The following is a 50,109-nucleotide window of genomic DNA, read 5'->3' on the forward strand; positions in this document are numbered from 1 at the left end:
TCTACGCCGACGCCGAGGTCATCGCCTGGAGCATGCACAGCTCCGCGCTGGCCGCGGAGCAGCGCGGCGAGGCGCCCGCGGGAGACGACGCGCTGTGGTTCGCCGAGTCGGGCGCGAAGGTCGTCTACTTCTTCGGCTCCGACGCCGGGTTCGCCTTCGCGGTGGTCGGTGTGGCGATGCTGATGGCACTGGGCGGCTACACGCTGCCCGAGCACTTCGTGACCAACGAGTTCTACGAGCTGGACAACGACAAGTTCTCCAGCAGCCGCGGCCATGTGGTGACCGGCAGGGAGCTGGCGGCGGAGGTGCCGCGGGACCTGATCCGCTTCTACCTCGCCGCCACCGGGCCGGACTTCCAGCGCACCAACTTCACCCGCGGCGCGATGGCGCAGGTGACCGCGTCCCGCCTGGTGGAGCCGTGGAACCGGGTCGCCGCCAAGGCGGGGGCCTTCGCCGGCGGCGGGCCGCTGCCGGTCTCCACCCGCTCCAGGGAGGCCGCCGCGCGGATGGCGGAGCGCTTCGGCGCCGGCTACGACGCGCGTCGCTTCAGCCTGACCGCCGCGGCCTTCACGCTGACCGAGCAGCTGTCCCGGCTCGACCGGTGGGAGGTGACCGCGGCGGACGCCGGGGACTTCTGCCACGAGGTGGACGTCTTCCTGCGCTGTGCGGCGCCGCTGCTCATCGACCTGGCCGGGCAGGCGCTGCCCGACCTGACGATCCCGGCCGCGTCGACGGCCACCGAGATCACGCCCCGCGTGCTGCCACGGCTGACCGAGTCGGCGCAGTGACCGCCCCGGCCGGAGCGGCGGGGACGGCCGGAGGGGCCGCGCCGGCCCCGGCGGCCGGTACGGGCCGCTCCGCGCGGGTGGTCGTGGTCGGCGCGGGAGTCACCGGGCTGCTGACGGCGGTGGAGTGCGTGCTCGCCGGCCATCGTGTCACCGTGCTCGACAGGGGCGCGATCCCCGACCCCGCGGCCACCTCCCACGACCAGCACCGCACGCTGCGCACCCTCGCGGTGGGCGACGCGGAGGCGACCCGCAGGATGGGCGAGGCCCACCGCAGGTGGCGGGAGCTGGAGTCGGTGCTGGGCGCCGGCTTCTACCGGCAGGTCGGCGTCGTCACCGCGTGGCCGCGCGGGCGGCTGGCCGAGGTGGCGCGCTTCGCGGCCGGGGCGGGGGTGCCGGTAGGGACGGTCGGCCCCGCCGCGCTGCCGCAGCTCGGCTTCCCGGCCGGCACCGCGGGCGTACGCGAGTCGCGGGCGGGGGTGCTGCTGGCCGGGCGGGTGCTGCGGGCCGCCGCCCGGTGGCTGGCGGCAAGGCCCGCCGCGACGCTGCGTCCGCACAGCACGGTGATCGCGGTCGACCCCGACACCGGCAAGGTCACGCTGGCCGGCGGCGGCGTGCTCGGCGGCGACCTGGTGCTGGTCGCGGCGGGCCCCTGGACCCGTGAGCTGGTCGACCGTCCTGCGGTGCTGCACCGGCAGACCCTGGTCTACCTGCGGCCGGGCAGGCGGCAGGCCCGCCGCTGGCGGGGCGCCCCCGCGGTGGGCGGCCTGGGTGCGGACGGGCGGGCCTGGGTGGTGCCGCCGGTGGCGGGCACGCTGCTCAAGATCAGCTCGGACGCGGTCTGCCGGGAGGCAGCCGCCACGGACGCCGCCGCCGAGGACCAGACGCCGTGGGCGGAGCGGCTGGCGGGCGCGGGGATACTCCGCGACCCGGCCGGATACGAGCTGGTCGCCGTCACCGCCTGCCATTACACGACCGACACGGCCGCCGGCGGTGCCCGGCTGGCCCGGCTGGGTCCCGCCGTCTGGGCGCGGACGGCCTGCGGCGGCTCGGGGTTCGCGTCGGCCCCGCTGGTCGCCGCGACGATGGCGGAAGCCGCGAAGGAGGCTGCGATATGACCGACGAGGACACGGTCGGCGTGTTCGACACGCTCAAGTCGACCCCGACGGCGGTGCGTTACCTGCTCGGCGGGGTGCTGGTCAATCAGCTGGGCGCGTTCGTCCAGACGTTCCTCGTGCTCTACCTGACGCACCGGCACATGTCGGTGAACGCCGCGGGCCTCGCCCTGGTCGCGTACAGCGCGGGCACCATCCTCGGCACGATGCTGGGCGGCGAGGCCACCCAGCGGTTCGGGCCGCGGCTGACGATCGTGGTGACGATGGCGGGGGCAGGACCGCTGGTGGCGGTGATCCCGGCACTCAGCCGCTCCGGGCTGCTGGCCCCGCTGCTGGTGGTGGTCGCGCTGGCAGGACTGCTCGCCCAGGCGTACCGGCCGGCCGCCTCGGTGCTGCTCAGCGACCTGATGCCGGAGCGGCACCAGGTGATGGCGTTCTCGATGATGCGGATCGCGCTGAACACGGGGGCCGCACTGGCGCCGCTGATCGCCGCGGGCCTGATCCTCGTCGACTGGGACGCGCTGTTCTGGCTCGACGGCGCCACCACCCTGGTCTACGCGGCCCTTGCGTTCGCGCTGCTGCCGCGGCGGGCGGTGCTCGCCGCGCGGGAGAAGGCGGCGGCCGACGACGCGGACGCGGCGGACGGCACGCAGCCGGCCGACGAGCCGGCGCCGATCACCGGGCGGGCCGCGTACGCGGCGATGCTGCGGGACCGGAAGTACATGTTCTACCTGGCCGCCGTGCTGCTCGGCACGATCACCTACGTGCAGTCCCTGATCGCGCTGCCGCTGCAGATCGAGGCGGACGACTACCCGACCGGCCTGTACAGCGCGGTGCTGACCGTCTCCTCGCTGGTGCTGATCACCTGCGAGCTGAAGATCACCACGTACATCCTGCGGATGCCGACGCACACCGCGGTCGTCCTCGGCCACCTGGTCAACTCGCTCGGCTTCGCTGTCTACGGCCTCGCCGCGCACTCCCCTGCCTTCATCATGATCGGCGCGGTGTTCGAGGTGAGCGGGCTGATGATCGCGGGACCGAGCATGTTCGCCCACCCGGCGACCTTCCCCGCGGCGCTCAAGGCCCGGTACATCGGCACGATGCAGGCGACGGCCGGCCTCGCGGCGGCGCTCGGGCCGCTGTTCGCGGTCTTCGTGTGGACCCGGCTCGACCACGGCTTCTGGGTGCTGTGCGCCGCGGTGAACGGCGTCGCGGGCCTGCTCGCCATGGCCGGGCTGAACCGCGGCGGCGGCCGGGAGGCGCCCGCCGAGCAGGACGAGACCACTCAGGGCAAGGCGGAAGAAGTCGTCGGAGGAACCGCATGACGGAGCAGCACGCCACAGGCGCACCCGGCCGGCCGAGCGGGCCGGTGGTGATCGTCGGCTTCGTGGCGCTCACCATCCCCTTCATCGAGGCCTTCCAGCCGGAGGGCTCGGTGGTCTACGTCGAGGAGCCGGACGTCGCGCGCAAGCGGGACGCGGGGGCCAAGCTCGCAGGCGTGGGGTACGTCCGCGGCCTGGTCGAGTGGGAGTACCACCTGCCGGGCAAGGCCGACGAGTTCTACGCGCGCCACACCGGTCTCGACCCGGTCGCGATCATCCCCGCGGTCGAGTACGCAGTGCCCTTCGCCGCCCGGCTCGCCGAGCGCTACGGCCTGCCGGGCGCGAGCCTGGGGGCCGCGCTGATCCTGCGGGACAAGGCGCTGCTGCGGCAGGTGAGCACGGCTGCCGGGATCGCGAACCCGGCGAGCGTGCGGGTGCAGGGACCCGACGACGTGCGGGACTTCCTGCGCGACCATCCGGGCCCCGCCGTGCTCAAGCCGGCCAACCGGCAGGCGTCGCTGGGCGTCCGGGTGGTCCACGACCCGTCCGAGGTGGCGGCGGCGTGGGCGGAGTGCCTGGTGCAGGACGAGGGCGTCTTCGTGCCGGACCGGCCGATGGACGTGGCCATGCTGGCCGAGGAGTTCGTGCGGGGCGAGGAGTACAGCGTCGAGATGCTGGTGCGCGGCGGCGAGCCGCTGTTCACGAACGTCACCGGCAAGCGGCTCTACCCCGGGCCCTACCCGGTGGAGATGGCGCACATCGTGCCCGCCGACATCCCCGCCGGGCTGTCGGGCCTGCTCGGCGCGCAGACCGCGCGGCTGATGGCCGCGATCGGCTTCCGCGACGGGGTGGTGCACTGCGAGTGGATCGTCTCCGGCGGAGTCCCCCATCTGGTGGAGTGCGCGGGGCGGATGCCGGGCGACGCCATCCTCGACCTGATCGAGGCGGCCTACCCGCTGGAGTTCATGCGCTGCTACTTCGCGGTCCTCAAGGGCGAGCAGCCGCCGGCCGAGCTGCCGGTACGGGCCAAGAGCGGTGCGGCCGTGCGCTTCCTGGCTCCCGGGGCGGGCACGGTCGTGGCGGTGCACGGCCTGGAGGACGCGGAGCGCGCCGAGGGTGTGGTCTTCGCCGACTGCGGGGTCCCGCCCGGCACGTCCTTCACCGGTCTGCGCAACTCCTGGGACCGGGTGGGCATCGTCTTCACCCGCGCGGACACCCCCGCGCAGGCGCACCGGCTGGCCGGTGCGGCCGCCGCCATGGTCCGCATCGAGATGCGGGCCGACGGCGAAAGCGATGTGCCGGAAAAGCCGTGACACCAGAGAACGGATTCCCCGCTTCCAGGGAATTTCTCCCCTATGTCGCGGGAATACCGACTCTCTAACCTTGAAAGGCATCACTGTCATCGAGGGGGTAATATGACTCACCGCGAGGTTGATGTTCTGGCGATCGGTGCGGGCCCGGCGAATTTGGCCCTCGCAGCGGCGATCGAGGAGTGCGGGTCCGTTGAACTCGCCGAAAACACGCTGCTGCTGGAACAGGCTCCCGACATCAAATGGCAGCGCGATCTGCTGATGCCGTGGGCGCGCAGCCAGGTGTCCTTTCTCAAGGACCTGGTCACCCTTCGCAATCCGCGCAGCAAATTCTCGTTCCTGAGCTTCCTGCACGACCACGGCAGGCTCGACCACTTCGTGAACCTCGGCACCTTCCACCCCTACAGGTGGGAGTTCTCCGACTATCTCCAGTGGGTGGCGACCTCGCTGGAGCGGGTGGAGATCCGCTACAGCGCGCGGGCCGCCGGCATCACCCCCGACCGCGACAGCCACGACGCCATCACCGGCTGGACGGTGACCCTCACAGACGGCGACACCATCCACTGCCGTGACCTGGTCATCGGCGGCGGGCGCGACGCCCGTGTCCCCGAGCCCTTCGACGAGCTGCCGCCGGACCGGGTCATCCACAGCTCCACCTACCGCGGCCGTATCGCGGAGATCCCCAAGGACCGCGAACTGCGCGCGGTCGTCGTGGGCGGCGCGCAGAGCGCGGCGGAGATGTTCTACGCCCTGCACGAGAACCTGCCGCAGAGCCAGATCACGATGATCGTGCGCTCCATAGGCCTGCAGAACTACCAGACCAGCAAATTCGTCAACGAGCTGTTCTTCCCCTCTTTCGTGGACGATTTCTACGACACCCCGCAGGAAGTCCGCGCGCAGGTGCTCGACGAGATGCGCTTCACCAACTACGCAGGGCTCGCACCCCCTTTCCTGGACGAGCTCTACACCATGCTCTACCGCAATCGCATGCTCGGCGCCCAGCGTTCCGAGGTCCGCGCCATGACCGAGGTCACCGGGGCGCGAATCGAGGACAACGACATCGTCCTCGACCTCAGGGACCGCAAGACGGGAAAGGAATCCCCGCTGCGCTGCGACCTCGTACTCCTGGGCACCGGATACGACACCCGTATGCCCGCCCTGGTCCGCGAACTCGCCGAGCACGCGGGCCTGGACAATGTCGCGGTCAGCCGCAATTACCGCGTCGACCTGGGCGCGTCGAGCCCGGGGGCGGTCTACCTCCAGGGCGTCAACGAGGCCACCCACGGCATCGCCGACTCCCTCATCAGCGTCCTGGCGCACCGCAGCCACGACATCGTCACCGACCTGCTGACCCGCCGCACCACCACCGACGCGGGGGCCGCGCGATGAGCCGGGGCACCTTGCTGGTGATCGGCAGCGGGCTCAAGGTCTACCGGGAGTACCTGGTGGCGCCGATCAGCCGTCGGGCCAAGGCGGCCGGCCTCGACATGGTGCTGCTGAACAACCTCAGGCCGACCTGGCAGCAGGCGTACTTCGACGAGGTCGTCGTCGCCAACGTCTTCGACTCCGAGGTGATGGCCACCGCGGCGCGCGAGGTCGCCGCCCGCCGCGACGTGGTCAGCCTGATGTGCTGGGACGAGCCGCTGGTGCTGGACGCGGGGCTGCTGGCCGCCGAGTTCGGGGTGCCGGGCCTGTCGGCGCGCGGGGTGCGGGGCTGCCGCGACAAGGAGCTGACCCGGGCCGAGCTGACCGCGGCGGGCCTCCACCAGCCGGGGTTCGGGCTGACCACCACCGTCGAGGAGGCCAGGGCGGTGGCGGCCCGTATCGGCTACCCGGTAGTGCTCAAGCCGCGGGCGATGGGCGCCAGCATCGGCGTGGTCTTCGCCGCCGACGAGTCCGGGCTCGACGCCGCCTTCGACGTCGCGCTGGCGGCCAGCCACGTCGACCCCGGGCCCTACCGCGCCAGCGTGATCGTCGAGGAGTACGCGCCGGGGCCGGAGATCAGCATCGACGGCGCGGTGCACAAGGGCGAGTACCTGCCGCTGTTCGTGGCCCGCAAGTACAGCAGCGACCACCCGTACTTCGAGGAGGTCGGCCACACCGTGGACGCGGCCGACCCGCTGCTGGACGACAAGGAGCTGATGCGCACCCTGGCTCGGGCGCACCAGGCGCTCGGCATCGAGGACGGCATCACCCACAGCGAGGTGCGGCTGACCGCGAAAGGGCCGCTGATCATCGAGGTCAACGGCCGGCTCGGCGGGGACCTGATCCCCTTCCTCGGCCGGATCGCCACCGGGATCGAGCCGGGCGAGGTGCTCTTCGACGTGGCCACCGGGCAGCGCCCCGACATCGCGCCGACCCGGCGGGCGGTGGCCGGCATCAGGTTCGGCTGCCCGGAGCGGGACTGCCTGCTGCGGTCGGTGCGGGTGCCGGCGCCGGGGCAGGCACCCGGTCTGGTGGCCGCGGCTCCGATGGCGGAGCCGGGCACCACGCTGCGGCTGCCGCCCGGCGGCTACCTGGCCCGGCACTCCTTCGTGGTGTGCGAGGCCGACGACCTGCCCGGCTGCCAGGACCGGCTGACCGCCGCGGCGGCACTGGTCGAGCTGGACACCGAGCCGGTCGGGCCCGCCGATCCCGCGGCGCCGTTCGCGATGCCGGCCGGCCTGCTGGACGTGGACGAGTGAGCGGCGTGACCGACCAGGCGAAGGACGGACAGATGACGACGAACGCCGGCGCACCCGTGCAGGCACCGGGGAACGCGGCCGAGATCCTGGCACGGGCGCGGGCCCTGGCCCCGGTGCTGCGGGAGCGGGCCGCCGGGATCGAGCGGAATCGCAGACTGCCCGCCGACGTGGTGGAACTGCTGCGCGGCACCGGCGTCTTCCGGATGTGCTCGGCCGTCGAGTGGGGCGGCCCCGAGCTGACCTCCATGGACCAGACGCGGGTGGTGGAGGCGCTGGCCTACGGGGACGCCTCGGCCGCCTGGTGCGGGGTGATCGGCGCCAACACCGGGCTGATCGCGAACTTCCTCGACCCGGACGTGGTCAAGGAGATCTACCCGCGGCAGGACATGATCACCGCGGGTGTGCTCGCCCCCGCGGGCCACGCCGAGCGGGTGCCCGGCGGCTTCCGGCTGACCGGCCGCTGGTCCTTCGGCAGCGGTGTCCAGCACAGCGACTGGGTGACCTCGGGCGCCTTCGTCTTCGAGGACGGCAAGCCCTACGCCAGCCCCGACGGCAGCAACCCGCACGAGTCGCGGCAGTTCCTGGTGCCCGCGCAGGACGTCGAGGCGGTCGGCGACTGGGACACCACGGGCCTGTGCGGCACGGGCAGTTGCGACTACACGATCACCGACGTCTTCGTACCGGAGAACCACACCTTCACCTTCTACGAGCCGCGCGGCCGGATCAGCCCGCTCTCGCAGCCCGAGTCCTTCATGCGGGCGCTGTGCGGGGTGCCGCTGGGCGTGGCCAGGGCGGCGCTCGACCACGCCCGTGACATCGCCACCACCCGGGTGGACCGGATGACCGGCACCGCGTGGTCCGACAGCTTCCGGGTGCAGATCGCCCTCGCCGAGTGCGAGGCCGACTTCAACGCCTCACGCAACGGCGTCTTCTCCGCCATGACCCGCCAGTGGGAGGTGCTGGAGGCCGGCGGCGAGCTGACCCCCGACGAGCGCGCCGCCTCGCCGCTGGCCTGGCTGCACGCCTTCCGCACCGCACGCTCCATCGTCAACCGGCTCTACGACCTGTTGCAGACCTGGTCGATCAACAGGTCCTCGCCCATGGACCGCTGGCTGCGCGACACGGCGACCATGTGCCAGAACCTCACGGCGCAGGACGTCGTCCTGGAGTCGGTCGGCGCCTACCTGCTCGGCGGGACGCCCAAGTTCCGCATCAGCCTCGGCGCCGTCTCGTGACTCCTGCGGCGGGGTCCGAGGGGCGGGGGGCAATCGCATGACCAACCAGCTGAGGGGCGATGACATGACGTTGACCGGGACCACGGCGGCCGAGGCGCCCGGGACCGCGGCCGGGATCCTGGCGCGGGCCGAGGCGCTGGCCCCGGTGCTGCGCGAGCGGGCGGCCGAGATCGAGCGGAACCGCAGGCTGCCCGCCGACGTGGTGGAACTGCTGCGCGGCACCGGCGTCTTCCGGATGTGCTGGGGCCGGGAGTGGGGCGGCCCCGAGCTGACCTCGGTCGAGCAGACCCGGGTGGTGGAGGCGCTGGCCCACGGGGACGCCTCGGCCGCCTGGTGTGCGGTGATCGGCGCCAACACCGGCATCTACAGCAACTTCATCGACCAGGCGACGGCCAAGGAGATGTTCCCGCGCCCCGACATGATCACCGCGGGGCTGCTGCAGCCGTCGGGCCGGGCCGAGCGGGTGCCGGGCGGCTACCGGCTGACCGGCCGCTGGCCCTTCGGCAGCGGCATCGACCACGCCGACTGGGTGACCTCGGGCGGCTTCGTCTTCGAGGACGGCAAGCCCTACGCCAGCCCCGACGGCAGCAACCCGCACGAGTCGCGGCAGTTCATGGTGCCGCGCGAGCAGGTCGAGACGATCGACAACTGGCACACCACCGGCCTGTGCGGCAGCGGCAGTTGCGACTACACGATCACCGACGTCTTCGTCCCCGAGGAGCACACGTACACCTTCGGCGTCGTCCACGGCCGTCCTTCACCGCTCGCCCAGCCTGACGCCTTCACCCGGGCCATGTGCGGGGTGCCGCTGGGCGTGGCCAGGGCGGCGCTCGACCACGCCAGGGAGCTCGCCGCGGGCCGGGTGGACCGGATGACCGGCACCGCCTGGCCCGACAGCTTCCGCGTGCAGGTCGCCATCGCCGAGTGCGAGGCCGACTTCAACGCCACCCGGGCCGGCGTCTACGGCAGCATGACCCGCCAGTGGGAGGTGCTGGAGGCCGGCGGCAGCCTCGACGACCTCACCCAGGACGAGCGCGCCGCCTCTCCGCTGGCCTGGCTGCACGCCTTCCGCACCGCACGCTCCATCGTCAACCGGCTCTACGACCTGCTGCAGACCTGGTCGATCAACAGGTCCTCGCCCATGGACCGCTGGCTGCGCGACACCACGACCATGTGCCAGCACCTGATCGCCCAGGACCGCATCCTCCAGTCAGCGGGCGCCTACCTGGTCGGCGGGCAGCCGGAGTTCGGCATCAGCCTCGGCATCGTCTAGGGACCCGCCCGGTACATCCCGTACGTCCGACCCGACCGTCACGTCGGAGCCGTCGGACCCGACAGACACGTCCCGGTGCGTCAGGCACCGCCCATCACACCAGAGCCGCGGTCGCCGCGCCGCCCTGCCCGCGGGCAGGGGCCGCGGCGGCCATCCGCCTGCGCGCAGGCCCGGGGAGGAGACCCGATGAGCAGAGGTCTTGTGCTTTTGGTCAATCCCAACAAGGTGCATCCGCCGATCGCGCCCTACGCGCTCGACGTGCTCACCACCTCGTTGGAGGCCGCCGACTTCGAGGTCGAGGTGCTGGACCTCACCTTCCACCGGGAGGACTGGAAGTCCTGCCTGGCCGAGTACTTCACCGAGCGCGACCCGATGCTCGTCGGTGTCACCGTCCGCAACACCGACACCGTCTACGCCTTCGAGCAGCGCCCCTTCGTCGGCGAGCACAAGGAGATCATCACCGAGATCAAACGGCTCACCGACGCACCCGTGGTGGCCGGCGGCATCGGCTTCTCGACCATGCCCTTCGCCCTGGTCGACTACTTCGGCATCGACTACGGCGTGAAGGGCCCGGGCGAGAGGATCGTCTGCGACCTGGCGGACGCGCTGGCCACAGGGCGCGATCCGGGCACCGTCCCCGGCCTGCTGCGCAACACCGACGCGGGCGTGACCCGGGTGCCGCCCGCGGTGCTCACCGCACGGCACGGCCGGGCGGCGGTCCCGCTGCCGACCGGGCAGTTCGAGCCCCGGGTGTGGCAGGTCGACGGTACGGCGTCGTACGTCCGCAGGTCGGGGGCGGCGTACAAGGTGGACAACCTGCTGTACTACCGGCGCGGCGGGCTCGGCGCGATCCTCACCAAGAACGGCTGCACCTACCGCTGCTCGCACTGCGTGGAGCCGGACGCGAAGGGCACCGCCTTCGCGCAGCGCGCGGTGACCGCGGTGGTCGACGAGATGCAGTCCCTGGCCGCGCAGGGCGTACTCGACCAGCACACCACCGACAGCGAGTTCAACCTGTCGGTCTCGCACGCCAAGAACGTGCTGCGGGAGATCGTCCGCCGCAGGCACGCCGACCCCGGCAACCCGCTGAACCGGCTGCGGCTGTGGGTCTACTGCCAGCCGAGCCCGTTCGACGAGGAGTTCGCAGAACTGCTGGCGGAGGCGGGCTGCCGCGGTGTGAACGTCGGCTCCGACCATGTCAGGCCGGACATGCTGACCGGCTGGAAGGTCACCGAGAAGGGCACCACCTACTACGACTTCGCCGACACCGAGCGGCTGGTGCGGCTGTGCAGGGAGCGCGGCATCCTCACCATGGTCGAGGCGCTGTTCGGGATGCCGGGCGAGACACCGGAGACCATGCGGGCCTGCGTCGAGGCGTTCATGGCGCTGGACGCCACCGTGACCGGCTTCTCGCTGGGGCTGCGGCTGTTCCCCTACACGCCCATGGGCATCGCGATGGCCGCCGAGTGCGACGGGGTGCGCACGGTGCCCGGCCTGCAGTCCAACACCGCAAGCGGGCCGATCGTGCTCAAGCCGGCGTCGAAGTGCTCGGGCCCGGTGGAGTACGAGCGCCAGTTCATGTTCGACGAGCACGGCGACTTCCGGCTGGTCTGCTACTTCTCGCCCGACCTGCCGTCCGAGGCCGCAGGGCCCGGTGACCCGGCGGCGCGCTGGAGCCCATCGGTCGATCTGCTGTGGGACCTGGTGGACCCCGCCGACCACCACCGGGTGATGCTGCCGACGCTCGCAGGCATGAGCGAGCACGACAACAACTACGCCGACAACCCCTTCCTCACCGGCCTGGCCGGGCTCGGATACACCGGCGCCTTCTGGTCGCACTGGCGGGAGCGCGAGGAGATCATGCGGCGCGTGAAGGACAGCGGCGTGGCAGAGCACGCCGATCTGTGACGCCCCTGCGCATTTCCTTTCGGAAAACATACGATTGAATTTCCGACCTCCAGCACCAGGCTGCCCGCGATACGCCGAACGTCCCGCCCATTCATGGCGTACGGCGTATCGCGGAGCATCCCTGCGGCTCTTGCGGTCCCGAGTTTCCTGCCCCATCCTGGTACCGGTCCACCTGAGCCACCTTGAACAGCACGTTGGGGGAAATCCATTTTAGAGGGGCAAATGAGCCAGCAGGAAAACACCAAGAGATTACATTGGCAACTCCCGCCACATGAGGACGTGCGGCGGGGTGATTCGGGCCACCGGCCCGAAGGCGAAGCGCCACCGTTGCACCGGGTTCCTGCACCGCTCACCGTCCTGCTCGCCGACGCCCAGCCCGCGATCCGGCACGGCGTCAGGTCCGTGCTCGAGCACTCGAGCGGCATCTCGGTCGTCGGCGAGGCCGCCACGACCGACGAGGTGCTCGCCGAGACCTCCCGCTGCCGGCCGGACGTCCTGGTGGTCGATCCGCTGATGGACGAACCGGCAGGCATGCAGGTCATCAGCCGGGTGTTACGGATGACGCCGGACACCGGCGTCCTCGTCTTCAGCTCCGTCGACGACGACAAGGCGATCACCTCCGCCCTGCACGCCGGCGCCCGCGGCTACCTCATCAAGAGGGCGAGCGCGGACCAGATCCTGCGCGGCATCCAGGCCGTCGCCGCCGGCGAGGCCATCGTGGACAAATCGATTGCCGACCGGCTCAGCGTCCTCATCCGCCCGGCGACAGGGCAGTATTACTACCCGTTCCCGCAGCTCACCAACAGGGAGCGGGACGTCCTCGAGCGCATCGCGGCCGGCAAGTCCAACACCGCCATTGCCAGGGAACTCGCACTGGCCTCCAAGACCATCAGCAATCGCGTCTCCGCGATCTTCGGCAAGCTCGGCGTCGCCGATCGCGCGCAAGCGATTGTATTGGCCAGGGATGCGGGACTCGGTCACGGCTGAAGGCTTTATCCCGTCCCGCGCACCGGGAAACCCAATCGGCACGGGTATGTGAAATTTCCCCGCCGCAGATTCCCATGCGAAAGGGAAGACTTCCCCTGTCGACCGGGAGCCGGCGGATTCTAGCCTGAGGGCTGTCGCACGGCCACCCAGTCGAAGGACGCCGATCGGAGCGGGACGTTGACCGACCACGAGCACGCCGACGTGACCATCCGCGCCATGGAGCCGGACCACCTCGTCAGGGCCCATGGGCTCGACCTCAAGCTGCTCCACCCGTGGCCCGGGCTCGACACGCCCTTCCGCGGCGCCTGGTGCGTGCTGCGCCCGGGCGATGTCTCGGACCTGCACTCCCACCACGACCGGGAGATCTTCATCGTGATGTCCGGCCGCGGCACCGTCGTCGCGAACGGCGAGCGGCGGGACATCGCGGCGGGCGACCTCGCCTACATCACGCCGGACGTGGAGCACCGCGTACTCAACGAGCACGACGAGGACTTCGCCTACTACGCGATCTGGTGGGACCCGTCGATGTCCGCGGAATTCCTCGGCCTCCAGACCGCGGCCGGGACGGCGCCAGCGGCGCCCGGGGCCGTGGAGGCCGCCGCACCCGCGGGGGCGGTGCGGTCGTGATCGACTACGACGGCCGGCGCTTCCGGGCGCCCGAGGGCGACACCGGCACCGAGGCCGTCTACCACCAGCAGGACGACTTCGTCTGGGGCGAGGTGGCGGGCGGCGAGGTCAGGCGCGGCTGGACGGCAGGTACCCGGCAGGCCGACGGAAGCCTCTCGATGGGCTACACCATCGTCTTCGCCTCCGGCGAGGTGGTGTGCGGGCACACCGTCAACACCCCCGAGCTGACCGAGGACGGGCGGGTGCGGCTGCACGAGGTGTGGGAGCGGTACGGCCCGCACGCCGCGACCGGCACCTCCTGCATCGAGGAGGTGGCGTGAGCGTGGCACCGGTGAACGCGGCCTCCGGCGCCGTCTCGGACGAGGACTGGCTGCGGCTGGGCAAGAGCGTGAAGGGCCGGGTGCTGCGGCCGGGCGACGCCGGCTTCCACGCGTCGAGCGCGCCCTTCAACAAGCGCTTCACCGCTTCCGCGCCCGGCGGCGTGGTCGCGGTGGCCGACGTGGACGACGTACAGCGGGCGGTGGAGTGGGCACGGGAGACGGGGGTGCCGATCGTGCCGCGCGGCGGCGGCCATTCCTACGCCGGCTACTCGGTCAACTCCGGCCTCGTGGTGGACCTCAGGGCGCTCGGCACGGTGACGGCCGACGGTTCGAGCGGCCTCGTCACGGCGGCGGGCGGCGCCCTGATGGCCGGCGTCTACGCGGCGGTGGAACCGGAGGGCATCGCCTTCGCGCTCGGCAACGGCGCCTCCGTCGGCATCGCGGGCCTCACCCTGGGCGGCGGCTCCGCGGCCACCTCGCGGAAGTTCGGGCTCACCGCGGACGCGCTGGTCGCCACCACCCTGGTGACCGCCGACGGCGAGCTGCTGACCTGCGACGCGGAACGCAACTCCGACCTGTTCTGGGCCTGCCGCGGCGGTGGCGGCGGCAACTTCGGCATCAACGTCTCCTTCACCTACCAGGCCTTCCCGGTCTCCGGCGCCTCGACCTGCCTGCTGCTGTGGGACGGCGCGGACGCGTCCAAGGTCTTCGCGGTGCTCCAGGAGGTGATGCGCCAGGCGCCCCGTGAGTGCTCGATCCGGCTCGGGCTCAGCACCACGGGCTCAGGAGTCACGGTCTCCGCGGTCGGGCTGCACCTGGGCCCGGCCGGCGAACTGCGCGACCTGCTCGACCCGGTGCTCGCGGTGGCCAGGCCGCTGCGCGAGGACATCGCCGACCGCACCTTCTGGGAGGCCAAGGACTACCTGCTGCACGAGACCTCGGAGGGCGCCTTCGCGGCCAGGACCGGCTTCGCCGTGGACCCGCTGCCGCCCGAGGCCGTCGCGGAGGTCCTGGCCCGGCTCGCCCGGTGGCCGGGCGGCGGCAATCCCGACGGCGGCGGTTTCGCGCTCTTCGGCTGGGGCGGCGAGGTCAACACCCCGGCCCCCGACGCCACCGCCTTTCCGCACCGGCATGCGAACTACCTGGTCAGCATGGACACCTCCTGGGCCCGCGAGGACGGGCCCGAGGCGGTACCCGCGCATCTGCGCTGGCTGGCGGAGCTGCGCGAGGCGGTGGCGCCGCACCTGACCGGGGGGGCGTACGTGAACTTCACCGACCCGGACCTGGCGGACTGGCGCACCGCCTACCACGGCGCCAACTACCCGCGGCTGGTGGAGGTCAAGCGGCGGGTCGACCCGGACCGGCTCTTCGACTTCCCGCAGGCCATCGGAGGCTGAGCGTGCGTCCTGGCCCCCGGCTGGGTGCGTACCCTGCCGGGGGCCAGGACGGGTCGGGGAAGTCCCCTTCAGGTCGGTCAGTTGGCCAGCGGCAAGGCCGTACGCCGCGGGACCGGGGTGAGCACGGAGGAGGGGACCACCTCCTCGGTCTCCTCGTCGATCAGCGAGACCCGCACCGCGGGGTTGGGCGCGGTGTCGACGGTGAGGGTGAGGTCGAGCGCGAAGAGCACGCTGACCGGGTGGGTGCCGCGCGCGTCCCGGTAGGTGCCCGCGTACCGCAGCACCCGCCAGCCCTCGTCGTCCCAGTGGTCGAGCAGCGCCGAGCGGACCACCGGCATCGCGGTCTGCCAGGCAAGGGAGCTCTCCAGCAGCTGCACGGTGGCGGCGACCGGCACCCGCCCGCCGGCCGCGGACGGCAGCGGATTGCCGAAGACGCGGATCCTCGCCCGACGCAGCGGCACCAGCCACACCCGGTCCAGGTCGGCGGTCAGCCCGAGCAGCAGTGCCGCGGCCGCCACGAGCACGGCCGCGGAGCCGCCGGCATGCCGGGAGAGCTCCGACCACCAGGCGGTGTCCGCGCCCGCCGCCGCCAGGCCGCCGGCCGCGACGAGCCCGGCCCTGGTGAAGGAGCGCACCCCGATCGGGCCCTCGTCGCGGGCGCTGCACCCGCAGGACGACTCAGGCGCGGTGGACTTCGCGTACACCAGGTAGCCGGTGAAGCCCAGGCCGAGCGCCGCCGTCCCGAGGCCCGGCAGCAGCGGCGCGGGTGACGCCAGCAGGGCCGCGGCGAGGGCGAGTTCGACCCCGCCGACGGTGCGCAGCGCCCGGGTGGCGCGCCTGCCGTCGTTGAACACCCTGACCAGCACGGTGTTCGCCGCGAGCTGCGCGGTCCGCCGGCCGAGGAGCTTGGCCGCGCCGGTCAGGGCGAGCAGCACTCCGCAGACCAGCGGCGCGAGGGGGGAGACCAGCGGAATCATCGCACCGCCTCCCTCAGTGCCCGAGTGAGACGCGGGCGATGTCGATGTTGCCGTCCGCGGGCCGCCAGGCGCCGAGCACCTGTGCCTCCTGCCCGATCCTGGTCCGCGACAGGTCGGCGGTCAGCGCCCCGCCGAGGTAGGACGCGGTGGTGGTGTCGGGCACGATGTGGCCGACCATCTCGTCCTTGCCGTGGGTCAGGTGCAGCCGGTCCTTGGCGATGCCGCGGATGGTGACGTAGACGTTCACGATGTTCACCCACACCGCGTCCGCCGCGATCGTGCCGTCGGGCATGGCCGCGCCCCGCGCGTACAGCCCGTCGCCGACCTCGATGACCTCCGCGGTGGTGGTGCGCAGCTTCCAGATGCTGGTGGCGTTGGTCAGCTGGATCAGGTGCCGCTCCCCGTGGGAGCCGGCGACGTCCAGCACGTTGCGGTTGACGGCGACGATCCGCCCCTCGGCGAAGGCGGCGGGGATCGCCGCGTCGAGTGACGGCATCTGGTCGGCGAAGGCGGCCTCCGCGTCGAGGCCGCCGAGCGCGGACGCGCCGACGATGGTGGCACCCCCGACGGCCGCCGTGGTCAGAAAGCGCCGCCGGTCCAGGCGACGCCCGCCGGTTTCCTGGCTGTGGCTCATGTCGTCCTTCCTGTCTCGCGTGGTGCTGCCGGATGTCCTGGGCGGGCGGTCACTCGTAGATGTAGACGGGCAGCTTGCCCGAGCTGAGGCTGCCGATCGCGGTGAAGGCGGAGGGGGTGAGGTCGATGACCCGGTTGGTGCGGCACGCGCCGTTGCAGCAGGCGGCCTCGCCGCAGAAGCTCTTGGTACGCGGCCCGCAGTCGGCGAGCGTCACGCACACCGTGGCGCCCGAACACTGGTGGCGGACGTTCATCACGGCGCCGCAGGTGCGGCGCGGCATGCCCTCGCCGCACAGGTCGGGCCGGGTGATGTCCCAGCAGGCGGCCGAGAGGTTGGGCCAGGCGGCCATGTTCTTGCCGGACTGGCAGGTGCCGCAGGCGCCGGTGCCGGCGCTGCCGCACGAACCCCAGGCGTTGCCGCAGCAGAACCAGGTGGCCTCGCCCGCCCACAGGGAGGTCGATCCACAAGCCATGTCGGATCCCTTCGCGTTGGCGCAGGCCGAATGACCTGCGCATGACAACACATCGGGCACAGCGTCACTGCGGAATGGGGGGCCGCAGTGCTCCGTGGAGGTGCCGAGTGGACTGCCTGGCGGTGCGCGCTTGCGGGGCGACTCGGACAGGCCTCCTGCTGTGCCGTATGCGTCGGATGAGTCGGCAGTGCAGGGTGGAACAGGCCCATGATGCGCCTGTCTACGCGCGTTCGGAAGAGGCCCAACCGTTTCTCCGCCCTCCCGGCACGGGCACCGCCGCCTCAGGTGCCCCGCGGCCAGTCGACCATCTGCCGGAAGAGCACGAAGCCGACGATCACCGGAATCGGCGCGAGAAGTGCCGTGACCGAGCGGGTCGCGACATTGCGCTGCCGCCAGGGCAGCGCCCAGCTGGTGAGCAGCAGGAGCATCGACAGCCCGAGCCCGGCGAAGAAGACATGCGAGGCAGGGCCGAAACTCGCCGTGAACCGCCGGGCCTGCGCCTCGTCGCACGAGTCGCAGGCCATCGGCGAGAACCCGACCCAGACCAGCAGGAGCACGGCCGACGACACGGTGACGAGCGAGGACACCAGCGCTGACACCCACCCCTGGGAGACCGGACCCCCTCCGGGGTCGTACGGCCTGCGAGGCGCGTCGAGGGGCACGAAATCCGACATGCCACCACCCAACTCCGGTGCCGCCCGGCCCGCATGAGCCCCCGTACTCACCTTCCGCGGGCCCGGTGCGGATACGGACCATCCGGACGGAAAACGCCGCTCACAGGTGCCCGCGCCCGGAAGCCGGGTAGTCGGACGCTGAGCAGGGCGGGTGCCCGGCGCGGCTCGCCGCCCGGCGCACCCGCCTTCCCGTACCCGCAGCGGAGGAGGACACACGGCATGGCAGGGGACACGCCGGACACGGACCGGACGGACGACCCAGGGCGGAACGAGACCGCCGAGGAGCGCGCGGACCGCCGCTGGGGCGACCTGCTCCAGGAACTGCGGGTCGCACAGACCGGCGTGCAGATCCTCTTCGGCTTCCTGCTGACCGTCGTCTTCCAGCAGCGCTTCACCCAGCTGTCGGGAACCGACCGCCACCTCTACGTCGCCACCGTGATCGTCGGGGCGGCGACCACAGGCGCCCTCATCGGCCCGGTCGCGATGCACCGGCTGCTCACCGGCCGGCGACTCAAGCCCGAGACGGTGGTGTGGGCATCCCGGCTGACGGTGCTCGGCCTCTTCCTGCTGCTGTGCACGATGGCCTGCTCGCTGCTGCTCGTCCTGCGGCTGACCGTCCATGACCCGCTCGCGGCCTGGCTGGCCGGCGCGATGGTCGCCTGGTTCGCGCTGTGCTGGCTCGTGCTCCCCCTGTGGGCCAGGCACAGCAGCACCCCGGGCGCGGACCGGATCAGGGAGCAGGAGTGACGGGCTGGAGGCGGTCGGCCAGGCCGGCGGCGGTGAAGGCCGCCACCAGGTCCTCCCGGTCCTCGGTGAAGTGGGCCCAGCTGTCGCAGTGGACGGCGACCACCCGGCGGGCACCGAGGATGGCGGCGGCCTCCGCGGCCTGCGCGCTGTCGAGGACGAGAGGCGCGCCGTCGAAGAGCACCGGGAGGCGCGGGGCGCCGGCGAAGAGGACGGCGGTGTCCACCGGGGCGTGGCGAGCGGCGATCTCCCGGACCGCGTCGAGCGAGGCGTTGTCGCCGCTGACGTAGACCGTGGGGAGCCCGTCGCCGGTCAGCACGAAGCCGGTCACCTCGCCGGACACGGCCTCGACGTCGGCGCGCGCCCCGGGTCCGTGGATGGCCGGCACGGCGGTCACGGTGACGGTGCCGCCGCCCGGGCGCTCCAGCTCGACCGGCTCCCAGCTCGCCAGCCCCTTGGCGCCGCCCCCCAGCCGCCGGCCGCCGCCGGGCGTGGTGAGGGTGAGGGGTATGTCGGCGAGCAGCGCCCGGCCGGAGTCGTCGAGATTGTCCGGGTGCTCGTCGTGGGAGAGCAGGACCACGTCGATGGGGCCGAGTTCGGCGGGAGTGGCCGCGGACGGTGCCGTCTTGGTCAGCACCGGGCGGCCCGGGCGCAGGTAGTCGCCGGGGCCGTCGAAGGCCGGATCGGTCATGAACCGCAGGCCGCCGTATTCGAAGACGGCGGTCGCGCTGCCCAGGACGCGGACGGGGAACTGCGTGCCGGCGGGGCTGGTGACGGACATGAAGACCTTCCTCACGGATGGATGCCAGTACTTCCGTGAGGTAAAGCTAGACACTTCTCATGGATAAAGGCAAGACGTACCATGAGATTCATGAAGGAGAGCGTGATCGCCGCACCGCCGCCCGCGGCAGCGGCCGTACCTCCGGCAGGAGCCGTGGACGCGGCGACCCGCGCGGCCGTGTCGGCCCCCGCGCCAGGCGCCGAGCTGTACCCCGCCCTGGACTTCGCCAACAGCGCCATCACCCTGCCCGGCGGGCAGTTCATCGACCTGCTCGGCACCCCGGCCGCCGCCGAGGAGTGGCTGGTCGGCCACGGCCTGGCACCGGCAGGCGCCGGACTCCAGGACATCTGCGCCGCCCGGCTGCGTGCGCTGCGCGAGCAGGTCCGCGCCCTGGTCGCCGCCCATCTCGCGGGGCAGCCCGCCCCCGCCGCCGCACTGGCGGCCGTCAACGACGCCCTCACCCGGGCCCCCGCCGCCTACCGGCTCGGCTGGGACCCCGACCGCGGCCTGCACCGCGAAGTCGCCCACCCCGTCGACCGGCTCGTCGAGCACGCGCTCGCGGCCCTCGCCGCCGGCACCGCCGACCTGCTGACCGCCCCCGACGCCGCCCGGCTCACCGCCTGCGGCTCCGCCCCCTGCACCCGCTACCTGCTCCGCCACGGCCGCCGCCAGTGGTGCTCCACCCGCTGCGGCGACCGGGCCCGCGCGGCCCGGGCCTACGCCCGCCGCGACCGGCACTGACCGGGCGGCCGCGAGGCCCCACGTCAGGTCGGCGGATCGCCCGTCGGACAGGGAAGGCCAACGGCGCCCGCCCGCCCGGACGCCGACGTCCGGTACGAGGGGGGCCGCACGCCCCGCCCGGCGCGCCTCAGGCCCGTGCTTCTGCGGGCGGCACGTCCTGCCGCGGCCGCCGCTGCCCGCTGACGGCCGCGCACACGATGGACACCAGGGCGGCCACCGTCCCCGCGGCCAGCAGCGACTCCTCGTACACCGCCATGCCGCCACGGAGCAGATGCACGGCCCCGTCGGCGACGACACCGCGGTGGTCGTGCAGCAGTTGGGCCCCGGACAGCACGGCCATCAGCGTGCCCAGCAGCGGAACGGCGATGAAGCCGTTGCGGGCCCGCAGCCACAGCACGCTCAGCAGCCCGACACCGAAAGCCGCGGGCACCGCCGCCACCATCCCCAGCCGCGAGTCGTACCCGACCAGCCCGGAACCCGCCCACGTGCCGACGGCGATGGCCGCCACCGCCACGACGAGCACCACCACCGCACGCCAGAGCGCCCCGGCACCGGAACGGCCGCGCCCTGCCTGTGTCCCGTCATCGCCCGCCATGGCGGCAAGTATGCCAACGTGGCGCCCGGACGGCCGCAGGGGTCACGGCAGTTGGCCGACCCAGTGCCAGCCGGCGTAGTCGGTGGCCAGGTCGGGGGAGACCTCCACGTCGAGCCTGCCGGTGGCGCCCTTCGGGATGTCCCAGGCGAATCTCGCGGTGGCCGAGGAGCCGGGCACGACCGTCCCTGAGAAGCCCTCCCCCACGCCCTTCTCGCTGTCGAAGACCGCCTGGGCGGCCTCGCCCTCCGCCCCCGCCTTCACGTCGACCGTGACCAGCCCGGTGTCGAACGTCTTCGCGGTGCCGTTGTGGATCTTCACGGTGAGGATGATCGCGGTGTCGCCCGGGTGGCTCCCGGCCGACGTGTCCGACGGAGTGAACCGCGACACCTGCGACACGGTCACCGCCAGGCCGTCGGTGTAGGTGTACGTCGCCCCGAACACCGCGGTGGCGGCCTTCTTCTCCGCCGGCGCGGACGACGCGGCCGGCGGCTTCGCGGCCCCGGTGCCGGCGGCCGCTCCGGTCGCCGAGCCGTCCGCGGTGCCGCCGTCGGGCATGGACACGGTGCCGGTCTTCCCACCGCAACCGGTGAGCAGGGCGAGTGCCGCGGCGGCGCAGACCACCGGCAGCAGGACGCGAGAACGCATGGGACCCCCAGGATCGCGCTGGTCGAGATCGGATCGTCCCAAACCGGATACCGACCAAGGGGGGCATGTTGCATGTTCGTGACGAAAGGTGGCACGGTCGGTCGAAGACGGTCATATGCGCTCACCCGTCGGCAAGCCGCGGTCACATGAGGCCGCGCAGAGCGGCGACCGCGGTCCGCCGGAGGCCGTACGGACCGGCGGTACGCCCGCCGTCAACGGACCGGCACACGCCCGCCGTCAGCAGAACCAGCCGTTCTGCACCCACCCGTGCCGGTTGATGTCGCCGTAGGCGAAGCCGTACACCCAGGAGCCGTTCACCTGCTCGACCAGGAAGGTCTGACCCTGGTAGAGGGTGCCCATCCAGGCACCGACCGGTTCGGTGCGGACGTAGAGGTCCTGGGCGCAGACGGTCTCGCGGACGCCGACCCTGCCGTCGGCGGCGCCGGCCGGGGCCGCGAGCCCCACGAGGGCGGCGGCGGCAAGGACGGTGGTCACGAGGGCCGTTGACGCGTTTCGCAGCACGATGGACTCCCGCTGGTGGAACTGGTGGAAGAGGGTGTGGAGAACGGGCGGCACGGGCCCCGGGTTCACCAGGAGTCGTAGCCGCCGATGCACTCGATCCGCAGGTAGCCCCAGTCGTTGGGCCCGTAGTCGAAACTGGCGGCCCAGCCGTTGTAGACGGGGTGCGAGCCCGGGGTGTGGCCGATCTTGTCCCCGTAGCCCAGCGTGCGCAGCAGCCCGGAAGGACCGCCCGAGCTGTTGTAGTTGGCGTAGAAACTGGCGCTCTGGCAGACCACGATGGCGTGCTCCGGCGGCACCGCTGCCGCCGCGGACGGCAGCAGGGCGCTCGCGGCGGGCAGCGCCAGCAGGCAGGCGGCGGTGAGCGTACGACGGCGTCGCGTCATGTCACGTCCAGGGGTGAGGGTGTGCCGGACGATGCGGAAGTGCCGGATGCTCCGCGCATGACTCTACTTTCTTGACCGGCCCCTGACAATGTTGCGGCCCCGGCGGAGATCCGCGGACCGGCGGCGCTCGCCGTCGCGACGCACGCGGGCCGGACCCGGCGGCAGCGGGACCCGAGAGCGCATGAGCCGGTCCGGCGGAGCAACTGCTCTTTTCGTCGAACCGTCCGGCACGCGTCTTCTCGCCGAAGAATTTGGAATCCTCGATTCCAGACCCATTCGATCAGATTTTCGGCAATTCACGATTCCCGACTCCTGATCCCCGACCGCGCGGACCAACCGATACATCGGCGGACAAGTCACCCGCTCTCTCGGCAGTGGCTACAAGCCGTGCCGCTTGCCTGGACGACGACTGACCACTACCCTGACATCCGCACAACAGAGCGCAAACTCCTGGTTAAATCCAGGAAAATGGCCTGGGGGGGTCATGTCCGACTTCATCCGTTGGGCATTTCTTTTCCCCTTCCGTCCTGCGCTTTTCCGTGCGCCTGTATAGGGGAGGGGTAAACATGAAGATCAGGGCTCGCATAGCCGTGGTCACCGGTATCACAGCAGCGGGGCTCCTGGTCCTTGCGCCGGCGGCAGAGGCGAACTGGACCAGCAGCATCACCAACGGTTCCCCGGGGTTCGAGTCGCGCCGCTGGGACGACCAGCAGTATTCGCAGGTGCAGTTCACGGACTGCGTCATGTACGACACCATCGCGGCCCCGGAGAGTGTCGACGTCCAGATGTGGCGCGACATCTCCCTGGCACCTGACGACTCCTACGACAACAAGGTGTTCACCGCATGCTTCGGCGGCGGGACGAGCAACGGGGAGTGGACGGACCTGCCGACCAATACCGTCAGCGTCTACTTCAAGCTGCACAAAGTCGGCGGGAGGGACGGTAAGGGCGTCACCTGGATCGACGTAGGAAAGGTCTACGCCGACACCACCGCCGCCGACTGACATCACGACAGGCGCCAGCGGCAAGGGGCGCGCCTTCGCGGGTCGCCCCTTGCCGAAGTACCCGTCGAATCCGTGAAAGATTGCTGATGAAGCTCACCACAAGCCTGCGTTCCGGCAGCTTTTTCTGGGCGGCGCCCTTCGTGGTGCTCCTGACCCTTGTCTACTATGTCGCCGGTGAGAGCGGGCCGCTCTCGGCCTATCACGGTTTCGCTCCTGCCCTCGTAGCCGCTCCCTTGATGACGCTCTACTCGCTGGCATACGCGACAGCGGCCGGACTGGCCGCGTGGGAGAGCGGGCGCCTCGTCAGCGGCGGAATCTGGGCCCTTGCTCCCGCACGGTCCCGTTTCCGCGTCGCCGCCAATGCCCTGCTGCCCGTGGTCCTGCTCGCATGGCTCGTCGTCGTGCTGCCCGCCGCACTGTCCCTGGGGCGCACCGGCACGCTGCCCACCATGGACAGCCTGCGGCTCCCGGCGATGGCCTTCGTGCTCTGCCTTGCGCACGCCGTCATCGGTTTCTCGGTCGGCCTGCGCGTCCACCGCGTCATCGCGGCCCCGGTCGTCGCCGTCGGCATCTGGGTCCTGGTGTCCTTCTCCCGGGCCGTGCAGCCGTACTGGTTGCGGCATGTCTCCGGACAGTTCATGGATCTGAGCTTCGGCGAGGTACCCGCGGCCTCCTCGCTGATCGCGCCGCTGCTGTTCGGCTGCGGAGTCGCCGCGGGGATCGCCGTGCTGTGGCTCCCCATCAGGATCCGGGCGCTGCGGGCGGCGACCGCGCTGGCCGTCGCCGCCGCCTGTACCTACGGGGGCTTCCACATCGCTCGCAACTGGGATCACGACCCGCCGCTGCTCACCGGGCGGGCACCGATGACCTGCCAGGGGACCGCACCCGAGGTGTGCATGCCCCGGGGCGTCGCCGACGTGGGTGAGGTCAGGCAGGACGCGGTGTCCGTCGTGGACTCCCTGCACGGCAAGGGAGCCATCGGGATACCGGCCCTGATCACGGACCGCCTCTCGGATGGGCGCTTCCCCCGGCCGTCGACCGCGAGCACGATGCGCGCGGACCTGACGACAGCGACGGAGCACGGGGACGTCCGCTACGCGGTACTGACTGCCGCCGTCCACTTCCCCTGCGCGGAGGTGGACCTGGTGAACGGCCATGCGGCGCTGCTGTGGGGTGCCACCGTCACCGGGCAGGTGACCGCCTACGAACGGCGGATCGGCCAGGAGCAGCAGACACCGCAGATGAAGGAGGCGGAGACGCAGGTCCGCAAGATCGTCGCCACCGTGTTGGCACGGCCCGACCAGGAACAGGGAGCCTGGTTCCGGCAGACGCTCCGCTCCGCCTGCGCGAGCCCTGACACGGCGGACCGCACGAGCCGGCCCGGCGCCGGCCAGGGCGGGCGCTGATGTGGTGGCTGAAGGCCCGTCGCGCGCCGACGGTGCTGACATCCGCTCTCGTCGCCTTCCTCCTGCTGGCGTGCGTGGTCCAGAACACCCTGGTGCCGCTGCCATCGCTCACCGGCAGCACCCAGGTGGCGCTCTCGCTCTTCGTGCCGATCCCCCTCGTCGCCGCGCTGATGCTGTGCTTGGAGTCGAGGTTGACCGCGGCCGAAATCTCCGGCGTACGCGCGGTGGCCGTCCTGGACGCCGCCCTCGTCGTCGTCACCGTGGCGGCCGCCGTCGCCGTCGGCATGGCGGTGGACGCGGCCTTCGACGCCGGTCCGGCGGGAGCCGCAGGGCGCAACACGGCATTCCTCACCGGCCTGATGCTGTGCGGCAGGGCCTTCGTGGGCGAGCGCGCGGTCATGATCCCGGTGGCGTGGCTGCTCCTGGTCGTCCTCGTCGGTTTCCGCTCGACCGGGGACCCGCGCCCCTGGACCGTCGTGCCGGAACCGCTCGGAGCGGTGCACGCCACCATCGGCACCCTGCTCGTCTTCTGCGTCGGCATGCTGGCACACCTGTACACATCGAGGAAGATGCCATGACCCTGGAACTCGACTCCTGCACGTACGGCTACCGGCGCCGGCGCCGGCCCGTGCTCGAGAACTTCAGCTACCGCCTGTCCGACGGGCTGACCGTCCTGCTCGGACCGAACGGCGCGGGCAAGTCCACCCTGCTCAAAGTCGCGGCATCCGTCGTCACCCCCCGCTCGGGAGCGGTGACACTCGACGGGGCGCCCGCGGGCAGCAAGGACTTCCGGAGGTCGGTGTCCTGGATGCCGCAGAGCATCACCGCGATGCCGTCCCTCACCGCGCGCGAGTACGTCGCGTACGTCGGGTGGCTCAAGGGCATGTCCCGCGCCGACGCCTGGCAGCGGTCCCAGCACGCCCTGGACCAGGTGAGACTGGCAGACCGGGCGGCCACCAGGACGGGCCGGCTCTCCGGCGGCCAGCTCCGCCGCGTCGGGGTGGCCGCGGCGTTGGTGCACGGCGCCTCGGTACTGCTTCTCGACGAGCCGACCGCAGGCATGGACCCCCATCAGCGCCGCGTCTTCCGCGACATCCTCGGGTCCCTGTCCTCGGACGGTGTGCAGGTGCTGCTGTCCACGCACGACATCGCCGACCTCGCGGAGGAGGCGGACCGCGTCACCGTCCTGCACGACGGCCGGATACTCCACGACGGTTCGATCGGCACCTTCCTCGCGCTCACCCCGCCGGATACCGTCTCGGGCCGCGCGGCCGAAGGCGCGTACACGGCACTGCTCGGCAGTCATGGCGCGGACTACTGAGCCCTGCCACCGCACCAGGCAGTCCCCCGCCGTCACCGGGCGGCGGGGGCCGTCACCGGGCGCCCGGCCGGACCCGGGGCAGGTCCGGCGGGGCGACACCCGGCGGGGTCAGAATCCGATGGCGTCGCGGAGCAGCAGCACGGTCCCGCGCCCGGGCCTGGGCTCCGCGTTGAGGACGAGGACGCGGTTGAGGGCGCTGGGCACCCCGTAGGCCTGCAGGGCGCGCTCGTTCTCCAGCGGGAGGCAGTGCTCTTCGAGGCGGCGCAGCGCGGCGCTCAGGTCGGGCACCACCTTCTGGGCTCCGACGACCCAGATCGCCTGGGGCGCGGCGCCCGCGTAACCCGCCAGCTGGCTTCCGCTGGCCGAGCCGACGACGAGCGAGCCGGTCTCGGTCACGGCCGCGACGCTGCCCACGATGACGTCCGGGCAGGCGAGCAGCCGCCAGATGTCCGCGAGTTGGGTGGCACGGTCCATCGTGGTGCTGCGCGCCTTGACGGAGTCGTAGCGCCCGCTGGTGTTGATGTCGTCGTCGATGCCCGACAGCCGGAGGGTCTCGCTGGCCCCGGTGAACACGGTGGCGCCCTCGGGGATCAGCTCCCTGATGCGGGCGCGTGCGGCGGCGGCGTCATCGAGGATCTCGACGGCGAAGTTCTTCTCCTTCAGCGCGGCGGCCACCCGCTCCAGGCTCTCTGCGGGCGCCGGCTCGGTGAAGTGTGCTTCAGGAACCGAGGTGGTCATGGTCTCTCCTGGCTGCTCGTGCGCGGCGGTTCGCACCTGCCCGCTGGACGATGTGTCCGTGTCATCGGTACGACAAGGCAGGCCGCCGGATTGTGAGGCGGGCGCCGACCTCACATTCCTGCGCGCTGCGTTGTCGTAGGGGTGACAGGCACGCGACGGAGGGACCGGGTTGACGATGACGACCGAGTCGGAGCCGGGGCACGGCCGGCCCGCTCCCGACCTGAGCGCGGTCATGAGCGAGCGGCGTCACCTGACCAACCTCGCCTACCGGCTGCTCGGTTCGCTGGCCGACGCCGAGGACGCCGTCCAGGAGACCTACGCCCGGTGGTACGCGATGCCCCGGACGGACCAGGACGCCATCGCGTCCCCCGGCGCCTGGCTGACGACGGTGGCCAGCCGTATCTGCCTCAATGTGCTCGGCTCCGCCCGGGCCCGGCGCGAGACCTACGTGGGCGAGTGGATCCCCGAGCCGCTGCCCGAGCGCACGGAGTGGGCCGCGGAAAGGTCGGGCGGCTCGCACATGGACCCCGCCGACCGGGTCACCCTGGACGAGTCGGTCGGCATGGCCTTCCTGGTCGTGCTGGAGTCGATGACCCCGGCCGAGCGGGTGACCTTCGTCCTGCACGACGTCTTCCGCTATTCCTTCGCCGAGGTGGCCGGGATCGTCGGCCGCAAACCCGCGGCCTGCCGCCAGCTGGCCTCCTCGGCCCGCCGCCGTATCCGCGCCGCGCGCGCTGCCGGGACCCCGACGGCACGGCAGGCCGGCATCGTCAGGGAGTTCAAGCAGGTGTGGGAGGCCAAGGACATCGACGGCCTCATCGGCCTGCTGGACCCGGACGCCACGGTGGTCGCCGACAGCGGCGGCCTGGTCTCCGCCGTGGCCGAGCCGGTCCAGGGCGCCGAACTCATCGCGCGCGCCTGCGTGGGACTCGCCGAACGGGCCGCACTGACCATCCTGGAGCGCACGGTCAACGGCCAGCCGGGCCTGGTGAGCCGGCAGGACGGCGTCACGGTGGCGGTGCTGGCCTTCGACATCGACGGCGACCGGATCAGGCACATCTGGGCGGTGCTCAACCCGGAGAAGCTGCGCCCCTGGACGACGCCCTGAGCCGTGGGCCGGGCCCCGGCCGCGGGTACGGCCGGGCGACGGGGAGCTGCCCGCCCGCGGGCCCGCCCCGCGGCGGTCCCCCGCTCAGGAGGCGTCGCCCGCCCCCGTCGGCGCCGGGGAGCCCTGCTCCCGCAGCGTCCGCTCGACCGCCTCCCGTACCCGCGTGTCCTCCCGCAGCCGGGCGCGGGCGCGGGCGCGGCGGACGATGAGCAGCGTGCCCGCGGCGGCCGCGGCCAGCAGCACGACCAGCAGCGTCAGCGCCCACGGGACGGCCCAGCCGTGCGCGGTGGCCGTGACCTGCGCGAGCGCGGACGTGGAGCCGGACGCGTCGGTCAGCAGCGGGGTGAGTGTCACCGTCGCGGCCAGCCGGAATCCGGGGGCCACGTCATGGACGGGCACCTTCACCTTCCAGGTCTCGCCGGGCAGCAGGGCCGGCGACGCGGCGACGCCCTTCGCGTCGGCCTTCAGCCACCCGAAGGGCCCGGCGACGGAGACCGCCTGGCGGGCCGACAGGGTGGCGTTGCCGGTGTTGTGGATCGTGTACGTGACGCTTGCGTCGCCGGTCCCGAACGGGTTGGCCGTACCGCTGTAACCGACGTGCAGGTCCTCGACCCTCAGGGCGGGCTTGAGCGCGCCGCTGACCCGCAGCGCGATCTTGATGCCCAGGCGCCGGTCGACGGTGATGCCCTGCGCGGCGTCCGGCTGCTTGAGCGAGGTGAGGATGCCGCCCACGTAGTCGCCTGGCGTGGCGTTGCCGGGGACGGTGACGGCGAAGGGGACGTCGGCGGACTTCCCGGGCTGCACGACGACGCTGTCGCGCTCGGGGCGGGACCAGGCGCCGACGCCGGCGGACTTCTTGTCCCGGGTGAGCAGGTCGAGCCGGCCGGTGGCGGTGGTGAAGCCGTCGGCGGCGTAGACGGTCAGGGTGAGCGGGTCCGTGCCGTGGTTGGCGACGATCATGCTGTCCTTGATCGTGCCGCCGGGATTGATGCTGTAGCCGAAGCTGGACCGCTCGGCCCCGTAGGTGTTGGCCGCCGTCCTGACCGTCCAGCTGACGTCGCTGCCGGCGGCCCGGGCGGAGCCGAGGCCGGCGAGTGTGGACGCGACGGCGATGAACAGCGCCAGGACGAGGGCACGGGCGGCGCTTCGGGTGAGGGTGCGGGTGGTGGTCTGGCGGCACATGGGCGTCGCGTGCATGCGGGGTTCTCCTGGCGCGGGGAGGGCGGGGGGGGGGGGGGGGGGGGGGGGGGGGGGGGGGGGGGGGCGCGGGGCGGCGGGCGGGGGGGCGGGGGCGCCCCCCCCCCCCCCCCCCCCCCCCCCCCCCCCCGGTCGGTTCAGCCGGTGGTGCGGTCAGCCGATCGGCTGCTCAGTGGCTCAGTCGGCCGGCTGCTCAGCGGCTCGGCTGTTCAGCTGCTCAGCGCGGTGATCGTGAGAGTGGCCTGGTAGCTGCCCTTCTCGACGCTGTCCGGGATCTCGAGGCTGAGGTCGGCGCCGAGCTTCGCCGTACCCCGGGTGTGGCCCTGGTCGGCGGAGCCGAGGCCCCGCGAGACCGACAGGCCCTTGCCCTGGTCGGTGTAGCCGGAGGCGACCGTGTCGCCCGCCGCCGCGCCCGCGCCGGCCTGCAGCACGCGCGGGGACCAGCCGAGGTAGGAGCCGGAGAAGGTCTTGCCCGCGTCCCGGAAGTCGCTCACGCCGGCCGAGATCGACCAGGGCGCCAGCGAACGGCGGGTGTCCGACACGGTGATCGGGTTGATCTTGCCGCTCGCCTCGAAGTGGTCGCCGCCCTGCTCGACGGCGGTGCCGAGGTCGACCAGGCCGTTGTTGCCGTCGATCGTCCAACCGAACTCGCCCGGGGCGGCGTTGGGCACGTTGACCTGGATGTCCTGGCCGTCACCGTGGTAGTTGTGCACGGTGAAGTCGTCGACGATGGAGCCGACCGGCTGGGCCTGGGTGGTGTTGTTGCACCAGTTGCCCTTCTCCACCGCGGAGTTCGGGGCCGCGCAGGTGCCGCTGCGGACGTTCTGCACCACGAGCTGGTCGTTGCGCACCTGCACCTTGACGTAGGTGCGGACGTGCTCCTGGTTCTGGACCGAGTTGTACCAGTAGCTGTCCGGGTTCAGCGGGTCGGCGCCGTTGCCCGCGCCGCTGGTGCCGCTGCTGTCCGGCTTGGTGATGTCGTAGTACTTCGATCCCGAGGCCGAGTTCGCCGTCACGTAGACGACGCCGCCGGGGCCCGGGTAGAGCTGCGCATCGCCGGGCTGCTCGTCCGGGTTGGCCTTCTGGCCGTTCTTGATCTCGTAGCTGCGCGAGTAGCTGTGGTCGTGGCCCTGGAGGACCAGGTCCACGCCGAGCTTGGAGAACGTGGTCGGGAAGTCGACCCGCCGGAGCTTGTTGTCCGAGTCCTTCGCGTGGTCGGCCGGCGAGTAGATCGAGTGGTGGTAGGTCAGCACCTTCCACTTCGCCTCGGAGCCGTGCTTGTTGATGACGTCGGTGACGTAGGCGAGGTGCGCCGCGTCACCGCCGCCGCCCTGCGCCGTGGCGTAGCTGTTGCTGTTCAGGTCGATGAACAGCACATCCTTGTAGATGTACCAGTAGTCGCCGCCCGAGGTGCCGGACGCCGGGTCGCCGTTGGAGTAGTACGCCCCCGACTTGTCGGTGTTCGGAGTGGCGAAGTGCTGCTCGTAGGCCTTGCCGCCGACGTCGTGGTTGCCGATGGTGGCCGCCCACGGGTACTGGCGCAGCTTGTCGGGACCCAGGAAGGCGTTCCACTGCGACTCGTTGTTGGCGCTCTCGACCTGGTCGCCGCCGGAGACCAGCAGTTCGGCCTTCGGGTTGGCCGCCAGGGCGACGTCGAGCGTGTCCTTCCAGCCGGCGCCGTCCTCCGCGGTGTCGCCTGACGAGCCGATCTGCGGGTCGCCGAAGAACAGGAAGTCGTAGTTGCCCTCGAAGTCCTGCGTCGTGAAGGAGTACGCGGCCGACCAGTCGTCCCCGCTGCCGACGCGGTACGAGTACGCCGTCTGCTCCTTGAGGTTGGTGATCGTCGCGTGCCGGTTGAAGCCGCCGCTGGTGGCGATGTTGGCCGAGCCGGTCGCGGCGAAGGTCGCGGCGTCGGCAGGGAACTGGCCGTTCACGAGCGAGGCGGTCGGAGCGACCTGGAGCTGCTGCGCGGTGTCGGCCGAGGAGTACCAGCTGACCGTGCGCTGGGTCTCGTCGGCGCCCACGCCGAGGATGACGCCGGTGATCGCGGTGGGCTCCGCGGCGGCGGCGGGTGACACCAGGCCGCTGCCCAGTGCCACGGTCAGGCCCAGGAGCACCGCGGTGGTCCCGGTGGCCACCCGGCGCCGCACAGGCGCGGCGGCCTGTGTCGAGGGTCTTGATCTCATCAGTTCTCTGTTCCTTCTGCGTACGGAAGTACCTGAAGTGGGACCGTCAAGATCCCAGCGCCCGGTTAACCATTGCTAAATACGGTCTTTGCGAAATCTAAACTCTGTGCGCGCCGCGCACATTACTGACCGGGCATCAGTCGGCGAGAATTCGCTGCAGGAACCACACCAGCCCCATGACGAACACGCCCGCCGAAATCACCCCGGTCGCCCGCAGCCCCGCGGCGGGCGCGCGATGCCGCAGCAGCACGAGCACCGGGAAGACGAGCGCGATGAGGGTCAGCTGGACGGCCTCGATGCCGACGTTGAACACCAGCAGCGACCACAGCAGCGTCCACGAGAAGGCGCTGTCGATGCCGAGCGCCCCCGCGAAGCCCAGGCCGTGCACCAGCCCGAAGCAGAAGACCACCCCGAGCCGGGTCCAGCCCGCGCGGTCCAGGCCGAAGTGGCCGCCGCCCGCGGCCTCCAGATCGGTGGCCCGCCCGCCGTGCCGCCACAGCCGCCACAGGTGCCAGCCGGCGACCACCGCGATCGACAGCGCGATGACGGGCTCCACCACCGCCGACGGCACGTCGACCAGGCCGAGCGCGGCGAGCATGAGCGTCACCGAGTGCGCCAGGGTGAAGCTGGTGGCCGCCAGCACGACCTCGCGCAGCCGCCGCGAGCCGGCGATGAGAGCCAGCAGGAAGAGCAGGTGGTCGGTGCCGGTGAGCAGGTGCTCGGTACCCAGCCGGAAGAACTCCCGGAACCGCTCGTACCAGGCCTGGTGAGTGGAGAACACCGGGTGGGCGGCGTCCAGCGCGGCACTGCCCGTGCGGCCGTCGACGTCGTAGGTGACGATCGTCCTGGTGCCGGTGACGTACGTCTCCGCGTCGGGGAACAGCCCGCTGCGCACCTCGTGGTCCACGCCCCGCTTCGGGCAGGTCCAGTCGAGCAGCAGGTCCGCGTACGGGACGCCCTGCCTGCGGCCCATCGTGAAGTCGCCGGACTGCGCCGGGACGCAGCCGGTGCCCTGCGAGGTGACGGAGAAGCGGTCGCGGACGTAGCCGACGGCCGCCTTCCGGTGCGCGTCGAGGGCCGCGGCCTGGGCCTTGGCGTCGCCGGCCTCGAAGGCGGCGGTGCCCGCGCGGAAGAGCGCGTCGTCGTGCCCGGCGTCGGCGGCCGACACCACGAAGAGGTCGTATTCGAGCTCCAGCTTCGTCCGGAGCCGGCCGTCGTCCCCGCCGGTGACATCGACGTACACCACCGAGCTGAAGCCGTGGGCGGACGCGGGCTGTGCCGAGCCCAGGAAGGCGGTCACGGCCACCAGGACCGCGACGACGCCGAGTCGTATTCGGGGGGACACACTGCTCCTTTTGCTGCTCCTTTGCCTGCCAGCGCACGGTGCACGTACCGGATGAACGCAAAGGCGCGTAATGGCGAACGCTGGAAAAACAAGCGCCGGAACAGCCCGGCGGGAGTGAATACCGCGGCGTCCGGCGTAGCAGGATGGCGCCACACCCACGCCACGACTTCGGAGGACGAACGTGTTGCGCCCCACGCTTCTGGCTGTCGCCGCGCTGGCCGCGGCCACCGCACTGGTCACCGGATGCGGCACCGGCGACGACTGGTCGAAGCCCCACCCCCGGCCGTCCGCCGTCGGCACACCCGGCCCCGGCTTCATCGACCCCTCGGACCCGCCCGGCCCTGAGGCGACGGCCACGCCGGAACCGGGCTCGTGGGAGGGCGTCAGCCCGTCGAAGGGCTACCGGGTGGTGCTGCTCACCACGGGCGCCGACCGCCCGACGGCCTCGCTGGTGAGGGCGGTCAAGGACTGGGCGGCCGAGGAGCACGTCTCGCTCCGTACGGTGGCGGCCTCGGGCGCGCCCGACCTGCTGCCCGCCATCACCAGGGCCATGGACATGCACCCCGACCTCATCGTCAGCGCGGGCAACGACTTGATCGACCCGCTCGCCACCGTCACCCCCAACCACCTGTCCCAGCAGTTCCTGGTGGTGGGCGCGGAGTTGGCGGAGCCCACGGGCAACGTCACGTCGGTGGACTGGTCCGGCGCGTCCTTCCGGGGCGAGGGACTGGGCATGTCCTCCACCTACGACGCGGCCTCCTTCACCCCTGAACGCTGCGCGGCGTCGATACGGGCGGGCGTGACGGCGGTGCTCAGCGACCTGACGGGGATCGTGCTGTGGCTGGACAAGGTCTGAGCCGGAGCGGGGCCGGCCGACCCGGCCGCCTTCTTCCGGTCAGCCGGTGCCGGGACCGTGTTCGGCCAGCAGGTCCCAGACCTGTTCCAGGGCCTGGTCGGCGCTGCCGGGAAGGCTGCCCGTGCCTTCGAGGCGCCGCGTGACGGCACGGGCCAATGCGACGCGCCGCGGCGCGGCGGTCTCCATCGCCCGCACCAGGGCTCCGTCGGTGTTGAGGCAGGGCAGCACCGCGAGCCACTCGCCGAGCGGCCCGGTCAGCGGGCCGCTGACCTCCGGCCACCGGCGCCGCACCTCGTCGTTGAGCCGGGGCAACCGCTCGATCCCCTGCCAGGTCGGGTCGAAGGCGCCGAAGCAGAGTCGGCCGACGCGCGCCACGACGATCGCGCCCAGGCACATGGGGCACGGGTGCAAGGTCGTGTGGAGCACGCTGTCGCGTGCGCGGACCTTGTCCGCGGGAACCGCGTCCAGCGCCTCCATCTCGGCATGCGCGAGCAGGCCGCGCGGTGACACCGCGCCGAAGCGCCGGTTGCGCCCGCGGCCGATGATCCTCCGGTTTCCGTCGGTGAGGACGGCACCGACGGCGATGCCGCCGTGCCGGTAGGAGTCCCAGGCCATCTCCAGGGCCGCCTGCCAGGGCGCGTCGAGCGCCGACCAGGCCTCGTCGGCCGATTCCCATGTCGCCATACGTCGGTCCTTCCGTGTGGCCGCCGCCGGCCGTGGCGGCGGGCAGGGCGTTGTGGCACGGCACGCAGCCCCAGGTCACGTCACCGCGCAGGTCGGCCGACGGGCGCGGTGCCGCCAGGTGCCCTGACGGGGTCCTTCGAACGGCCGCTGCCGTGGCCGGTGTCCTTCGGTCTTTCCGTACGCGCGTACATCCGCACGACCGCCGCGCACTGCAGAGCCATGGAGATCGCCATGGCCGAGCAGATGCCGGGCAGTCCCGCACCCGACAGGCCGTACGCGAAGGCCAGTTGGAGCACCACCCCGCACAGGGTGATCCGCGCGAGGGTGGGACTGCCGCCGCTGCCCTCGAACACCCCGCCCAGCGCGATGAAGCAGGCGAGCAGCACCAGGTACGGCCCCGAGCACCGCAGGTAGAGCGCTCCCGCCTCGGCCACCTCGCCTCCGCTGCCGAGCGCCCGCATGACCCAGGGCCCGGCGGCGAGCAAAGCCAGCGCCGCCGAGAGTCCGAGTGCCCCGGCGAGCAGGAGTGCCTGGCCTCCGATGGCCCGCCGCTGCGCGCGTCCGGCGCCGAGCAGGTGGGCGGTGTGGATGGCGGCGGCCTGGCGCACCGCGTAGAAGGCCATGGTCGCGAAGTACATCGCCTTGGTCGCGATCCCGTAGGCGGCTTGGTCGACACCGATCCTGGCGACGACGGCGACCAGGGCGAGCGACCCCGTCATCCGTGCGACGAAGTCGGCCGACATGGGCAGCCCCGTCGCAGCCGTCCTGCGGAGGTCGGCGCGGAGCGACGTTTTCCGGCTCGGGGCCGCACCGGCTGCCTGCCGCAGGACGCCGTTGCGGCGCAGCGCCGCGAGGCCGCAGGCCAGTGCGGCGGTCCGGCCCAGCACCGTGGAGATCGCGGCCCCGCGGACCCCGAGGCCGAACCCCAGGATGAGCAGGGGGTCAAGCGCGAGGATCAGCCCGTTGGCGAGCAGCGCAAGTCTCATCGGGGTGCGGGTGTCGTCGGCGCCTTTGAGCATGCCGTCGACGACATTGGTCGCGAAGAACACCGCGATTCCCGGCAGCGCGATGGAGAAGTAGCCGGCCGCGAGCGGCACCGGGCCGCCGCCGGTCCCCCCGAGTACGAGTCGGGCGAGCGGCTCGCGGCACTCGTACCCGCCGATGGCGACGACGGGCGTGACGATCGCCCACAGCGCCCAGCCGCCGCGAAGGGCGGCGCGCATCGCCGCCGGGTCCTGCGCGCCCCTGGCCCGTGCGACCAGCACGGTGGTGCCCGATCCGGCGACGAGGATGACACCGAGCAGCAGGTTCTCCACGTTGCCTGCGACAGCCACCGCGGCGACGGCCTCCCCGCCGAGCCGGGCCACCCAGACCATGTTGATGATCCCGGCCATGACTCCTGAGAGGAGTTCGAAGTAGACCGGATACGCGAGTGCCACCAGCCTGCGCCGGTGTTCCGCTGCTGCCGATGCTGCCCCCATCGCTCCCTCTCCTCGTTTCGCTGTACATCGAAAAGAGGTACAGCGAAAAGAGATAGCATGGCGGCACGGGACGGGCAAGCGCGCGGACAGGCGCGGGAAGGGGCTCGCGCATGCTGGAGCTGTCGATTCTGGGTTTCCTCTGCGAGGGACCCCTGCACGGCTACGAGTTGAAGGCCCGCATCCAAGGCCTCAGCGGCCACATCCGCCCGGTCAGCGACGGGGCGCTCTATCCGGCCATCTCCCGGCTGGTGAAGGCGGGCCTGGTCGAGGAGCGCTCGGAGCCCGGCAGCGGTGCCGCACGCCGCAGGACCCTGTCCCTGACCGAGGCCGGCCGCACCGAGGTGCGGGCCCGGCTGCGCCACCCCAAGGACGCCGACATCACCGACGGGCAGCGCTTCTTCACGCTGCTCGCCTTCCTGCGCCACCTCCCGGAACGGGCCGAACAGGCCGCGGTCCTCCGCCGCCGGCAGGCCTTCCTCGACACCCCGGCGAGCTTCTTCCACCGCGACGGCACGCCGCTACGGGCCGAGGAGATGCCGGATCTCTTCCGGCAGGGCATGCTCCGCGTCGCCCGCGCCACCAGCGCCGAGGAAAGGAAGTGGCTGGCCGAGGCGATCGGCAGCCTGGAGGACTGAGCGACGTCCGCCGAACGGCACCGGCCTTGGCCGGGAGGCCGTCGCGGAACTCAGCGAGCGCTGTCGGTCAGGATGGCCGAGAGCCGGTCCGGGGCCTCGTCGTACACCGCGTGACCGACCGCCAGTTCGTGGACCTCCCACCCGGGGTCGGTGCGAAGCCGCTCGAACTGGGCGGTGAACGGCGTCGCCGCCCACCCGGAGGCGTGGATGAGGGTTCGCCGCCCCACGCGCTCCATGCCGTCACCGAGGCGGAGCCGCTGGAGGAAGGAGGCGACGGGATGCGGTCGCCTCCTCGGGTCGGTGCCGGGTGACGGGGCCGATGTGCGGCCGTCGGCCCGCGCCCCGGCGACGACCCGCTTCCGGTAGTCCTCGCTGGTCAGGTCCCACCAGGAGTCACCGTCAGCCGGCACGAAGGCGTCACAGAAGACCAACCGGTCGATGGGGCGGGCGGACCGGTCCGCGGCACCGGCCACCACGAAGCCCGCGTAGCTGTGCCCGCACAAGGTGAGGGGCCCGGGCCCGCAGCCGTCCAACGCCGTGAGCACCCGGTCGATGTGGGTGTCCAGGTTCGCCGCCGCGCTGTCCGGCGAAGGGTCCGGCTCCAGGCCGTCCAGGGTGACGGCAACGGCCCGATGGCCCGCTTCCCGCAGCCGGGCCACGATGCCGTCCCACGCCCACGCCCCGTGCCACGCCCCGGGCACCAGGACAAAAGTCCTCTGCTCGTCTTCCGTGTCCGTGTCCGTGTCCGTGTCCGTGTCCGTGTCCATGTCCGTGTTCATGTCCGTGTGCATGGGAGAAAGCCTCCGCCCTCCCCCGGATGGCTGTCGACCGTTAAACTGCCAACCCATGCCCGTACGACGCCAACCCCGCACCGGCCGGCCGAGCGGCGCCGCCTCGATCCTGTGGCCCACGGGCGGCAGGCACCACTGGTCCGCGGGCCAGACCAGCGACCCGCACACCCACTCCTCCGGGCACCTCATCTACGCAGCCCGCGGCGTCCTTTCCGTGCACACCCCCCGTGGCACCTCGGTCGTGCCGACCAACCGCGTCGCGTGGATCCCCGCCGGAGTCGCGCACCACCACCGCGCCCACAGCGCCACCGACATGCGCATCCTCTTCCTCCCGCAGTCCTACGACCGCCTCCTGCCGGACCACCCCGTCGTCCTGCTCGCCGACGACCTCGCCAGGGAACTGCTGCTCACCCTCACCGGGCCGCGCAGCTACGACACACCCGACCCGAGGGACCGCGGCCGGCTGGCCCGGTTGCGGCGCGTGCTCATCGACGAGCTGCACGAGGCCCTGGAGCAGCCGCTCCACATCCCCGAACCCGTCGACGACCGGCTCCAGGCCATCGCCCGGAGGCTGCGGGACGACCCCGCAGACAACACGTCGCTGCCCGACCTCGGCCGCATCAGCGGCGCCAGCTCCCGCACCCTGAGCCGGCTCCTCCAGCGCGAGCTCGGGATGACGTTCTACCAATGGCGCACCCAGATCCGCCTCTTCCACGCGCTGGTGCTGCTCGCCGACGGCCACGACATCACCTACGTCGCGCACTCATGCGGCTGGGCCAACCCCAGCGGCTTCATCGCCGCCTTCACCGACCTCATCGGCACCACCCCCGGGCGCTACCAGCACCAGTGCCGGCCCGACCCGTCCCCCGCGCCCCCCGCGGGGGAGCCCCGCTGACCGCGGTCGGCAGCGCCCGGGTCCGAGCTCTGAGCGGCGAGACCGCGGCACCGGCAGGGTCCCGCGGCGGAATGGAACCCGATCCGGCCCAGCGGCGAAGGACAGGAGAACAACCCGAACAAGCCCAAGCCTTCGAGGCGTTCACACGAACGAAAGGAGCCCCGATGGCCGTCGAACCCCCGGGCGTCCGCACCCGCGAGGAGCATCGCGAGGACAGTGACGCCCGAGCGATCGCGCGGTCCCGGGACGAGCCTGAGCAGTTCGCCGCGCTCTTCGACCGGTACGCCGACGCCGTACACCGTTACGTGGCCAGGCGGATCGGTCCCGAGGCGGCGGAGGATCTGACGGCGGAGACGTTCACGACCGCCTTCCAGCGACGCCATACCTACGACCTCTCGCGTGCCGACGCCCGCCCATGGCTGTTCGGCATCGCGACCAACCTCATGGGCCGGCACCGCAGGGCCGAGGCACGCCGATTCAGGGCGCTCGCGAAGGTTCCCGAGCCGGTCCAGCACGAGGAGCCGGTCGCGGACCGCGCGGTCGCACGGGCCGGCGCCACGGGAGTGCGCGCGGAGCTGGCAGCGGCACTGGCCAAGCTGTCCGCCCGGCACCGGGACGTCGTCCTGCTGGTGGCCTGGGGCGACCTCGACTACGAGGAAGCGGCCCAGGCCCTCGGGGTGCCGGTCGGCACCGTCAGATCCCGGCTCAACAGGGCTCGCAAGAGGTTGCGCGAAGCACTGGGCGGGTCCGATCCGACGGCTTTCCGAGAGGCAGACGCCCATGCGTGACATCGAAGAACTGCGAGTACTGAGGGAGTACGACGCGGGAGCTCCCCCGCTCGACGCCGCCACCCGGAGACGGGTGTGGCTACGGCTGTCCGCCGCGATGGAAGCGGAAGGCCGGCCCGCCCCGGCCGTGCGCCGCCGCCCCGTCCTGCGCATCGCCCTGACCGGCGTGGTCGCGGCCGCGGTCGCCGGCGGTGTCCTGATCGCGGGGCAGGGCGGCGACGGCGGGCAGACGGCGACACCGCGGGAGACCGGTTCGCCTGTCCTGCTGAACGTGAGCGCGCAGACCGTGCTCGACGGTGCGGCCGCCTACGCCCGGCAGCACGAGCAGGCGGCCCACCCGAGGGATGACCAGTTCCTCTACACCAAGGAGATCATCAAGGAGACCAACCAGAAGACCGGCGCCACCAAGAGCTACACCGACGAGGACTGGAGGTCGGTGGACGACTCGAAGCGCTCCTGGGTCATGGAGGTCGGCAAGGGCTGGTGGTCGGAGCCGCTGGAAAACGGCGAGACCCAATGGCCGCCGCAGGACTGGACGACGCTGAAGAAGCTTCCGACCGACCCCAAGAGGCTGATCCTCTCGCTCGCGCCCGGAAGCGACCCGGCCACTCCCACGCCGTGGGCCACACCACCCGCTTCCGGGACCCCGTCGAGTACGGGTGCGACCGCCCTCCCCGGCAACGGGGACGCCTCGCTCAGCGGGATCAGCGACATGGGCTGGTCGATGCTCCACTTCCAGCTCGTCGGCCTGCTGAAGCTGGTCCCGGTGATGCCCGACGGGCTGCGCCCGGCCGCGTACGAGGCGCTCGGCATGATCCCCGGGGTGAAGGTGGCACCCAACCAGAAGGACGCCAAGGGCCGTATCGGCGTGGCCATCAGCTACGACGACCCGACGCTTCCGGCCGGAGTGACCAACTCCGACGACGCCTTCATCTTCGACCCGCAGACCTACGAATTCCTCGGCTTCCGCACCAAGCACTTCTCGGGCCACGGCAAGGACAGGGCCGAGATCGACCAGCTCTCCTCCCTCGACAGCTGGGCCGTCGTCGACAAGGCCAAGCAGCGGCCGTAGCCGGAAGGCAGCGGCCATGAAGCTGGGGGCGTCCGGGACCGAGGGGGGTCCGCGGCCGCCCCCAGTCCACTCCCCGGCCCCCGCCGCCCCGGGTCACGGAGACGGTCACCGGCGAGTGGCACACTGCGGCGCACGACCTCACGCACCGCTTTCCGTACGGCCGCGCCGCGGGTACTGGCCAAGCCCCCGGCGCTGGCCACCCGGTTGGCCGCCGTAAGGACCGAGCCCTCCACGCACCCCTTGAACGACTGGGTGGAGGGCCTGCGTGCCCGCTTGGGCGACGGCGAATCAGTGCTGGGTTTCGACCCGGCCTCCGGCGGTGTGGAGGCCCGGAGCCTCTTCCTCCTGGAACCACCCGGGCAGAAGGCCATGGGCGCCGCACCCGGTCCGGTGAAGTCGCGCCGCTCGCCCGACGATTGACGGAAGCAGACCCCCCACCGCCGCTCCACACCTTCTCGCGCATCACTCGTGTTCCACTCACGGAAGTGTCCCGTTCACCAGAACCACCCCACAACTCCCTAATGTCCAAGCCAAGTAATGGTCAAATGTTCCTGGGAGACTTCTGTGAGTGTTCGAGTGCGCGGTGCACGTCGGTGGGGTGCGCCCCTGGTGGCAGCGGTGGCCGCCGCGTCCGTGACGATGGTGATCAGCCCCACGCTGGGCGCCTCGGCGTCCGCGCCGGAAGCCCAGGCGAAGGCGCGGACCACGGCGAAGAACGTCATCTTCATCAACGGTGACGGCATGGCCGCCGCGCACCGCGAGGCCGCACGGCTGAACCAGACCGGCCTCGACGGGCAGCTGGCAATGGACAAGCTGACCGCGTCCGGTCAGCTCAGCACCACTCCGCACGACCCCAAGGCCGTCATCACCGACTCCGCGGCCGCGGCGACCGCGTGGGCGACGGGCGAGAAGACGTACAACGGCGCGATCAGCGTGGACGTCGACGGGAATCCGCTGGCCACGCTGGGACAGCAGGCCAAGGCGGCCGGCAAGGCGACCGGCCTGGTCACCACGGCGCAGGTCACCGACGCCTCCCCCGCGGCCTGGTTCGCCAACACCGCCAACAGGTCGGCGCAGGACGAGATCGCCCGCCAGTACATCGACGTCTCCAAGCCCGACGTCATCCTCGGCGGCGGCGAGGACTGGTGGCTGCCCAAGGGCACGCCCGGCGCCTTCGAGGACCAGCCGGCCGAGGACCCCTCCGAGGGCAGCCTGGGCACCAAGGGCAACCTCGTCAACAAGGCCAAGAAGGCCGGTTACACCTACGTCACCGACGCCAAGCAGCTCGACAAGGCCAAGGGCGGCAAGCTGCTCGGCCTGTTCGGCAACGAGGAGATGTTCCAGCAGCGCCCCGAGGGCCAGGGCGACGTCTACAGCCCCGTCGTCGACCTGCCGACCATGACCACCAAGGCGCTCGGCACCCTCGACAAGAACAAGAAGGGCTTCTTCCTCTTCGTCGAGGAGGAGGGCATCGACGAGTTCTCCCACAACAACAACGGCACCCGCGTGCTGCAGGCGATGGCCCAGCTCGACAAGACCGTCGCGATCGCCCGCGCGTATGTCGCCACCCACCCGGACACCCTGCTGGTCGTCACCGGTGACCACGAGTGCGGCGGCCTGACGGTGGAGGAGGCGACCGACACCGCGGACGAGTCCGGCACCGGCGTCTCCGCCGAGGACGGCCCGTTCAGCATCCGCGGCAGCGACAAGAAGTTCGTCATGGACTGGACGACGTCCGGCCACACCGGCGCGGACGTGCCCGTGACCGCCAGCGGACCGCTGTCCGACCAGTTCTCCGGCAAGCACCCGAACACCTACGTCCACGACGTCCTGGCCCAGGTGCTGGCCCCCCGCCACTGATCACCCACGAGGTGGACACGGACCCCGGGAGCCGCATCGGCCCCGGGGCCCGCGGTCTTCCCGGGGGCGCAGTCTTCCCACCAGTTTCCCGTGGACGACCTCCAGCCGGACGCCCTCGCGCTCGGCAGCGGCAGCGATGCGTTCGAATTCCTCCGCCTGCATCTGTGACGGTCCTCCACTGACCCCGAGCTCGGCTTACTCCATCGGGAACAACGCCGGGCGCGGGGAGGAACAAGGTGGGCGTCGATCAGGAACTGGGCGCCAGCTTCACCCACTTGGCGACGCTGGGCACGCCCTTGTCGTCGAGCAGGAAGAGCATGTAGTAGCCGGGCGGAGCCGCCTTGGCGGACGGCGGGGCCTTCAGTTCGAGATGGTTGCCCGAGCGGCTGGTGATCTGGAGGTCCAGGTGCCGCTGGCTGGTGTCCACCGAGTGGGTGGAGGTGATCGGCGCCAGCAGTACCGCCCGGCTGACCTGCGCCGGAGTGGTCGTGCTGACCCGCATGGCGGCGCCGTAGCCGACCGGGCCTGCGGGCGCGCTGCTGAGATTCGGGCGGGCGCCCTGGTGCAGGTAGGCGGGCTCGTAGATCTCGATCGTGCCGTTCTGGCCCGATGTGATGTCCGGGTTGTTGGCGATCTGCTGGAGTTCGTCGCCGGTGACCATGATCCGGCCGTCGGGGAGGATGACGGCGTTGGAGTGGTAGCCGCGCGGCAGGCGCTGGGCCGGACCGAGGGTCCATTTGCCTGCGGCGTCGCGCATCTCGGTCTGGCGGTATTTGAGATCGGCGTTGGGGTTGAGGTCACCGTTGCCGTAGTTGCGGATGTCGTAGGCACCGTTGACCGTGAGCAGGGTGCCGTCGGGCAGGATCAGGGTGTCGTCCTGGGTGCGGCCGAACGCGCGCGGGGTGTCCTTGTGCCACGCGCCACCGGAGAACCGGTAGGTGTTCGGGTCGTTGCGGTTCCCGCCGAGAATCAGGACCGAGTCGGGCCCCTGGGTTCCGTTGGGCAGCGCGATGGCCGAGCCGTAGTTGCGCAGGCCCCCGTCGGGACGGTCGGGAAGCTGCGTACGGGTCTGGTCGGCCGGGTCGAAGCGCCATTCCTGGTCCGCGTCACGGCCGAAGCCGTAGATCTTCCCGTCGTTCAGCGAGAACAGGTGCGGGTAGTCCATCCGGTAGGGGGCTTCGGTCTTCCACTGGCCGATGGCGGCACCGTCGGGCGCCTTCCCCGGGTCCGAGGTGACGGGGTCGCCCGCCGCCGGGAACTGCTCGATGACCGGGGTCGGTGTGCCCCAGCCCAGCTCGGACTGGCCGGACATGATGACCTGGCGGCCGTCGGCGCCGGTGACCACGGTCGGGTACCAGCGGCCGACGGACAGGTCCTGCTGCTGGTGCCAGGTCTCGGTCCACGGGTCGAAGACCAGCGCCAGCTTGGCTCCCGTGCCGCCGTTGCCGCCCAGGTTGCCGCCGAACACGCCGATCATGCCATTGGGCAGGTAGGAGTGGCCCGCGCAGAAGAAGGGGGCCGGCCGCGGTTCGTTCGTCCCGTCCGGCATGTTGACGACCGGCGGCGGTACCGCCTTGAAGGCCGAAGGACCCTCACCGGCGGCCGGATCCCAGACGTAGGCGCGACCCGCGTTGCGGCTGCCGATGACGTCGGTGGGAGCGGGCTCCTTCTGGGGGTTGTCCTCGACGCTCTCGAAGGAGAACAGCAGCACCTTGCCGGTCGGCAGGAGGGCCACATGGACGCCGAAGTCGGGGCTGGAGAAGTAGTCGGTGAACTTCCCGAACACTGCCGGGTCGAACTTCGCGTTGTCCTTGGCCTGTGTATCGGTGAGCATCTTCAGGCGCAGGGTGCGGGTGGTCTGCGGGTAGCCGGTCTGGACAGCCCGCACCGCGCGGTCCCCTGCCCCGGGGTCGGAAGCGGCCGAGGCGGCGGAGAGCGGCGCTGTCAGAACGGCGGCCGCGCCCAGGGCGAGCACGGCGCCAAGGGCTGCCCGCGAACCCAGCCGTCCGTTGCGGGACCTCGAACGTGATCTGTTTGGTGACATCGGACTCCTCACCCCGGCCGCATGGGCGGACGGGGCAGACTGCGTGCGGCATGCGCGCGCCACAGCGGCGAGCACATCATCACTGACAGTAATCATGAGATCACGTTTGGTTCGTAGCTGGAGGTGGACGCGGGATCGAATCTCACACAGTCACTCGATAGTGGTCACTCTGAGTGTCTGACCGGGTGTCAGCTCAACGGCGTGCTGCAATGGCCGCAACCGCTTAGGCGGAAGTGCGAGGACATCTGTAAGGAGCGCAGCCAGTGATCAGCAGGACTCTCACGCGCGCCGCCGCGGCCGTGAGCACCTCGGTGCTCGTCGTCATGGTCGGCGGCGGAGCAACAGCCGTCGCGCAGAACGGGGTTCAACCGCAGGCAGTGCCCGGGAGCGTGATCAAGGCGGGCGCCGACGGCAGCCCGAGGACACTGATGTGCCCGCCGGAGGAGAGTGTCCTGAGCGGCGGCTTCGTCCTCTCGGCCCCCCAGGGCCGACACCTCGGCCGAGCCGCGGCCGACCTGGTGGAGAGCCGGCCCACCGAGGACGCCACGGGTTGGATCATCGCCGTACGCAAGAACCTCGCCCCTGCGGCGCACGGCCGCTCGGCCGCGCACGGCACCCCCGCCGACCTCACGCTGTACGTCGTCTGCACCCAGGGCGAGAACACGCCCGGCGGCTGACGACCGTCCGCTCCGCGACGGCGGTCCCGCTTGAGCGCTCACGCAGGACCGCCGGCCGTCCCGCTCTTTTCCCGGCCGTACGGCCTGGCCTGCACGGCCTTGCACCCGTCGGCCACCGCCCTGGTGGACGAGTCGGCGCCCCCGGGCCCTCACTGACTGCGGCGCACTGTCGAGGGCCGGCGCCCCGGCCGCAGCCCGCGCGCAGGGTTTCGGCACGGTGCGAGTCAGCTCGCCCGAGCGCTCACCCCGGCGCAGGTCCACTGCTGGATCGAACCCTCAGGAGTAGGGCAGCAGCGTCGCGGTTTCCAGTTCGAAGCCGAACGGCTCGGGGATGCTCAGGATTTCACCGAAGTCGGCATCCTCCCGACGGTGGTACTTCCCGCCGTCGGGTCGGCTGAAGAGGGTGACGGTCTTCAGCCCCGCGTCGACCACGAGGTAGAGCGGAATGCCCATGATCGGGTAGTCCCTGAGCTTGCCGACCCAGTCGTTCTCCGGGTTCGACGGCGAGACCAGCTCGACGGCGATGACCGCTGTCTCCGCCGGGACCTGGTCGTCGGTGGTGTCCAGAACCTCGGCCGGCAGGTAGGTCAGGTCGGGATTGCGGCTCTTGCCCACTCCAGGGGACACCAGGTCCGTGTTCTCGCTCGGCACGAGGTCGCTGGGGCTGTGCGCGTCGAACTGGCGCCTGACCACCAGGAGGTTGCGCTGGTGGATACCGGAGGGGCCGACCAACATGACGATGGTGTCGCCGGAGAGCTCGACCTTGAACCCGTCCGGCAGACTCCCGCGGGCCTCGTTGAGGAGTGCGAAGTGCTGCGGGTCCATGTTGCGGTGCCTCCCGAGAGCGAGCCGACCGGCCTTCCACCATAGTGGGGACTTGTCGCCCGGAATCTGCGCGGCTCGTGAGCGCCACCAGTGGTCCGGCGCCCGACCACCGGGACCAGAACCGAGACCCACCGACGGCGGGACGCCTGCCCCGCACTGGGCAGCGGCCCGGCCAGGGCAGAAAAAAGAGCCCCCTGTCGGGTTCGAACCGACGACCTACGCTTGACAAGATCTCTTGGGGCTAGCGGCTGACCTGCGGTGACGCGGCCGTCGTGCGGCTGAACAGCACAAACGATGTTCGGCTCTTGCCAGCGGTACGAGTGGGTTGCCGTGCCCATGTGTGCTGAATCCGTGCCTCACGTGCCGCCGCACTCCTCGGCTCTACGGCCACGTACGCCGGATGGCCCACTCGCCAACTGCGTGGGCTGCTGGGCCCTTGCGTTCCTCGCCTGCCTGTCTCACACCAGGCACCCGCCCCGTCGGCCGGTCGGCGCGTCAGCGCACCCAGTCCTTCAGCGGCTCAGTGTCCAGGGTGATACCCACAGGAGCGGGCAAGGAGATCGTCTTTCCGAAGGGGCGCCGGGCGATCATGCTGTAGGCGCCATCGTCGGGCTCGCTGTACACGAGCGTTTCGCACGCATCCCGGTCGATCAGCAGGTACACCGGGATAGCGGTCTCCGCATAAGCGCGCGGCTTCTCTTCGCGGTCCCGCTTGTCTGTGTCGGTGTCGTACGACGTCACCTCGACCACCATCACCACCCGGTCGGCGGTCGCCCATTCCCCGTGACCGGCAAAGCTGCCCTTGGGCGCCAAGGCCCCGTCCGGCTTCGCGTGACCACTGCGGTAGGTCTCCACCTTGAGGCCGCGTTCCGGGTAGAGCCAGAGGTCCGGGCGCTGCTGCATGCAGTGCTCCATGACCCAGCGGATGATCTCGTCGTGATCCCCGTCCGGCACCGCTTTGACTCCCAGTTTCCCGTGGATGAACTCCAGCCGGACGCCCTCGCGCTCGGCGGCGGCAGCGATGCGCTCGAACTCCTCCGCCTGCATCTGCGGCCGATCCTCAGTGACAGTCATCGCGCGCCTCGCTCCTCCACGCCCGCTCCTGGAAACACGGCACACGCACAGTCTAGGGATTCGGCCGCAGACACGTCGGATTCACGGCGGGTGGTCATCGACGCCCAGCCCCCTGTCGGGTTCGAACCGACGACCTACGCTGTACAAGTACGCAAGCGATCCTGACACGCCATCTCCAGGAGTGCCGCCAAATCTCGTTTTCCCTGATCAGCAGGCACGAACAGGGTTCGCTCGTGCTAGCCGATGTCGGCGCTTCCAAAGGCGTCCGCGCTCCCCCTGCGCTCCCATCGCCGCTTTTAGTCCACCAGGTCGGACCACTCTGACAAGGCGAAGGTTCCACGACGTTGTAGCAGCATTACCAACGCACTCGCGAGGAGCCCAGCGGCCCAAGATCCGACGCCCGAACCCACCGCGACCCGGTCCTCACTCATCCCATGGTTGTCCTATCTACAAGGGCAGCCGTAGCCCCAACTCACCTGGAGTTTGGGTCTGGTGCTCGATCGGGCGACGTCTTGACCTGTCACCCGCCGCTGCACCAGACCCGAACGCGCCGAGGCCAGCTGAGTACCTGCACACGGGAGGCTCGCCCGATAACTGCCCGCATCAGAGCCGAGGTGGCCAGTGGAGGGACGGCACACCGAGGGCCGACTGCACCTGCTGGGCCGAGGTCGCGCCGACGATCGTGGTGGACAGGACGGGTTCGGGCAGGAGCCAGGCCAGTGCGACCTCCGAAGGTTCCGCGTCGAGCTGCCCGCACAGGCCGTACAGTCCCGCACCCGGCCGGACCCGAGGCCGAAGACCAAATCAGTCCGTGGCGTTGTTCAGCAGGGCGGGGCAGGTGCCGCCGGGTGCGGTGCGAATCTCGAAGTGCCACATCTCGTTGGCGTAGACCTGGCACAGGCCGTAGCGCGAACCGTGCTGGATGAGCCAGTCGTCGGCGTCCGTCGGGCCGATGTCGACGGCCTTCCCCTGAACATGCGTCGACTTCTCCGGGGTGTTGACGTACTGCCGCGCCGTCCGGAGGCTTCCGTACTCATGCACGGCGTCGTCCAGCAACCGCTGCTGATGCGCCTTGCTGCGCCAGCCCGACGTGACGCGGAAGGTGATTCCTGCCCCCTTCGCGTCGTTGTCCGCCTGCTGCAGCGCCTTCAACAGGTCAGGAGCGAGACGGGAGACGGCGGAATACTGCGTGTCGAAGGGCGTGACATCACGGCCGGAGGGAATTTCACCGTCGTCGGCCTGCAATGCCGGAGCGGTCCGCTGCGACGCCGGACCGTTCGCGGTCAGCTGGGACCGTGGGGGCGTGCGCGGGGAGTGCGAAACCTCGTAACCCACCACAGCCAGCACCAGGAGAGCACTGATCCCGCCGAGCAGCCAATAGCCGTTCCACCGTTTTCCCCGCTCAGCGCCGGAACCGGCAGGGCCGTTTCCTCGTGCGTAACCGCCGGCACCGCGAGGAACGCCGATTCCGGTGTTTTCGGAATAACGCTCCTGCGTCTCGTCGCAGGGAATGGGCCCCATGGTCGCCTCCGGGTCTGGCGTCGTCGGCGTGCGCCGATGTGTCGGAATTTGCCTCCAGTACAGGGCAGGCCGTGTTGCGAGGCCGTATCGGATTTTCGATACGCTCCCGATATGCGCTCTGCCGTTCACTGACCCGGCAAGGGGTGGTTCCTGATCGGCACGGCAGGGCAGGCTCCCCGGCTGCGCCACCGGGCAGGCCGTAGGCTGGAACGGCGACAGGGGGGACCGACAGCGGAGACGGAGAGGCCTGATGCGAGTACTGGTGATCGAGGACGAGCTCTACCTCGCCGAGGCGGTACAGGCGGGCCTGCGGCTCGAAGCGATCGCCTCGGACATTGCCGGGGACGGCGATTCCGCCCTGGAAAGGCTGAGCGTCAACACCTATGACGTCGTGGTCCTCGACCGGGACATCCCAGGAACTCACGGGGACGACGTATGCCGCGTCATCGTCGAACGGGGATGGGGTTGCCGAGTACTGATGCTCACCGCTGCCAGCCGGCTACGGGAGAAGGTGACCGGCTTCGAAATGGGTGCGGACGACTACCTGACCAAGCCCTTCGAACTGGCGGAACTCGTGGTACGCATCCGCTCGCTGGCACGCCGCCCGAAGACCGGCCGGCCGCCCGTTCTCGAATATGCCGGAATTCGGCTCGACCCCTTTCGCCGCGAAGTGTTCCGGTCCGGGCACCACATATCCCTCACCCGGAAACAGTTCGCTGTTCTGGAGGTCCTCATGACCGCACGGGGCGGTGTGGTCAGCGCGGAATCGCTGCTGGAAAGCGCCTGGGACGAAAATGCGGATCCTTTCACCAACGCGGTACGCATCACCATCTCCACCCTGCGCAAACGCCTCGGCGACCCGCCGGCGATCGTCACGGTGCCCGGCGTCGGGTACCACCTGGACGAGCCGGAAACCCTGCGGTGACCGGCACCACAGGCCACCGCGCTCCGGCGCCTTCCTCTGCCGCGCCAGCCGCGCAGCATGCGGCGGCAACCGCGGCAGAGGTGTCGAACTGGCGGCCTCGACGGCTGACCGCGCGTGCGCGGCTCACCCTCAGCTATGCGTTCTTCGTCGTGGTGGCCGGCACGTTCACCCTGGCGATCATCTATCTGTCGATGCGGTTCATCCCCGACTACCCGCTGACCGCCTCCAACCCTCGGGAATCGTCCGCTGTCGCCAGCCGCCAGGACATCCTGGACGCGATGCTGAAGGCCTCCGGATACGCCGTGCTCGCCTTGCTGGCCATCGGCCTGGTGGGTGGCTGGCTGATCGCCGGCCGGGTGCTGCAGCCTTTGCGGGACATCACCCGTGCCGCGCACCGGGCCGCGGCCGGTTCCCTGGAGCACCGGATCGCGCTGCACGGCCGACGCGACGAGTTCACCGACCTGTCCGACGCGTTCGACCACATGCTGGAGCGGCTCCAGCAGTCCTTCGAGTCCCAGCAGCGCTTCGCCGCGAACGCCTCGCACGAACTGCGCACCCCGCTCGCCATCACCCACACCATGCTCGACGTCGCCGCCGCGGACCCCGCGGGCCAGAACTATCCGCGGCTCGTCTCGCGACTCCGGGAGACTAACCAGCGGGGCATCGAGATCGTCGACGCGCTCCTCGACCTGGCCAACCTCGGCCACACCACGCCGGACACCGAACCGCTGGACCTGGCAGCCACCACGGCCGACGCCCTCGCCCTCGTCGGCGAGGAGGCAGGACGTCGTGGCGTCGCCCTCCACAGCCGCCGCGATCCGGCCCCGGTCACCGGGAACCCGGTGCTGCTGCGCCAGTTGACGGTCAACCTGCTGCACAACGCCATACGGCATAACCTGCCCGCCGACGGCTCCATTTCCGTGACGACCGGGCCGGATCCGCACGACCGGCTCCGCTCCCTGCTTTCCGTCACCAACACCGGACGACGCCTGCCGGACACTGTCGACACGCTCACCGAGCCCTTCCTGCGGGGCGAGGGCCGGACGGCCGCGGCCGGTGACGGCCACCGCGGGCACGGTCTGGGACTCTCCATCGTGGCGAGCATCGTCAACGTGCACAGGGGCGACCTCCGGCTGACTCCCCATGCCGAGGGCGGGCTGACCGTACAGGTCTCCCTGCCCACCTGCTGACGCGGTCCGGCGGCCGACGACCGTGCCGCTTCGCGTGGCCGCGGTGGAACCACGAGGTCCGGCCCGGAGCACCCGGTCCGTCCGCCTGCTGCACGATACGCCGACGATATGGCTGGTATCGCATGCTCGTCGCAACGAGCGAACGCGACCTGCCTCACGGGGCTTCCGATTACGGACCCTGTCCCTGAACCGCGCGTACCGCTCCCTGACTAGTGAACGGGAGAAACGCACATGCTGCGAAAAACCGGCGGAACAAAGCTGGGTCACGTCCGCTGGAGTGGTGTATCGACGGCCACTCGGTGATCTTGTTGCGAGGCTATGCGGTGAGTTCGGTGGGCAGGGCGGTTTCGTCGGT

50 protein-coding genes (1 of these 50 only partly in view) are annotated in these 50,109 nt (G+C 71.3%); 30 read left to right on the forward strand and 20 right to left on the reverse strand.

Going from position 1 to position 50,109, the window contains the following annotated elements:
- From ACGFMP_RS32375 to ACGFMP_RS32435, 13 genes are all read left to right on the forward strand, one after another.
- Positions 1–788, forward strand: the 3' portion of a protein-coding gene (locus tag ACGFMP_RS32375) for a class I tRNA ligase family protein (RefSeq protein WP_393676985.1). 748 nt of this gene lie to the left of the window's left edge; the window shows 788 of its 1,536 coding nt (coding positions 749–1,536); the start codon falls outside the window, past its left edge; it ends in the stop codon at positions 786–788.
- Positions 785–1,903 carry an FAD-dependent oxidoreductase gene (locus tag ACGFMP_RS32380; RefSeq protein WP_393676986.1) on the forward strand — a complete coding sequence of 373 codons (1,119 nt, stop codon included), beginning with the start codon at positions 785–787 and terminating at the stop codon, positions 1,901–1,903. Before ACGFMP_RS32375 ends, ACGFMP_RS32380 begins: the two co-directional genes overlap by 4 nt.
- Positions 1,900–3,225 (forward strand): MFS transporter, encoded by a 1,326-nt coding sequence (locus ACGFMP_RS32385; RefSeq protein WP_393676987.1) that lies wholly within the window; start codon positions 1,900–1,902, stop codon positions 3,223–3,225. The genes ACGFMP_RS32380 and ACGFMP_RS32385 overlap by 4 nt, the downstream gene beginning before the upstream one ends.
- Positions 3,222–4,535 carry an ATP-grasp domain-containing protein gene (locus tag ACGFMP_RS32390; RefSeq protein ID WP_393676988.1) on the forward strand — a complete coding sequence of 438 codons (1,314 nt, stop codon included), beginning with the start codon at positions 3,222–3,224 and terminating at the stop codon, positions 4,533–4,535. Before ACGFMP_RS32385 ends, ACGFMP_RS32390 begins: the two co-directional genes overlap by 4 nt.
- 102 nt (positions 4,536–4,637) lie before the next feature.
- Positions 4,638–5,921: a lysine N(6)-hydroxylase/L-ornithine N(5)-oxygenase family protein gene (locus ACGFMP_RS32395; RefSeq protein ID WP_393676989.1), complete on the forward strand. Its 1,284-nt coding sequence runs from the start codon at positions 4,638–4,640 to the stop codon at positions 5,919–5,921.
- Entirely contained in the window at positions 5,918–7,216 is a 1,299-nt protein-coding gene (locus tag ACGFMP_RS32400) for an ATP-grasp domain-containing protein (RefSeq protein ID WP_393676990.1), read from the forward strand. Before ACGFMP_RS32395 ends, ACGFMP_RS32400 begins: the two co-directional genes overlap by 4 nt.
- Positions 7,217–7,248: 32 nt before the next feature.
- Positions 7,249–8,451: an acyl-CoA dehydrogenase family protein gene (locus ACGFMP_RS32405; RefSeq protein WP_393676991.1), complete on the forward strand. Its 1,203-nt coding sequence runs from the start codon at positions 7,249–7,251 to the stop codon at positions 8,449–8,451.
- 70 nt (positions 8,452–8,521) lie between these two features.
- Complete coding sequence (locus tag ACGFMP_RS32410) at positions 8,522–9,724, forward strand: acyl-CoA dehydrogenase family protein (RefSeq protein ID WP_393677065.1); 1,203 nt, start codon at positions 8,522–8,524, stop codon at positions 9,722–9,724.
- A gap of 186 nt (positions 9,725–9,910) precedes the next feature.
- Positions 9,911–11,632: a tryptophan 2-C-methyltransferase gene (gene tsrT, locus ACGFMP_RS32415; protein ID WP_393676992.1), complete on the forward strand. Its 1,722-nt coding sequence runs from the start codon at positions 9,911–9,913 to the stop codon at positions 11,630–11,632.
- Between the two features lie 222 nt (positions 11,633–11,854).
- Complete coding sequence (locus ACGFMP_RS32420) at positions 11,855–12,619, forward strand: response regulator (RefSeq protein WP_393676994.1); 765 nt, start codon at positions 11,855–11,857, stop codon at positions 12,617–12,619.
- Between the two features lie 177 nt (positions 12,620–12,796).
- Positions 12,797–13,246 (forward strand): cupin domain-containing protein, encoded by a 450-nt coding sequence (locus ACGFMP_RS32425; protein ID WP_393676995.1) that lies wholly within the window; start codon positions 12,797–12,799, stop codon positions 13,244–13,246.
- On the forward strand, positions 13,243–13,566 hold the full coding sequence (locus ACGFMP_RS32430) for a hypothetical protein (protein ID WP_393676997.1): 324 nt from the start codon (positions 13,243–13,245) through the stop codon (positions 13,564–13,566). The genes ACGFMP_RS32425 and ACGFMP_RS32430 overlap by 4 nt, the downstream gene beginning before the upstream one ends.
- Complete coding sequence (locus ACGFMP_RS32435; protein WP_393676998.1) at positions 13,563–14,963, forward strand: FAD-binding oxidoreductase; 1,401 nt, start codon at positions 13,563–13,565, stop codon at positions 14,961–14,963. Before ACGFMP_RS32430 ends, ACGFMP_RS32435 begins: the two co-directional genes overlap by 4 nt.
- 77 nt (positions 14,964–15,040) lie before the next feature.
- Here the strand turns inward: ACGFMP_RS32435 and ACGFMP_RS32440 are convergent, their stop codons facing one another.
- The 4 genes from ACGFMP_RS32440 to ACGFMP_RS32455 form a co-directional block, all read right to left on the reverse strand.
- On the reverse strand, positions 15,041–15,940 hold the full coding sequence (locus ACGFMP_RS32440) for a MauE/DoxX family redox-associated membrane protein (protein ID WP_393676999.1): 900 nt from the start codon (positions 15,938–15,940) through the stop codon (positions 15,041–15,043).
- Between the two features lie 13 nt (positions 15,941–15,953).
- Positions 15,954–16,574, reverse strand: a complete 621-nt coding sequence (locus ACGFMP_RS32445) for a twin-arginine translocation signal domain-containing protein (RefSeq protein ID WP_393677001.1) — start codon at positions 16,572–16,574, stop codon at positions 15,954–15,956.
- A gap of 49 nt (positions 16,575–16,623) precedes the next feature.
- The gene (locus ACGFMP_RS32450; protein ID WP_393677003.1) at positions 16,624–17,046 is read right to left on the reverse strand and encodes a hypothetical protein; all 423 of its coding nucleotides are present in this window, start codon (positions 17,044–17,046) and stop codon (positions 16,624–16,626) included.
- 281 nt (positions 17,047–17,327) lie between these two features.
- On the reverse strand, positions 17,328–17,720 hold the full coding sequence (locus tag ACGFMP_RS32455; RefSeq protein WP_393677004.1) for a hypothetical protein: 393 nt from the start codon (positions 17,718–17,720) through the stop codon (positions 17,328–17,330).
- Between the two features lie 219 nt (positions 17,721–17,939).
- On the opposite strand from ACGFMP_RS32455, the gene ACGFMP_RS32460 reads away from it, so the two are divergent.
- Complete coding sequence (locus tag ACGFMP_RS32460) at positions 17,940–18,467, forward strand: DUF6328 family protein (RefSeq protein ID WP_393677006.1); 528 nt, start codon at positions 17,940–17,942, stop codon at positions 18,465–18,467.
- On the opposite strand, the gene ACGFMP_RS32465 is transcribed toward ACGFMP_RS32460, so the two are convergent.
- Positions 18,451–19,245, reverse strand: coding sequence for an MBL fold metallo-hydrolase (locus ACGFMP_RS32465; RefSeq protein WP_393677008.1), 795 nt, complete (start codon positions 19,243–19,245; stop codon positions 18,451–18,453). The two genes, ACGFMP_RS32460 and ACGFMP_RS32465, sit on opposite strands and share 17 nt — an antisense overlap.
- Positions 19,246–19,326: 81 nt before the next feature.
- On the opposite strand from ACGFMP_RS32465, the gene ACGFMP_RS32470 reads away from it, so the two are divergent.
- Positions 19,327–19,986, forward strand: a complete 660-nt coding sequence (locus tag ACGFMP_RS32470; protein ID WP_393677010.1) for an ABATE domain-containing protein — start codon at positions 19,327–19,329, stop codon at positions 19,984–19,986.
- Positions 19,987–20,113: 127 nt separating this feature from the next.
- Here the strand turns inward: ACGFMP_RS32470 and ACGFMP_RS32475 are convergent, their stop codons facing one another.
- The 4 genes from ACGFMP_RS32475 to ACGFMP_RS32490 form a co-directional block, all read right to left on the reverse strand.
- Positions 20,114–20,581 carry a hypothetical protein gene (locus tag ACGFMP_RS32475; RefSeq protein ID WP_393677012.1) on the reverse strand — a complete coding sequence of 156 codons (468 nt, stop codon included), beginning with the start codon at positions 20,579–20,581 and terminating at the stop codon, positions 20,114–20,116.
- Between the two features lie 42 nt (positions 20,582–20,623).
- Positions 20,624–21,226 carry a DUF4352 domain-containing protein gene (locus tag ACGFMP_RS32480; RefSeq protein WP_393677013.1) on the reverse strand — a complete coding sequence of 201 codons (603 nt, stop codon included), beginning with the start codon at positions 21,224–21,226 and terminating at the stop codon, positions 20,624–20,626.
- Positions 21,227–21,463: 237 nt separating this feature from the next.
- Positions 21,464–21,802 carry a hypothetical protein gene (locus tag ACGFMP_RS32485; protein ID WP_393677015.1) on the reverse strand — a complete coding sequence of 113 codons (339 nt, stop codon included), beginning with the start codon at positions 21,800–21,802 and terminating at the stop codon, positions 21,464–21,466.
- 11 nt (positions 21,803–21,813) lie between these two features.
- Positions 21,814–22,131 carry a hypothetical protein gene (locus tag ACGFMP_RS32490; protein ID WP_393677017.1) on the reverse strand — a complete coding sequence of 106 codons (318 nt, stop codon included), beginning with the start codon at positions 22,129–22,131 and terminating at the stop codon, positions 21,814–21,816.
- A 566-nt stretch (positions 22,132–22,697) separates the two neighbouring features.
- Here ACGFMP_RS32490 and ACGFMP_RS32495 point away from each other — a divergent pair.
- From ACGFMP_RS32495 to ACGFMP_RS32510, 4 genes are all read left to right on the forward strand, one after another.
- Positions 22,698–23,135 (forward strand): hypothetical protein, encoded by a 438-nt coding sequence (locus tag ACGFMP_RS32495; RefSeq protein WP_393677019.1) that lies wholly within the window; start codon positions 22,698–22,700, stop codon positions 23,133–23,135.
- 86 nt (positions 23,136–23,221) lie between these two features.
- Entirely contained in the window at positions 23,222–24,541 is a 1,320-nt protein-coding gene (locus ACGFMP_RS32500; protein WP_393677020.1) for a hypothetical protein, read from the forward strand.
- A complete protein-coding gene (locus ACGFMP_RS32505) occupies positions 24,541–25,119 on the forward strand; it encodes a hypothetical protein (RefSeq protein ID WP_393677022.1) in 579 nt (192 codons plus the stop codon). Before ACGFMP_RS32500 ends, ACGFMP_RS32505 begins: the two co-directional genes overlap by 1 nt.
- Positions 25,116–25,862: an ATP-binding cassette domain-containing protein gene (locus tag ACGFMP_RS32510; protein WP_393677023.1), complete on the forward strand. Its 747-nt coding sequence runs from the start codon at positions 25,116–25,118 to the stop codon at positions 25,860–25,862. The genes ACGFMP_RS32505 and ACGFMP_RS32510 overlap by 4 nt, the downstream gene beginning before the upstream one ends.
- Positions 25,863–25,970: 108 nt before the next feature.
- On the opposite strand, the gene ACGFMP_RS32515 is transcribed toward ACGFMP_RS32510, so the two are convergent.
- The gene (locus ACGFMP_RS32515; RefSeq protein WP_393677024.1) at positions 25,971–26,600 is read right to left on the reverse strand and encodes an LUD domain-containing protein; all 630 of its coding nucleotides are present in this window, start codon (positions 26,598–26,600) and stop codon (positions 25,971–25,973) included.
- A 175-nt stretch (positions 26,601–26,775) separates the two neighbouring features.
- On the opposite strand from ACGFMP_RS32515, the gene sigJ reads away from it, so the two are divergent.
- Complete coding sequence (sigJ, locus tag ACGFMP_RS32520) at positions 26,776–27,708, forward strand: RNA polymerase sigma factor SigJ (protein ID WP_393677026.1); 933 nt, start codon at positions 26,776–26,778, stop codon at positions 27,706–27,708.
- A gap of 84 nt (positions 27,709–27,792) precedes the next feature.
- Here sigJ and ACGFMP_RS32525 read toward each other — a convergent pair whose 3' ends face one another.
- The 3 genes from ACGFMP_RS32525 to ACGFMP_RS32535 all read right to left on the reverse strand — a co-directional run bounded on the left by ACGFMP_RS32525 (position 27,793) and on the right by ACGFMP_RS32535 (position 32,436).
- A complete protein-coding gene (locus ACGFMP_RS32525; RefSeq protein ID WP_393677027.1) occupies positions 27,793–28,905 on the reverse strand; it encodes a WxL protein peptidoglycan domain-containing protein in 1,113 nt (370 codons plus the stop codon).
- 209 nt (positions 28,906–29,114) lie between these two features.
- A complete protein-coding gene (locus ACGFMP_RS32530) occupies positions 29,115–31,091 on the reverse strand; it encodes a fibronectin type III domain-containing protein (protein ID WP_393677029.1) in 1,977 nt (658 codons plus the stop codon).
- A gap of 136 nt (positions 31,092–31,227) precedes the next feature.
- Positions 31,228–32,436 carry a HupE/UreJ family protein gene (locus ACGFMP_RS32535; protein WP_393677030.1) on the reverse strand — a complete coding sequence of 403 codons (1,209 nt, stop codon included), beginning with the start codon at positions 32,434–32,436 and terminating at the stop codon, positions 31,228–31,230.
- A gap of 181 nt (positions 32,437–32,617) precedes the next feature.
- Between ACGFMP_RS32535 and ACGFMP_RS32540 the strand changes: the two genes are divergently transcribed.
- Positions 32,618–33,292, forward strand: coding sequence for a hypothetical protein (locus ACGFMP_RS32540; RefSeq protein ID WP_393677032.1), 675 nt, complete (start codon positions 32,618–32,620; stop codon positions 33,290–33,292).
- A 39-nt stretch (positions 33,293–33,331) separates the two neighbouring features.
- Here ACGFMP_RS32540 and ACGFMP_RS32545 read toward each other — a convergent pair whose 3' ends face one another.
- Together ACGFMP_RS32545 and ACGFMP_RS32550 are read right to left on the reverse strand one after the other, a co-directional pair.
- Positions 33,332–33,976, reverse strand: coding sequence for a nucleoside deaminase (locus ACGFMP_RS32545; protein WP_393677034.1), 645 nt, complete (start codon positions 33,974–33,976; stop codon positions 33,332–33,334).
- Between the two features lie 80 nt (positions 33,977–34,056).
- On the reverse strand, positions 34,057–35,457 hold the full coding sequence (locus tag ACGFMP_RS32550; RefSeq protein ID WP_393677036.1) for an MATE family efflux transporter: 1,401 nt from the start codon (positions 35,455–35,457) through the stop codon (positions 34,057–34,059).
- Between the two features lie 110 nt (positions 35,458–35,567).
- Between ACGFMP_RS32550 and ACGFMP_RS32555 the strand changes: the two genes are divergently transcribed.
- Positions 35,568–36,092: a PadR family transcriptional regulator gene (locus ACGFMP_RS32555; RefSeq protein WP_393677037.1), complete on the forward strand. Its 525-nt coding sequence runs from the start codon at positions 35,568–35,570 to the stop codon at positions 36,090–36,092.
- 50 nt (positions 36,093–36,142) lie between these two features.
- Here the strand turns inward: ACGFMP_RS32555 and ACGFMP_RS32560 are convergent, their stop codons facing one another.
- Positions 36,143–36,883: an alpha/beta fold hydrolase gene (locus tag ACGFMP_RS32560; protein WP_393677039.1), complete on the reverse strand. Its 741-nt coding sequence runs from the start codon at positions 36,881–36,883 to the stop codon at positions 36,143–36,145.
- A 55-nt stretch (positions 36,884–36,938) separates the two neighbouring features.
- Between ACGFMP_RS32560 and ACGFMP_RS32565 the strand changes: the two genes are divergently transcribed.
- From ACGFMP_RS32565 to ACGFMP_RS32585, 5 genes are all read left to right on the forward strand, one after another.
- Positions 36,939–37,778 (forward strand): AraC family transcriptional regulator, encoded by an 840-nt coding sequence (locus ACGFMP_RS32565; RefSeq protein ID WP_393677040.1) that lies wholly within the window; start codon positions 36,939–36,941, stop codon positions 37,776–37,778.
- Positions 37,779–37,942: 164 nt separating this feature from the next.
- Positions 37,943–38,566, forward strand: coding sequence for an RNA polymerase sigma factor (locus ACGFMP_RS32570; RefSeq protein ID WP_393677042.1), 624 nt, complete (start codon positions 37,943–37,945; stop codon positions 38,564–38,566).
- On the forward strand, positions 38,559–39,638 hold the full coding sequence (locus tag ACGFMP_RS32575) for a CU044_5270 family protein (RefSeq protein WP_393677044.1): 1,080 nt from the start codon (positions 38,559–38,561) through the stop codon (positions 39,636–39,638). The genes ACGFMP_RS32570 and ACGFMP_RS32575 overlap by 8 nt, the downstream gene beginning before the upstream one ends.
- Before the next feature lie 240 nt (positions 39,639–39,878).
- The gene (locus ACGFMP_RS32580) at positions 39,879–40,058 is read left to right on the forward strand and encodes a hypothetical protein (protein ID WP_393677045.1); all 180 of its coding nucleotides are present in this window, start codon (positions 39,879–39,881) and stop codon (positions 40,056–40,058) included.
- 219 nt (positions 40,059–40,277) lie between these two features.
- Positions 40,278–41,498: an alkaline phosphatase gene (locus ACGFMP_RS32585; RefSeq protein ID WP_393677066.1), complete on the forward strand. Its 1,221-nt coding sequence runs from the start codon at positions 40,278–40,280 to the stop codon at positions 41,496–41,498.
- A 247-nt stretch (positions 41,499–41,745) separates the two neighbouring features.
- Here ACGFMP_RS32585 and ACGFMP_RS32590 read toward each other — a convergent pair whose 3' ends face one another.
- Positions 41,746–43,386: a galactose oxidase-like domain-containing protein gene (locus tag ACGFMP_RS32590; protein WP_393677047.1), complete on the reverse strand. Its 1,641-nt coding sequence runs from the start codon at positions 43,384–43,386 to the stop codon at positions 41,746–41,748.
- Positions 43,387–43,805: 419 nt separating this feature from the next.
- On the opposite strand from ACGFMP_RS32590, the gene ACGFMP_RS32595 reads away from it, so the two are divergent.
- Positions 43,806–44,219 carry a hypothetical protein gene (locus ACGFMP_RS32595; RefSeq protein ID WP_393677049.1) on the forward strand — a complete coding sequence of 138 codons (414 nt, stop codon included), beginning with the start codon at positions 43,806–43,808 and terminating at the stop codon, positions 44,217–44,219.
- Between the two features lie 276 nt (positions 44,220–44,495).
- Here ACGFMP_RS32595 and ACGFMP_RS32600 read toward each other — a convergent pair whose 3' ends face one another.
- The 3 genes from ACGFMP_RS32600 to ACGFMP_RS32610 form a co-directional block, all read right to left on the reverse strand.
- A complete protein-coding gene (locus ACGFMP_RS32600; protein WP_393677051.1) occupies positions 44,496–45,044 on the reverse strand; it encodes a Uma2 family endonuclease in 549 nt (182 codons plus the stop codon).
- Between the two features lie 495 nt (positions 45,045–45,539).
- On the reverse strand, positions 45,540–46,118 hold the full coding sequence (locus ACGFMP_RS32605; protein WP_393677052.1) for a Uma2 family endonuclease: 579 nt from the start codon (positions 46,116–46,118) through the stop codon (positions 45,540–45,542).
- Between the two features lie 804 nt (positions 46,119–46,922).
- Positions 46,923–47,639 (reverse strand): M15 family metallopeptidase, encoded by a 717-nt coding sequence (locus ACGFMP_RS32610; RefSeq protein ID WP_393677054.1) that lies wholly within the window; start codon positions 47,637–47,639, stop codon positions 46,923–46,925.
- A 250-nt stretch (positions 47,640–47,889) separates the two neighbouring features.
- Between ACGFMP_RS32610 and ACGFMP_RS32615 the strand changes: the two genes are divergently transcribed.
- Together ACGFMP_RS32615 and ACGFMP_RS32620 are read left to right on the forward strand one after the other, a co-directional pair.
- Positions 47,890–48,564, forward strand: coding sequence for a response regulator transcription factor (locus ACGFMP_RS32615; RefSeq protein ID WP_393677056.1), 675 nt, complete (start codon positions 47,890–47,892; stop codon positions 48,562–48,564).
- Between the two features lie 80 nt (positions 48,565–48,644).
- Complete coding sequence (locus ACGFMP_RS32620) at positions 48,645–49,754, forward strand: sensor histidine kinase (protein ID WP_393677057.1); 1,110 nt, start codon at positions 48,645–48,647, stop codon at positions 49,752–49,754.
- Positions 49,755–50,109 lie beyond the last annotated feature (355 nt).

This window comes from Streptomyces sp. NPDC049040, assembly GCF_043197715.1.
Lineage (GTDB): Bacteria > Actinomycetota > Actinomycetes > Streptomycetales > Streptomycetaceae > Actinacidiphila.

Bases quoted from the DNA above. Each gene is read 5' to 3' on its own strand.
- ACGFMP_RS32545 (WP_393677034.1), bottom strand. From the start codon at position 33,976: ATGGCGACATGGGAATCGGCCGACGAGGCCTGGTCGGCGCTCGACGCG.
- ACGFMP_RS32445 (WP_393677001.1), bottom strand. From the start codon at position 16,574: ATGAGCCACAGCCAGGAAACCGGCGGGCGTCGCCTGGACCGGCGGCGC.
- ACGFMP_RS32505 (WP_393677022.1), top strand. From the start codon at position 24,541: ATGTGGTGGCTGAAGGCCCGTCGCGCGCCGACGGTGCTGACATCCGCT.
- ACGFMP_RS32405 (WP_393676991.1), top strand. From the start codon at position 7,249: ATGACGACGAACGCCGGCGCACCCGTGCAGGCACCGGGGAACGCGGCC.
- ACGFMP_RS32530 (WP_393677029.1), bottom strand. From the start codon at position 31,091: ATGAGATCAAGACCCTCGACACAGGCCGCCGCGCCTGTGCGGCGCCGG.
- ACGFMP_RS32610 (WP_393677054.1), bottom strand. From the start codon at position 47,639: ATGGGGCCCATTCCCTGCGACGAGACGCAGGAGCGTTATTCCGAAAAC.
- ACGFMP_RS32460 (WP_393677006.1), top strand. From the start codon at position 17,940: ATGGCAGGGGACACGCCGGACACGGACCGGACGGACGACCCAGGGCGG.
- ACGFMP_RS32400 (WP_393676990.1), top strand. From the start codon at position 5,918: ATGAGCCGGGGCACCTTGCTGGTGATCGGCAGCGGGCTCAAGGTCTAC.
- ACGFMP_RS32510 (WP_393677023.1), top strand. From the start codon at position 25,116: ATGACCCTGGAACTCGACTCCTGCACGTACGGCTACCGGCGCCGGCGC.
- ACGFMP_RS32570 (WP_393677042.1), top strand. From the start codon at position 37,943: ATGGCCGTCGAACCCCCGGGCGTCCGCACCCGCGAGGAGCATCGCGAG.
- ACGFMP_RS32515 (WP_393677024.1), bottom strand. From the start codon at position 26,600: ATGACCACCTCGGTTCCTGAAGCACACTTCACCGAGCCGGCGCCCGCA.
- ACGFMP_RS32465 (WP_393677008.1), bottom strand. From the start codon at position 19,245: ATGTCCGTCACCAGCCCCGCCGGCACGCAGTTCCCCGTCCGCGTCCTG.
- ACGFMP_RS32385 (WP_393676987.1), top strand. From the start codon at position 1,900: ATGACCGACGAGGACACGGTCGGCGTGTTCGACACGCTCAAGTCGACC.
- ACGFMP_RS32575 (WP_393677044.1), top strand. From the start codon at position 38,559: ATGCGTGACATCGAAGAACTGCGAGTACTGAGGGAGTACGACGCGGGA.
- ACGFMP_RS32480 (WP_393677013.1), bottom strand. From the start codon at position 21,226: ATGCGTTCTCGCGTCCTGCTGCCGGTGGTCTGCGCCGCCGCGGCACTC.
- ACGFMP_RS32395 (WP_393676989.1), top strand. From the start codon at position 4,638: ATGACTCACCGCGAGGTTGATGTTCTGGCGATCGGTGCGGGCCCGGCG.
- ACGFMP_RS32490 (WP_393677017.1), bottom strand. From the start codon at position 22,131: ATGACGCGACGCCGTCGTACGCTCACCGCCGCCTGCCTGCTGGCGCTG.
- ACGFMP_RS32605 (WP_393677052.1), bottom strand. From the start codon at position 46,118: ATGACTGTCACTGAGGATCGGCCGCAGATGCAGGCGGAGGAGTTCGAG.
- sigJ (WP_393677026.1), top strand. From the start codon at position 26,776: ATGACGACCGAGTCGGAGCCGGGGCACGGCCGGCCCGCTCCCGACCTG.
- ACGFMP_RS32550 (WP_393677036.1), bottom strand. From the start codon at position 35,457: ATGGGGGCAGCATCGGCAGCAGCGGAACACCGGCGCAGGCTGGTGGCA.
- ACGFMP_RS32615 (WP_393677056.1), top strand. From the start codon at position 47,890: ATGCGAGTACTGGTGATCGAGGACGAGCTCTACCTCGCCGAGGCGGTA.
- ACGFMP_RS32600 (WP_393677051.1), bottom strand. From the start codon at position 45,044: ATGGACCCGCAGCACTTCGCACTCCTCAACGAGGCCCGCGGGAGTCTG.
- tsrT (WP_393676992.1), top strand. From the start codon at position 9,911: ATGAGCAGAGGTCTTGTGCTTTTGGTCAATCCCAACAAGGTGCATCCG.
- ACGFMP_RS32420 (WP_393676994.1), top strand. From the start codon at position 11,855: ATGAGCCAGCAGGAAAACACCAAGAGATTACATTGGCAACTCCCGCCA.
- ACGFMP_RS32450 (WP_393677003.1), bottom strand. From the start codon at position 17,046: ATGGCTTGTGGATCGACCTCCCTGTGGGCGGGCGAGGCCACCTGGTTC.
- ACGFMP_RS32455 (WP_393677004.1), bottom strand. From the start codon at position 17,720: ATGTCGGATTTCGTGCCCCTCGACGCGCCTCGCAGGCCGTACGACCCC.
- ACGFMP_RS32565 (WP_393677040.1), top strand. From the start codon at position 36,939: ATGCCCGTACGACGCCAACCCCGCACCGGCCGGCCGAGCGGCGCCGCC.
- ACGFMP_RS32475 (WP_393677012.1), bottom strand. From the start codon at position 20,581: ATGGCGGGCGATGACGGGACACAGGCAGGGCGCGGCCGTTCCGGTGCC.
- ACGFMP_RS32440 (WP_393676999.1), bottom strand. From the start codon at position 15,940: ATGATTCCGCTGGTCTCCCCCCTCGCGCCGCTGGTCTGCGGAGTGCTG.
- ACGFMP_RS32390 (WP_393676988.1), top strand. From the start codon at position 3,222: ATGACGGAGCAGCACGCCACAGGCGCACCCGGCCGGCCGAGCGGGCCG.
- ACGFMP_RS32500 (WP_393677020.1), top strand. From the start codon at position 23,222: ATGAAGCTCACCACAAGCCTGCGTTCCGGCAGCTTTTTCTGGGCGGCG.
- ACGFMP_RS32560 (WP_393677039.1), bottom strand. From the start codon at position 36,883: ATGCACACGGACATGAACACGGACATGGACACGGACACGGACACGGAC.
- ACGFMP_RS32555 (WP_393677037.1), top strand. From the start codon at position 35,568: ATGCTGGAGCTGTCGATTCTGGGTTTCCTCTGCGAGGGACCCCTGCAC.
- ACGFMP_RS32525 (WP_393677027.1), bottom strand. From the start codon at position 28,905: ATGCACGCGACGCCCATGTGCCGCCAGACCACCACCCGCACCCTCACC.
- ACGFMP_RS32470 (WP_393677010.1), top strand. From the start codon at position 19,327: ATGAGATTCATGAAGGAGAGCGTGATCGCCGCACCGCCGCCCGCGGCA.
- ACGFMP_RS32495 (WP_393677019.1), top strand. From the start codon at position 22,698: ATGAAGATCAGGGCTCGCATAGCCGTGGTCACCGGTATCACAGCAGCG.
- ACGFMP_RS32585 (WP_393677066.1), top strand. From the start codon at position 40,278: ATGGTGATCAGCCCCACGCTGGGCGCCTCGGCGTCCGCGCCGGAAGCC.